The organism is Streptomyces sp. NPDC004658, from assembly GCF_040609555.1.
Taxonomy (GTDB): domain Bacteria; phylum Actinomycetota; class Actinomycetes; order Streptomycetales; family Streptomycetaceae; genus Streptomyces.
On record NZ_JBEXKG010000011.1, the window covers coordinates 1 to 55903 of the forward strand.

At 72.3% G+C, this 55903-nt stretch carries 56 protein-coding genes and 1 riboswitch (1 of these 57 cut by a window edge); of the genes, 38 read left to right on the forward strand and 18 right to left on the reverse strand.

Annotated features, from left to right (window positions below):
- Position 1 precedes the first annotated feature (1 nt).
- The 3 genes from ABZV94_RS06850 (at position 2) to ftsH (ending at position 6222) form a co-directional block, all read left to right on the forward strand.
- A complete protein-coding gene (locus tag ABZV94_RS06850; protein WP_356337970.1) occupies positions 2–2443 on the forward strand; it encodes a [protein-PII] uridylyltransferase in 2442 nt (813 codons plus the stop codon).
- Positions 2444–2524: 81 nt separating this feature from the next.
- Positions 2525–4072, forward strand: coding sequence for a signal recognition particle protein (gene ffh, locus ABZV94_RS06855; protein ID WP_356337972.1), 1548 nt, complete (start codon positions 2525–2527; stop codon positions 4070–4072).
- A gap of 227 nt (positions 4073–4299) precedes the next feature.
- On the forward strand, positions 4300–6222 hold the full coding sequence (gene ftsH, locus ABZV94_RS06860; RefSeq protein ID WP_356337974.1) for an ATP-dependent zinc metalloprotease FtsH: 1923 nt from the start codon (positions 4300–4302) through the stop codon (positions 6220–6222).
- Positions 6223–6243: 21 nt separating this feature from the next.
- Here the strand turns inward: ftsH and ABZV94_RS06865 are convergent, their stop codons facing one another.
- The gene (locus ABZV94_RS06865) at positions 6244–7110 is read right to left on the reverse strand and encodes a class I SAM-dependent methyltransferase (RefSeq protein ID WP_356337976.1); all 867 of its coding nucleotides are present in this window, start codon (positions 7108–7110) and stop codon (positions 6244–6246) included.
- A gap of 524 nt (positions 7111–7634) precedes the next feature.
- On the opposite strand from ABZV94_RS06865, the gene ABZV94_RS06870 reads away from it, so the two are divergent.
- The 17 genes from ABZV94_RS06870 (at position 7635) to ABZV94_RS06950 (ending at position 20798) form a co-directional block, all read left to right on the forward strand.
- Positions 7635–8231 carry a hypothetical protein gene (locus tag ABZV94_RS06870; RefSeq protein WP_030649065.1) on the forward strand — a complete coding sequence of 199 codons (597 nt, stop codon included), beginning with the start codon at positions 7635–7637 and terminating at the stop codon, positions 8229–8231.
- A gap of 292 nt (positions 8232–8523) precedes the next feature.
- A complete protein-coding gene (rpsP, locus tag ABZV94_RS06875; RefSeq protein WP_356337978.1) occupies positions 8524–8946 on the forward strand; it encodes a 30S ribosomal protein S16 in 423 nt (140 codons plus the stop codon).
- A gap of 5 nt (positions 8947–8951) precedes the next feature.
- Positions 8952–9191, forward strand: a complete 240-nt coding sequence (locus tag ABZV94_RS06880; protein WP_003973401.1) for an RNA-binding protein — start codon at positions 8952–8954, stop codon at positions 9189–9191.
- Between the two features lie 82 nt (positions 9192–9273).
- Positions 9274–9831, forward strand: coding sequence for a ribosome maturation factor RimM (gene rimM / locus ABZV94_RS06885; RefSeq protein ID WP_356337980.1), 558 nt, complete (start codon positions 9274–9276; stop codon positions 9829–9831).
- Positions 9828–10661 (forward strand): tRNA (guanosine(37)-N1)-methyltransferase TrmD, encoded by an 834-nt coding sequence (gene trmD, locus ABZV94_RS06890; protein WP_356337982.1) that lies wholly within the window; start codon positions 9828–9830, stop codon positions 10659–10661. The genes rimM and trmD overlap by 4 nt, the downstream gene beginning before the upstream one ends.
- Positions 10662–10795: 134 nt before the next feature.
- A complete protein-coding gene (rplS, locus tag ABZV94_RS06895; RefSeq protein ID WP_094220506.1) occupies positions 10796–11146 on the forward strand; it encodes a 50S ribosomal protein L19 in 351 nt (116 codons plus the stop codon).
- Positions 11147–11191: 45 nt separating this feature from the next.
- Positions 11192–11893: a signal peptidase I gene (lepB, locus tag ABZV94_RS06900; protein ID WP_356337984.1), complete on the forward strand. Its 702-nt coding sequence runs from the start codon at positions 11192–11194 to the stop codon at positions 11891–11893.
- Positions 11886–12977, forward strand: coding sequence for a signal peptidase I (gene lepB, locus ABZV94_RS06905; protein WP_356337986.1), 1092 nt, complete (start codon positions 11886–11888; stop codon positions 12975–12977). The genes lepB (ABZV94_RS06900) and lepB (ABZV94_RS06905) overlap by 8 nt, the downstream gene beginning before the upstream one ends.
- Entirely contained in the window at positions 12865–13875 is a 1011-nt protein-coding gene (lepB, locus tag ABZV94_RS06910) for a signal peptidase I (protein WP_356337988.1), read from the forward strand. Before lepB (ABZV94_RS06905) ends, lepB (ABZV94_RS06910) begins: the two co-directional genes overlap by 113 nt.
- 119 nt (positions 13876–13994) lie before the next feature.
- Positions 13995–14783 carry a signal peptidase I gene (lepB, locus tag ABZV94_RS06915; RefSeq protein WP_356337990.1) on the forward strand — a complete coding sequence of 263 codons (789 nt, stop codon included), beginning with the start codon at positions 13995–13997 and terminating at the stop codon, positions 14781–14783.
- Positions 14773–15309, forward strand: a complete 537-nt coding sequence (locus ABZV94_RS06920) for an NUDIX hydrolase (protein WP_356337992.1) — start codon at positions 14773–14775, stop codon at positions 15307–15309. Before lepB (ABZV94_RS06915) ends, ABZV94_RS06920 begins: the two co-directional genes overlap by 11 nt.
- A 56-nt stretch (positions 15310–15365) precedes the next feature.
- On the forward strand, positions 15366–15674 hold the full coding sequence (locus ABZV94_RS06925) for a DUF2469 domain-containing protein (protein ID WP_014675276.1): 309 nt from the start codon (positions 15366–15368) through the stop codon (positions 15672–15674).
- Between the two features lie 186 nt (positions 15675–15860).
- The gene (locus ABZV94_RS06930) at positions 15861–16226 is read left to right on the forward strand and encodes a YraN family protein (RefSeq protein ID WP_356337994.1); all 366 of its coding nucleotides are present in this window, start codon (positions 15861–15863) and stop codon (positions 16224–16226) included.
- Between the two features lies 1 nt (position 16227).
- Positions 16228–17853 carry a YifB family Mg chelatase-like AAA ATPase gene (locus ABZV94_RS06935; RefSeq protein ID WP_356337996.1) on the forward strand — a complete coding sequence of 542 codons (1626 nt, stop codon included), beginning with the start codon at positions 16228–16230 and terminating at the stop codon, positions 17851–17853.
- A complete protein-coding gene (gene dprA / locus ABZV94_RS06940; RefSeq protein ID WP_356337998.1) occupies positions 17850–19010 on the forward strand; it encodes a DNA-processing protein DprA in 1161 nt (386 codons plus the stop codon). Before ABZV94_RS06935 ends, dprA begins: the two co-directional genes overlap by 4 nt.
- 323 nt (positions 19011–19333) lie before the next feature.
- Entirely contained in the window at positions 19334–20176 is an 843-nt protein-coding gene (whiG, locus tag ABZV94_RS06945) for an RNA polymerase sigma factor WhiG (RefSeq protein WP_030649029.1), read from the forward strand.
- 64 nt (positions 20177–20240) lie between these two features.
- Positions 20241–20798 carry a helix-turn-helix domain-containing protein gene (locus tag ABZV94_RS06950; RefSeq protein ID WP_356338105.1) on the forward strand — a complete coding sequence of 186 codons (558 nt, stop codon included), beginning with the start codon at positions 20241–20243 and terminating at the stop codon, positions 20796–20798.
- A gap of 284 nt (positions 20799–21082) precedes the next feature.
- On the opposite strand, the gene ABZV94_RS06955 is transcribed toward ABZV94_RS06950, so the two are convergent.
- Entirely contained in the window at positions 21083–21637 is a 555-nt protein-coding gene (locus ABZV94_RS06955; protein ID WP_356338000.1) for a M23 family metallopeptidase, read from the reverse strand.
- 274 nt (positions 21638–21911) lie between these two features.
- Between ABZV94_RS06955 and rpsB the strand changes: the two genes are divergently transcribed.
- The 7 genes from rpsB to ABZV94_RS06990 all read left to right on the forward strand — a co-directional run bounded on the left by rpsB (position 21912) and on the right by ABZV94_RS06990 (position 28436).
- Positions 21912–22784, forward strand: a complete 873-nt coding sequence (rpsB, locus tag ABZV94_RS06960) for a 30S ribosomal protein S2 (protein WP_356338002.1) — start codon at positions 21912–21914, stop codon at positions 22782–22784.
- 163 nt (positions 22785–22947) lie between these two features.
- The gene (gene tsf / locus ABZV94_RS06965; protein WP_356338004.1) at positions 22948–23784 is read left to right on the forward strand and encodes a translation elongation factor Ts; all 837 of its coding nucleotides are present in this window, start codon (positions 22948–22950) and stop codon (positions 23782–23784) included.
- A 214-nt stretch (positions 23785–23998) separates the two neighbouring features.
- Positions 23999–24757, forward strand: coding sequence for a UMP kinase (pyrH, locus tag ABZV94_RS06970; RefSeq protein WP_171152412.1), 759 nt, complete (start codon positions 23999–24001; stop codon positions 24755–24757).
- A gap of 176 nt (positions 24758–24933) precedes the next feature.
- On the forward strand, positions 24934–25491 hold the full coding sequence (frr, locus tag ABZV94_RS06975; protein ID WP_014675285.1) for a ribosome recycling factor: 558 nt from the start codon (positions 24934–24936) through the stop codon (positions 25489–25491).
- Positions 25491–26636, forward strand: a complete 1146-nt coding sequence (locus ABZV94_RS06980; RefSeq protein WP_356338007.1) for a phosphatidate cytidylyltransferase — start codon at positions 25491–25493, stop codon at positions 26634–26636. The genes frr and ABZV94_RS06980 overlap by 1 nt, the downstream gene beginning before the upstream one ends.
- A 257-nt stretch (positions 26637–26893) precedes the next feature.
- Complete coding sequence (locus tag ABZV94_RS06985; RefSeq protein WP_356338009.1) at positions 26894–28204, forward strand: cytochrome P450; 1311 nt, start codon at positions 26894–26896, stop codon at positions 28202–28204.
- A 40-nt stretch (positions 28205–28244) separates the two neighbouring features.
- The gene (locus ABZV94_RS06990; protein ID WP_356338011.1) at positions 28245–28436 is read left to right on the forward strand and encodes a hypothetical protein; all 192 of its coding nucleotides are present in this window, start codon (positions 28245–28247) and stop codon (positions 28434–28436) included.
- Positions 28437–28521: 85 nt separating this feature from the next.
- Here the strand turns inward: ABZV94_RS06990 and ABZV94_RS06995 are convergent, their stop codons facing one another.
- Positions 28522–29004, reverse strand: a complete 483-nt coding sequence (locus ABZV94_RS06995) for an SMI1/KNR4 family protein (protein WP_356338107.1) — start codon at positions 29002–29004, stop codon at positions 28522–28524.
- On the opposite strand from ABZV94_RS06995, the gene ABZV94_RS07000 reads away from it, so the two are divergent.
- The 6 genes from ABZV94_RS07000 (at position 28966) to ABZV94_RS07025 (ending at position 35790) form a co-directional block, all read left to right on the forward strand.
- Entirely contained in the window at positions 28966–29097 is a 132-nt protein-coding gene (locus ABZV94_RS07000) for a hypothetical protein (RefSeq protein ID WP_356338113.1), read from the forward strand. The genes ABZV94_RS06995 and ABZV94_RS07000 overlap by 39 nt on opposite strands.
- A gap of 772 nt (positions 29098–29869) precedes the next feature.
- Positions 29870–30976 (forward strand): 23S rRNA (adenine(2503)-C(2))-methyltransferase RlmN, encoded by a 1107-nt coding sequence (rlmN, locus tag ABZV94_RS07005; RefSeq protein ID WP_356338109.1) that lies wholly within the window; start codon positions 29870–29872, stop codon positions 30974–30976.
- A 23-nt stretch (positions 30977–30999) separates the two neighbouring features.
- Positions 31000–31108, forward strand: a riboswitch (TPP riboswitch).
- An 81-nt stretch (positions 31109–31189) separates the two neighbouring features.
- Positions 31190–32299 carry a thiamine ABC transporter substrate-binding protein gene (locus tag ABZV94_RS07010; RefSeq protein WP_356338013.1) on the forward strand — a complete coding sequence of 370 codons (1110 nt, stop codon included), beginning with the start codon at positions 31190–31192 and terminating at the stop codon, positions 32297–32299.
- Between the two features lie 47 nt (positions 32300–32346).
- Positions 32347–33948, forward strand: a complete 1602-nt coding sequence (locus tag ABZV94_RS07015; RefSeq protein WP_356338015.1) for an iron ABC transporter permease — start codon at positions 32347–32349, stop codon at positions 33946–33948.
- The gene (locus ABZV94_RS07020; protein WP_356338016.1) at positions 33949–34968 is read left to right on the forward strand and encodes an ABC transporter ATP-binding protein; all 1020 of its coding nucleotides are present in this window, start codon (positions 33949–33951) and stop codon (positions 34966–34968) included.
- 24 nt (positions 34969–34992) lie between these two features.
- Positions 34993–35790 carry a maleylpyruvate isomerase family mycothiol-dependent enzyme gene (locus tag ABZV94_RS07025; RefSeq protein WP_356338018.1) on the forward strand — a complete coding sequence of 266 codons (798 nt, stop codon included), beginning with the start codon at positions 34993–34995 and terminating at the stop codon, positions 35788–35790.
- Positions 35791–35849: 59 nt separating this feature from the next.
- Here ABZV94_RS07025 and ABZV94_RS07030 read toward each other — a convergent pair whose 3' ends face one another.
- The 7 genes from ABZV94_RS07030 to ABZV94_RS07060 form a co-directional block, all read right to left on the reverse strand.
- Positions 35850–36527: an LAETG motif-containing sortase-dependent surface protein gene (locus ABZV94_RS07030; RefSeq protein WP_356338020.1), complete on the reverse strand. Its 678-nt coding sequence runs from the start codon at positions 36525–36527 to the stop codon at positions 35850–35852.
- A gap of 203 nt (positions 36528–36730) precedes the next feature.
- Positions 36731–37855 (reverse strand): Rossmann fold nucleotide-binding protein, encoded by a 1125-nt coding sequence (locus tag ABZV94_RS07035; protein ID WP_356338022.1) that lies wholly within the window; start codon positions 37853–37855, stop codon positions 36731–36733.
- Positions 37856–37889: 34 nt separating this feature from the next.
- Positions 37890–38297 (reverse strand): VOC family protein, encoded by a 408-nt coding sequence (locus ABZV94_RS07040; RefSeq protein ID WP_356338111.1) that lies wholly within the window; start codon positions 38295–38297, stop codon positions 37890–37892.
- Positions 38298–38394: 97 nt separating this feature from the next.
- Positions 38395–39732: a hypothetical protein gene (locus ABZV94_RS07045; protein ID WP_356338023.1), complete on the reverse strand. Its 1338-nt coding sequence runs from the start codon at positions 39730–39732 to the stop codon at positions 38395–38397.
- Positions 39714–40454, reverse strand: a complete 741-nt coding sequence (locus ABZV94_RS07050; protein ID WP_356338025.1) for an ATP-binding cassette domain-containing protein — start codon at positions 40452–40454, stop codon at positions 39714–39716. Before ABZV94_RS07050 ends, ABZV94_RS07045 begins: the two co-directional genes overlap by 19 nt.
- Before the next feature lie 190 nt (positions 40455–40644).
- Complete coding sequence (locus ABZV94_RS07055) at positions 40645–42009, reverse strand: aspartate aminotransferase family protein (protein WP_356338027.1); 1365 nt, start codon at positions 42007–42009, stop codon at positions 40645–40647.
- 19 nt (positions 42010–42028) lie between these two features.
- The gene (locus ABZV94_RS07060; RefSeq protein WP_041665515.1) at positions 42029–42550 is read right to left on the reverse strand and encodes an Lrp/AsnC family transcriptional regulator; all 522 of its coding nucleotides are present in this window, start codon (positions 42548–42550) and stop codon (positions 42029–42031) included.
- 170 nt (positions 42551–42720) lie between these two features.
- Between ABZV94_RS07060 and ABZV94_RS07065 the strand changes: the two genes are divergently transcribed.
- Both ABZV94_RS07065 and ABZV94_RS07070 read left to right on the forward strand, forming a co-directional pair.
- Positions 42721–44160: a gamma-aminobutyraldehyde dehydrogenase gene (locus tag ABZV94_RS07065; protein ID WP_356338029.1), complete on the forward strand. Its 1440-nt coding sequence runs from the start codon at positions 42721–42723 to the stop codon at positions 44158–44160.
- 52 nt (positions 44161–44212) lie between these two features.
- Positions 44213–45406 (forward strand): spermidine/putrescine ABC transporter substrate-binding protein, encoded by a 1194-nt coding sequence (locus ABZV94_RS07070; RefSeq protein WP_356338031.1) that lies wholly within the window; start codon positions 44213–44215, stop codon positions 45404–45406.
- Between the two features lie 25 nt (positions 45407–45431).
- Here the strand turns inward: ABZV94_RS07070 and ABZV94_RS07075 are convergent, their stop codons facing one another.
- Genes ABZV94_RS07075 through ABZV94_RS07095 form a run of 5 tightly spaced genes read right to left on the reverse strand, consistent with a single transcriptional unit; the run spans position 45432 to position 50894 of the window.
- Positions 45432–46319 carry a carbohydrate ABC transporter permease gene (locus ABZV94_RS07075; RefSeq protein ID WP_356338033.1) on the reverse strand — a complete coding sequence of 296 codons (888 nt, stop codon included), beginning with the start codon at positions 46317–46319 and terminating at the stop codon, positions 45432–45434.
- The gene (locus ABZV94_RS07080; protein ID WP_356338035.1) at positions 46316–47275 is read right to left on the reverse strand and encodes a sugar ABC transporter permease; all 960 of its coding nucleotides are present in this window, start codon (positions 47273–47275) and stop codon (positions 46316–46318) included. Before ABZV94_RS07080 ends, ABZV94_RS07075 begins: the two co-directional genes overlap by 4 nt.
- Positions 47269–48654: an ABC transporter substrate-binding protein gene (locus tag ABZV94_RS07085; RefSeq protein ID WP_356338037.1), complete on the reverse strand. Its 1386-nt coding sequence runs from the start codon at positions 48652–48654 to the stop codon at positions 47269–47271. The genes ABZV94_RS07080 and ABZV94_RS07085 overlap by 7 nt, the downstream gene beginning before the upstream one ends.
- Positions 48651–49631 carry a GNAT family N-acetyltransferase gene (locus tag ABZV94_RS07090; protein ID WP_356338039.1) on the reverse strand — a complete coding sequence of 327 codons (981 nt, stop codon included), beginning with the start codon at positions 49629–49631 and terminating at the stop codon, positions 48651–48653. Before ABZV94_RS07090 ends, ABZV94_RS07085 begins: the two co-directional genes overlap by 4 nt.
- A 57-nt stretch (positions 49632–49688) precedes the next feature.
- Positions 49689–50894: a DUF1343 domain-containing protein gene (locus ABZV94_RS07095; RefSeq protein ID WP_356338040.1), complete on the reverse strand. Its 1206-nt coding sequence runs from the start codon at positions 50892–50894 to the stop codon at positions 49689–49691.
- A gap of 157 nt (positions 50895–51051) precedes the next feature.
- Here ABZV94_RS07095 and ABZV94_RS07100 point away from each other — a divergent pair, with 157 nt between their 5' ends.
- A complete protein-coding gene (locus ABZV94_RS07100; protein ID WP_356338042.1) occupies positions 51052–52479 on the forward strand; it encodes an NAD(P)/FAD-dependent oxidoreductase in 1428 nt (475 codons plus the stop codon).
- Between the two features lie 25 nt (positions 52480–52504).
- On the opposite strand, the gene ABZV94_RS07105 is transcribed toward ABZV94_RS07100, so the two are convergent.
- A complete protein-coding gene (locus tag ABZV94_RS07105; RefSeq protein ID WP_356338044.1) occupies positions 52505–53206 on the reverse strand; it encodes an IclR family transcriptional regulator C-terminal domain-containing protein in 702 nt (233 codons plus the stop codon).
- 99 nt (positions 53207–53305) lie between these two features.
- Here ABZV94_RS07105 and ABZV94_RS07110 point away from each other — a divergent pair, with 99 nt between their 5' ends.
- Positions 53306–53950, forward strand: coding sequence for a nitroreductase family protein (locus tag ABZV94_RS07110; RefSeq protein WP_356338046.1), 645 nt, complete (start codon positions 53306–53308; stop codon positions 53948–53950).
- Positions 53951–53981: 31 nt separating this feature from the next.
- Positions 53982–54512: a hypothetical protein gene (locus ABZV94_RS07115; protein ID WP_356338048.1), complete on the forward strand. Its 531-nt coding sequence runs from the start codon at positions 53982–53984 to the stop codon at positions 54510–54512.
- 31 nt (positions 54513–54543) lie between these two features.
- Here ABZV94_RS07115 and ABZV94_RS07120 read toward each other — a convergent pair whose 3' ends face one another.
- Both ABZV94_RS07120 and ABZV94_RS07125 read right to left on the reverse strand, forming a co-directional pair.
- Positions 54544–55695 (reverse strand): serine hydrolase domain-containing protein, encoded by a 1152-nt coding sequence (locus ABZV94_RS07120; protein ID WP_356338050.1) that lies wholly within the window; start codon positions 55693–55695, stop codon positions 54544–54546.
- A 137-nt stretch (positions 55696–55832) separates the two neighbouring features.
- Positions 55833–55903, reverse strand: partial view of a helix-turn-helix domain-containing protein gene (locus ABZV94_RS07125; RefSeq protein ID WP_356338052.1) — the 3' end only. The gene runs 322 nt beyond the window's last position; 71 of the gene's 393 nt are visible here — the last part of the coding sequence; its start codon lies beyond the right edge, outside the window — the gene reads right to left on this strand; its stop codon occupies positions 55833–55835.

Below are 55903 nucleotides of genomic sequence, written 5' to 3' on the forward strand. Positions count from 1 at the left end.
GTTGTACCGAAACGCCCGGCCCCCCGCGCGCCGGGGGGCCCGGGCGCGGGCCCGGCCGCGCCCCCGCGGGGGGGGGGGGGGCGCCGCCCCCCCGCGCCGTGCCGCCCTCTCCGGACTGACCGACGACTGGCTCGCCGGACTGTTCGACGCGGCGGCGGGCGCGGCGCACGGCGTCTCGCTCGTCGCCGTCGGCGGCTACGGCCGCGGGGAGCTGTCCCCGCGCAGCGATCTCGACCTCGTCCTGCTCCACGACGGCTCCGACCCCGCCGCGGTCGCCGCCCTCGCCGACCGGATCTGGTACCCGGTCTGGGACCTCGGCCTCGCCCTCGACCACTCCGTGCGCACCCCCGCCGAGGCCCGCAGGACGGCCGGCGAGGACCTCAAGGTCCACCTCGGCCTGCTGGACGCCCGCCACCTCGCCGGCGACCCCGCGCTCACCGCCGGCCTGCGCACCGCGGCCCTCGCCGACTGGCGCAACCAGGCCCCCAAGCGCCTCCCCGAACTCCAGGAGCTGTGCGCCGAACGCGCCGCCCGCCAGGGCGAACTCCAGTACCTGCTGGAACCCGACCTCAAGGAGGCCCGCGGCGGCCTGCGCGACGCCACCGCCCTGCGCGCCGTCGCCGCCTCCTGGCTCGCCGACGCCCCCCGCGAGGGCCTGGCCGACGCCCGTCGCCGCCTCCTCGACGTCCGGGACGCCCTGCACCTGGCCACCGGCCGCGCCACCGACCGGCTCGCCCTCCAGGAGCAGGACCAGGTCGCCGCCGAGCTGGGGCTGCTCGACGCCGACACCCTGCTGCGGCAGGTCTACGAAGCGGCCCGGGTGATCGCGTACGCCAGTGACGTGACCTGGCGGGAAGTGGGGCGCGTGCTGCGCTCGCGCGCCGTCCGGCCGCGGCTGCGCGCCATGCTCGGCGGCGGGAAGCCGGTCACCGAACGGTCACCCCTCGCCGAAGGCGTGGTCGAGCAGGACGGCGAGGTGGTGCTCGCGCGCGCCGCACGCCCCGAACGCGACCCCGTCCTCCCGCTGCGCGCCGCCGCTGCCGCCGCCCAGGCCGGCCTTCCGCTCTCCCTGCACGCCGTACGGCGCATGGCCGCCACCGCGCGCCCCCTGCCCACGCCCTGGCCCGCCGAGGCCCGGGAGCAGCTGGTCACCCTGCTCGGCTCCGGCAGCCCCACGATCGACGTCTGGGAAGCCCTGGAGGCCGAGGGCCTGATCACCCGCCTGCTGCCCGACTGGGAACGGGTGCGCTGCCGGCCGCAGCGCAACGCCGTGCACGTGTGGACGGTGGACCGCCACCTGATCGAGACGGCGGTCCGCGCCTCCGAGTTCACCCGCCGCGTGAGCCGGCCCGACCTGCTGCTGGTCGCCGCGCTGCTGCACGACATCGGCAAGGGCTGGCCGGGCGACCACTCGGTGGCCGGCGAGATCATCGCCAAGGACGTCGCCGCACGGATCGGCTTCGACCGCTCGGACGTGGCCGTGCTGTCCCTGCTGGTCCGCCACCACCTGCTGCTCATCGAGACCGCCACCCGCCGCGACCTGGACGACCCCGCCACCGTCCGCTCGGTCGCCGAGGCCGTCGGCAGCCAGAGCACCCTGGAGCTGCTGCACGCCCTCACCGAGGCGGACGCCCTCGCGACCGGCCCGGCCGCCTGGTCCTCCTGGCGCGGCTCCCTCGTCGCCGACCTCGTCCGACGCGTCGGCGCCGTCCTCGCCGGGGACGCCCCCGACGAGCCCGAGCCGGCCGCGCCCACCGCCGAGCAGGAACGCCTCGCCATCGAGGCCTACCGCACCGGCGGTCCGGTCCTCGCCCTGCGCGCCCAGACGGAACCGGTCACGGACGCGGAGCCGGCCGGCGACCCGGAACCCCTCGGCGTGGAGCTGGTCATCGCCGTACCCGACCAGCCCGGTGTCCTCCCCGCGGTCGCCGGTGTCCTCGCCGTCCACCGCCTCACCGTCCGCACGGCGGAGCTGCGCGCGCTGCGCCTGCCGGACGACGTCGACGACGACGGGGCGGTGCTCCTCCTGAACTGGCGGGTCGCCGCCGAGTACGGCTCCCTGCCCCAGGCGGCCCGCCTGCGCACCGACCTCGTCCGCGCCCTGGACGGCACCCTCGACATCGCCGGCCGCCTCGCCGAACGTGACGCGGCCTACCCGCGCCGCCGCGGCTGGACCGCCCCACCGCCCCGCGTCACGGTCGCCCCGGCCGCCTCCCACCACGCCACGGTGATCGAGGTCCGCACCCAGGACGCCCCGGGCCTGCTGTACCGCATCGGCATGGCCCTGGAGAAGGCGGGCGTGCGGGTCCGGAGCATGCACGTGAGCACCCTGGGCTCCAACGCCGTGGACGCGTTCTACGTCACGACGGGGGCGGGCGCGCCGCTGCCCGCGGGGGACGCGGCGTCGCTGGCGGGGGTGCTGGAGGAGACGCTGCGCGGATGACCTGCCCCGGTGCTTGCGGCGCCGGGATACTCTGGAGGGCGACCTTCAAGACCGTCACCGACCCCGAGGACCGCGAGCGCCGTGTTCGACACTCTCTCCGATCGCCTGTCAGCGACTTTCAAGAACCTGCGCGGCAAGGGACGGCTCTCCGAGGCGGACATCGACGCCACGGCGCGCGAGATCCGTATCGCGCTCCTGGAAGCCGACGTGGCGCTGCCCGTCGTGCGGGCGTTCATCAAGAACGTCAAGGAGCGCGCGCTCGGGGCCGAGGTCTCCCGGGCGCTCAACCCCGCCCAGCAGGTCCTCAAGATCGTCAACGAGGAACTGATCACCATCCTCGGCGGCGAGACCCGGCGTCTGCGTTTCGCCAAGCAGCCGCCCACCGTGATCATGCTGGCCGGTCTCCAGGGTGCCGGTAAGACCACCCTCGCGGGCAAGCTCGGCAAGTGGCTCAAGGAGCAGGGGCACTCCCCGCTGCTGGTCGCCGCCGACCTCCAGCGCCCCAACGCCGTCAACCAGCTGAGCGTCGTCGCCGAGCGCGCCGGTGTCGCGGTGTACGCGCCGGAGCCGGGCAACGGCGTCGGCGACCCGGTGAAGGTCGCCAAGGACTCCATCGACTACGCGAAGTCCAAGGTCCACGACATCGTGATCGTGGACACCGCCGGCCGCCTCGGCATCGACGCCGAGATGATGCAGCAGGCCGCGGACATCCGGGACGCGGTCAGCCCCGACGAGATCCTGTTCGTCGTCGACGCCATGATCGGTCAGGACGCCGTCAACACGGCCGAGGCCTTCCGCGACGGCGTCGGCTTCGACGGCGTGGTCCTCTCCAAGCTCGACGGTGACGCCCGCGGTGGTGCGGCCCTGTCCATCCGGCAGATCACCGGCAAGCCGATCATGTTCGCGTCGAACGGCGAGAAGCTGGACGACTTCGACGCGTTCCACCCGGACCGGATGGCCTCCCGCATCCTCGACATGGGTGACCTGCTCACCCTGATCGAGCAGGCGGAGAAGACGTTCAGCCAGGAAGAGGCCCAGAAGATGGCCTCGAAGCTGGCGTCTAAGAAGGGCCAGGACTTCACCCTGGACGACTTCCTGTCCCAGATGGAGCAGGTCAGGAAGATGGGCAGCATCAGCAAGCTGCTCGGCATGCTCCCGGGCATGGGCCAGATCAAGGACCAGATCGCCAACCTGGACGAGCGGGACGTCGACCGCACCGCCGCGATCATCAAGTCGATGACCCCGGCCGAGCGCCAGGACCCGACGATCATCAACGGCTCCCGCCGCGCCCGTATCGCGCGGGGTTCCGGTGTCGAGGTCAGCGCGGTGAAGAGCCTGGTCGAGCGGTTCTTCGAGGCCCGCAAGATGATGTCCCGCATGGCCCAGGGCGGGATGCCGGGCATGCCGGGCATCCCGGGCATGGGCGGCGGCCCCGGCCGGCAGAAGAAGCAGCAGAAGAAGGCCAAGGGCAAGCAGCGCTCCGGCAACCCGATGAAGCGCAAGCAGCAGGAGCTGGAGGCGGCGCAGCGCCGCGAGGCCGCCGCGCAGGCCGGGAACGCGTTCGGGCTGCCGCAGCAGGGCGGCCAGGACTTCGAGCTGCCGGACGAGTTCAAGAAGTTCATGGGCTGAGTCCCGCGTACGACACCGGGGCGCACGTGGAGTGCCGGCCCGCCGCTCAGCCGCGGGCCGTCACCGCCTCCTCCGGCACCGCGCCGTCGGTCTTCGGCGGCGTCGGCCGGCCCGCCCGCACGAGCGCGCCGTTCAGGCCCGAGGCGAACGCGGCCCGCAGCGTGTGCGTGGGGAGGGGGCCGCTCCTTGCGCGTGCCGAGGTCCCCGGGGTGTCGTAACGTCCAGATATGAGCGATGCGGCGCCGCCCCGCAAGGCGCCTGATCAGCCGTGGCGCACCGAGGGCACACCGGAGGAGCCTCCCCGGCGGCCCGGCCGGCTCCGTGGCGGCAAATGGTGGGGCCTGCTCGCCACCGCGGTGGTCGTCTTCGTGCTGGCCTACGCCGGCTTCCACTACCTCGGCCAGGGCAACGAGCCGACGATCTCGTACACCGAGTTCAGCAGGCAGGTCGGCGCGGGCAACGTCGCCACGATCTACTCCAAGGGCGACGCGATCCAGGGCCGGCTGAAGACCCCCCGCTCCGATCCCGAGGGCGGCGGCCAGTACACCAAGTTCAAGACACAGCGGCCCGCCTTCGCGGACGACCGGCTGTGGCAGAACCTGAGCAGCCACGGGGTCACGGTGACCGCGCGGCCGGTCGTGCAGGAACGCAGCCTCGCGGCCAACCTGCTGATGTCCCTCATCCCGATCGCGGTCCTCGTCGTGGTGTGGCTCCTCGTGCAGCGGCGGCTCGGCGGGATGCTGCCCGGCGCGGGCGGCCTGTTCGGCCGCCGGTCGCCGCCCAGGCCGGTCGGGCCGCGGCCGGACACCGAGCGCACGACCTTCGCCGACGTGGCCGGCATCGACGAGGTCAAGGGCGAACTCGACGACGTCGTCGACTTCCTGGAACATCCCGACGTCTACCGCAGGATGGGCGCCAAGCTGCCCCGCGGTGTGCTGCTCTCCGGACCGCCCGGCACCGGCAAGACCCTGCTCGCGCGGGCGGTCGCGGGGGAGGCCGGCGTGCCGTTCTTCTCGGCCTCGGCGTCCGAGTTCATCGAGATGATCGTGGGCGTCGGCGCCTCCCGCGTCCGCGAGCTGTTCGCCGAGGCCCGCAAGGTGGCGCCGTCGATCATCTTCATCGACGAGATCGACACCATCGGACGGGCGCGCGGCGGCAGTTCCTCGATGAGCGGTCATGACGAGCGCGAGCAGACGCTGAACCAGATCCTCACCGAGATGGACGGCTTCTCGGGCTCCGAGGGCGTGATCGTCATCGCGGCGACCAACCGCGCGGACATCCTGGACCCGGCGCTGACCCGTCCCGGCCGCTTCGACCGGGTGGTCACCGTGTCCCCGCCGGACCGCGGCGGCCGGGAGTCGATCCTGCGGATCCACACCCGGCACATTCCGCTCGCGCCCGATGTGGACCTGGCGCAGCTGGCCCGCGTCACCCCGGGCATGACCGGTGCGGATCTGGCCAACCTCGCCAACGAGGCCGCTCTGCTCGCGGTCAAACGCAAACAGGAGCGGGTGACCGGCGCCGACCTGTCCGAGGCGCTGGAGAAGGTGCAGCTGGGCGCCGAGCGCACCCTGGTCATGCCGGAGGAGGACCGCCGCCGCACCGCGTACCACGAGAGCGGCCATGCCCTGCTCGGCATGCTGCAGCCCGGCGCCGACCCCGTCCGCAAGATCACCATCGTGCCGCGCGGCCGGGCGCTCGGGGTGACCATGTCGACGCCCGAGGTGGAGCGGTACGCGCACTCCGAGGAGTACCTGCGCGGGCGGATCATCGGCGCCCTGGGCGGCATGGCGGCCGAGGAGGTCGTCTACGGGGTCGTCACGACGGGTGCCGAGAACGACCTGGAGCAGGTCACCAACATCGCGCGCGGGATGGTGGGCCGCTGGGGCATGAGCGAGCGCGTCGGCCGGCTGTCCGCCCTGCCGAGCGACGCCCAGCAGGCGTACGGACTGTCGGCCGCCCCGCAGACACTGGACGTCATCGACTCCGAGATGCGGCGGATCGTGGACGAGTGCTACGAGGAGGCGTGCCGCAAGCTCCGCGACCACCGGGGCCGGCTGGACGCGCTCGCGCAGGCGCTGCTGGAGAGCGAGACGCTGGAGGAGGCGGACGCCTACCGGATCGCCGGCATCACGCGCCTGACCAAGTAGGGCCAGGACTGACGCCGGGGCTCAGGGCACGCGCGCGATGAGGTAGCGGAAGACGTTCGGCATCCACACGGTGCCGTCCGGGCGCCGGTGCGGGTGCAGGGCCTCCGTCAACTCCTTGTCGACCTGCTTGGCGTCGGTCGCCGCGATCGCCGTGTCGAACAGGCCGGTGGACAGCAGCCCCCGTACGGCGCTGTCGAGGTCGGCGTACCCGAACGGGCAGGCGACCCGGCCCGAGCCGTCCGGCTTCAGCCCGGCCCGCCCGGCGACCTCCTCCAGGTCGTCGCGCCGGGCGGGCGGCCGGCTGTCGGCCAGCTTGGCGGCCACCCGCAGCACCGAGGACGTGGCGCAGCGCTCCGGCGGCCCCCAGCCGGCCAGCACCACGGCGGCCCCGCGCCCGGCCAGCGGCAGCACGTCGGCGAGCAGGTCGCCGAGCCCCTCGGCGTCGCCCGCGAGGCCGCCGACCGGCTCGAAGGCGGTCACCAGGGTGTACGCGCCCTGCTCCGGGACGTCCGTGGCCGTCGGCGGGCCGTCGAGGAGCGCCGCGGGCGTACGCGCGCGCGTGCCGCGTCCGCCGTCGCCGCCCCGGCCCGGCGGGGTGCCCGGCAGCAGGCGCTCGCGGGCGAGAGCGAGCCGTTCGGGGGAGGCGGAGTCGACGCCGGTGATCGCGGCGCCCCTGGAGGCCGCCATCAGCAGGGCGAGCCCGGAACCGCAGCGCAGGCCCAGCAGCCGGGTGGCGGGGCCCACTTCGAGTCGGTCGTACACGGCTTCGTAGAGCGGTACGAGCATCCGCTCCTGGATCTCGGACCAGTCACGCGCGCGTGCGCTCAGGTCCACGCGGGGTGCGGCCTCCGCGTGAGACGTGTGCTGCCGCACGAGCGTAGGTGTCATAGGTAAGCGCCCCAATCCGCCGACAGTTCGCCGCTGCGCACGGTTGTGTGCCTCCCCGTGCCGTGCGCGCGCCCTTCCCACGTATGCCAGGTAACTCCCGGCTCGCGGTGGCGTCCAGGGGTCGTGGGGCCCGGCTTGGGGTGAGGACGCCGGTGTGGCGAGATTTCACATCCCGGCAATCTGGAGGGCCGTACGGTGTCGGCTCCCGTGAGGGCGGGCCGGTGACGCAGGTCGCGGCGGTAGGCGGTAACGTCACGGAGGCCGTGGACGCTGACCGGGGTGAGGGCGCGCGCCGAGAGCGGCCGAAACACCTCTTGCGCAGCAGCCGGTCCTCGTCGCCTCAGGGCTCACCGGCCGTGCGTAGCGCGGACTACGCACCGGCTTGGTAGGAGCTGTGACGCTTCTCCGCAGATCAGCGCACCCGCCCTCGTCAGGACGCATCAGCGGCAACTGACGGGTACGTGCAAATTATTTGGGATGCCCCGGAATAGGAACACAGCGGCACTCCCGCTCGTTGTCATTACGTGAGCACGACACAGACACCACCTGTTCTCGCCGCAGAGCTGGCGCAGGCGTGGGCCGACATTCAGCGGTACCACCCCGAGCTGCCGGACCTTGCCGCACCTGAATCCCTGATCGGGGAGTCGTCGTCCGCGTGCGGTCACGAACTCTCCTTCGAGAGGCTGCTCCACGAGGCAGTCCACGGCATCGCCGCCGCCCGCGGCGTCCGCGACACCTCCCGGGCCGGCCGCTACCACAACCGTCGTTTCCTCGCCATCGCCGAGGAGCTGGGCCTGGACCACCCCGAGGAGCCGCACCCGAGCAGCGGTTTCTCCCTGGTCACGCTCAACGCCGAGGCGAAGCGGCGCTACCGCCCGACCATCGAGCGGCTGCAGCGCGCCCTGAAGGCCCACACCGCGGCGACCTCGGCCGACACCTCCCGCACCTTCCGCGGCCCGGCCGCCCGGCACGGCTCCTCCGGCGGCGGCGTCCGGGTCAAGGCGGTGTGCGACTGCGGCCGCAACGTCCGGGTGGTGCCCTCGGTCCTCGCCCAGGCCCCCATCGTCTGCGGCGGCTGCGGCAAGCCGTTCAGGATCCCGGAGGTCGTGGGAGCGGCGTAGCGGCCACGGCTGCTCGTGGCAGCCGTGGCCGGCGGCGATCCCACCGCACCGGACGGCGCACCCGACGTGACCTCACCTCCACGCCGGGTGCCTCCGCGGCGTGCCCGGGAGCGGCTCGCGCACCCTCGGCGGGAGCGGTCCGCGGCGTGTGGCAGAATGGCTAGCTGTACTCGACAGCCGCACAGGACCCCTCTCTCCTCCGGCTGACGCGTCCATCGGGCACTCGGGTACCGCAACCCCACGCGGCAACTCGCCGTGCCCAACCACGTCAAATCCAGGAGAACCCACTCCCGTGGCAGTCAAGATCAAGCTGAAGCGTCTGGGCAAGATCCGTTCGCCTCACTACCGCATCGTCGTCGCCGACTCCCGTACCCGCCGTGACGGCCGGGCCATCGAGGAGATCGGCAAGTACCACCCGACCTACAACCCGTCGGTCATCGAGGTGGACGCCGAGCGCGTGGCGTACTGGCTCGGCGTCGGCGCCCAGCCGACCGAGCCCGTGCTCGCCATCCTGAAGAAGACCGGCGACTGGCAGAAGTTCAAGGGCGAGCCGGCTCCCGCGCCGCTGCTCACCGCCGAGCCGAAGCCGGCGCGTCCGTCCTTCGAGGCGCTCGGCGGCGACGACGAGGGCAAGGGTGAGGCGATCACCCAGAAGAAGAAGGCCGAGAAGAAGGACGAGGCGGCTGCTGAGTCCTCTGAGTCGACCGAGGCCTGAGCAGCATGCTCGAAGAGGCGCTTGAGCACCTCGTGAAGGGCATCGTCGACAACCCTGACGATGTGCAGGTCGCCTCGCGCAACCTGCGCCGCGGGCGCGTGCTGGAGGTCCGGGTCCACCCGGACGACCTCGGCAAGGTGATCGGCCGCAACGGCCGCACCGCGCGCGCCCTGCGCACCGTCGTGGGCGCCATCGGCGGTCGCGGTGTCCGCGTCGACCTGGTCGACGTGGACCACGTCCGCTGACGCTTCATCGCAACCGGCTCGGGCCGGGGAGGGCCACTGGGCCGTCCCCGGCCCGCAGTCGTACGACAGGAGATTTGGACAGGTGCAGCTGGTAGTCGCACGGATCGGCCGTGCCCATGGCATCAAGGGCGAGGTCACCGTCGAGGTACGTACCGACGAGCCGGAACTCAGGCTCGCGCCCGGCGCCGTACTCGCCACGGATCCCGCCTCGGCGGGACCGCTGACCATCGAGACGGGCCGCGTCCACAGCGGCCGCCTCCTCCTGCGCTTCGCGGGCGTCACCGACCGCAACGCCGCCGAGGCCCTGCGCAACACCCTGCTGATCGCCGAGGTGGACCCCGAGGAACTGCCGGAGGGCGAGGACGAGTACTACGACCATCAGCTCATCGACCTCGACGTGGTCACCGAGGACGGCACGGAGGTCGGCCGGATCACCGAGATCTCGCACCTGCCCACGCAGGACCTGTTCATCGTCGAACGCCCCGACGGCGGCGAGGTGCTGATCCCCTTCGTGGAGGAGATCGTCACCGAGATCGACCTGGCCGAGCAGAAGGCGGTCATCGCGCCCCCGCCCGGCCTGATCGACGACCGCGCAGAGATCGCCTCCGCCAGGGACGAGTCCGGGGACGACAGCGCATGAGGCTCGACGTCGTCACGATCTTCCCGGAGTACCTGGAACCGCTGAACGTCTCCCTCGTGGGCAAGGCACGCGCGCGCGGGCAGCTGAACGTCCATGTGCACGACCTGCGCGCGTGGACGTACGACCGGCACAACACGGTGGACGACACCCCCTACGGCGGCGGCCCCGGCATGGTCATGAAGACCGACCCCTGGGGAGACGCCCTCGACACGGTCCTCGCCGACGGCTACGAGTCGGGCGCCCGGGAGCCCGCGCTGATCGTGCCCACGCCCAGCGGCCGCCCCTTCACCCAGGAACTGGCCGTCGAACTGTCCGAGCGCCCCTGGCTGATCTTCACCCCGGCCCGCTACGAGGGCATCGACCGGCGCGTCATGGACGAGTACGCGACCCGGATGCCGGTCCACGAGGTCTCCATCGGCGACTACGTCCTCGCCGGCGGCGAGGCGGCCGTCCTCGTCATCACCGAGGCCGTCGCCCGGCTGCTGCCCGGCGTCCTCGGCAACGCGGAGTCCCACCGCGACGACTCCTTCGCCCCCGGCGCGATGGCCAGCCTCCTGGAAGGCCCCGTCTACACCAAGCCGCCCGTCTGGCGCGGCCGGGACATCCCCGAAGTGCTGCTCAGCGGCCACCACGGGAAGATCGCCCGCTGGCGCCGCGACGAGGCCCTGCGGCGCACGACGCTGAACCGCCCCGACCTGATCGAGCGCTGCGACCCCAAGGCCTTCGACAAGAAGGACCGCGAGATGCTCTCCATCCTGGGCTGGGAACCGGACCCGGACGGGGAGCCGTACGGCCGATTTTGGCGCCGGGCCGAGGGCGTGGAACAATAGACCGCTGTTGTGCGCCCGTCCGGCGTGCGCCCCTGCCACAGGGGGACACGACGCCCGCCCCGACCCGCACGGCAGACTCCTGTACACCTAGTTCCCGTTGATGACCTGTGGCATCAGCGAAGAAAGCAGACGAAATGTCTCACCTGCTCGACACCGTCGACGCCGCGTCGCTGCGCAGCGACATCCCGGCCTTCCGCCCGGGTGACACCGTCAATGTCCACGTGCGCGTCATCGAGGGCAACCGCTCCCGTGTGCAGCAGTTCAAGGGCGTTGTGATCCGCCGCCAGGGCTCCGGTGTCCGCGAGACCTTCACGGTCCGCAAGGTCTCGTTCTCCGTCGGCGTCGAGCGCACCTTCCCGGTGCACACCCCGATCGTCGAGAAGATCGAGCTGGTCACCAAGGGTGACGTGCGCCGCGCCAAGCTGTACTACCTCCGTGACCTGCGCGGCAAGGCCGCGAAGATCAAGGAGAAGCGCGAGAGCTGAGCGCTTCCTCGGAGTCACAGCGGAGCCGGATAGCATCTGGCCCCGATGGACACCGAAGCACAGCCGACGGAACGCGACCGCTCCTCCCACCCCGGTACTCCGGGGGCGGAGGGCCGGTCGCGTTTCGCGTTGGTGTCGCGGGTCGCAGCGTGGCTGCCCGGCGGCAGGATCACCCTCACGCTCTTCCTCTGCCTGGCGTTTTTGCTCGCCCTCAACGCTTTCGTGGTGCAACCGTTCCAGATTCCCAGCGGATCCATGGAACAGGGATTGAGGATCGGCGACCGCGTTCTCGTAAACAAGTTGGCGTACCGTTTCGGTGCCCAGCCGCGCCGCGGCGACGTGATTGTGTTCGACGGCACCGGGTATTTCGGGGACGCCGACTACATCAAGCGCGTGGCCGGTGTGGGGGGAGACCATGTGGTGTGCTGCGACACGAAGGGGAGGATCGAGGTGAACGGCCGACCGGTCGACGAGACGGCGTTCCTCTACCCCGGGGACAGCGCCTCCAGCGTGCCCTTCGACGTCGTCGTGCCCTCGGGCCGCCTCTTCGTCCTCGGCGACCACCGCAGCCGCTCCAGCGACTCCCGCGACCACCTCGGCTCGCCCGGCGGCGGCATGATCCCCGTCCGGGACGTCATCGGCCGCGCCGACTGGATCGTATGGCCGTACCGCCACTGGACGCATCTGACCCGGCCGCCCGCCTACGCGCGCGTGCCCGCCGCCCCCGCGGGGGGCGCCCATGGGTAACCGCGGCAAACCACGCGGAGTGCCCAGCACGCCCGCCGACAACCTGCTGCCCACCGGAGCCCGCCGCACCTCGGCGCCCGGTGGCGGGCGCACGCGCGCGGAGCGGCGGAAACTCCAGCGCAAGGTCAAGCGCAAGCGCAGACGCTCGGCCGTCCGGGAGATCCCCCTGCTGGTCGGTGTCGCCGTCCTCATCGCGCTCGTCCTGAAGACGTTCCTCGTGCAGGCGTTCGTGATCCCGTCCGGGTCCATGGAGCAGACGATCCGGATCGGCGACCGGGTCCTGGTCGACAAGTTCACCCCGTGGTTCGGCTCGAAGCCGCAGCGCGGGGACGTCGTCGTGTTCCACGACCCGGGCGGCTGGCTCCAGGACGAGCAGACCGCCAAGAAGCACGACCCCGTCGTCGTCAAGCAGCTCAAAGAAGGCCTCACCTTCATCGGCCTGCTGCCGTCCGACAACGAGAAGGACCTGATCAAACGGGTCATCGGCGTCGGCGGCGACCACGTCAAGTGCTGCGACGCCCAGGGGCGTGTCACCGTCAACGGCGTCCCGCTCACGGAGGGCGACTACCTCTACCCGGGGGACGCGCCCTCCACCATGCCCTTCGACATCACCGTCCCCAAGGGCCGGCTGTGGGTGATGGGCGACCACCGGGGCAACTCCGCGGACTCCCGTGCCCACCAGAACACGGCCTACGGCGGCACCGTCTCGGTGGACTCGGTGGTCGGCCGGGCCATGGTCATCGGCTGGCCGCTCGGTCACTGGACGCGCCTGGAAGAACCTAAAACCTTCGCAAGCGTCACCGACTCGGCGCCGGGTGCGACCGCTGGTCCCCAGGCGTCGCATAGGGTTGCTTCCGAGAATCCGAACGGAATGACCCAGCTCCCGACCCCTGCGGAACTCCCGCTCGTTATGGGAGTGGTGGGCCTGCGCCGTGTGTGGGGCAGGCGGCGGCACAGAGTGAGGAGTTGGCGTGGGGGATGTGGCGGTTGGCGCACGGTCGGGACACGACGGCGAGGAGCACCGCGGGCACCCCGTGGAACCGGACGTTCCCGTACCGGGCAGCGCCATGAGCTCCGGGAGTGACCCGGCGGCGGGCGACGAGGGCGCGCCGCAGGGCGAGCCGGAGCCGCGCGGCGACGGTCCCGGCGCGGGCGCGTCGGCCGTGCGGCCGAGGAAGCCGCGGTCGTTCTGGAAGGAGCTGCCGATCCTGATCGGCATCGCGCTGGTCCTGGCGCTGCTGATCAAGACGTTCCTGGTGCAGGCGTTCTCGATCCCGTCCGACTCGATGCAGAACACCCTCCAGCAGGGCGACCGGGTGCTGGTCGACAAGCTCACACCGTGGTTCGGGTCCAAGCCCGAGCGCGGCGAGGTCGTCGTCTTCCACGACCCGGACAACTGGCTGGCGGGCGAGCCGACGCCGACGCCCAACCCGGTGCAGAAGGTCCTCAGCTGGATCGGCCTGATGCCGTCGGCGGAGGAGAAGGACCTGATCAAGCGCGTGATCGGGGTCGGCGGCGACACGGTCGAGTGCAAGGGCAGCGGCCCGCTGAAGGTCAACGGCAAGGCGCTGAACGAGCCGTACGTCTACCCGGGCAACACGCCGTGCAGCGTGGACGACCAGGGCGGCCAGTTCACGGTGAAGGTCCCCAAGGGCTTCATCTGGGTGATGGGCGACCACCGCCAGAACTCCCGTGACTCCCGGTACAACCAGTCCGACAAGAACCACGGCATGGTCCCCGTCGACAAGGTCGTCGGCCGCGCGATCGTCAAGGCCTGGCCGATCAACCGCTGGGGCACCCTGCCGATCCCGGACACCTTCGACCAGCCCGGCCTGGACCGGCAGTCCTCCGCCGCCGCGTCCCTGACGGTGGCCCCCGAGGGCATCGCCGTCGCGGCGGTCCTGCCGGTGGTGGTGTGGCGGCGCAGGCGCGCGGACCGCTCGGAGCCCGAGTACGCGCAGTCCGAGAACATGCAGTCCTAGGACGCGCAGTCCTAGGACGCCGGCTTCGGGGTCGCGTCGTTCAAGAAGCGGTAAGCAGCCGCTCCCGCCGGGCGAGAGGGGCTGCCCCTGTTCGGTACCGCCGGGTAGGGTGCGGGTCCATGGGTGGCGAGAGCATGACGCGTACGGCCCCGCAGGGCGGCGGCACCGGCATGGCACAGGCCGGCGGCGGCAGCCGGCTCGGGCAGCGGCTGTCCGGACTGGCCGTGGCGCTGGGCCTGGTGCTGTTCCTCGGCGGCTTCGCCTGGGGAGCAGTGGTCTACCGGCCGTACACCGTGCCCACCAGCTCGATGACCCCCACCATCGACGCCGGAGACCGGGTGCTGGCCCAGCGCGTCGACGGCGACGAGGTGCGGCGCGGTGACGTGGTCGTCTTCGAGGACAAGACCTGGGTCAGCAACGCCAAGGTGGTCAAGCGCGTGGTCGCCGTGGGCGGGGACACCGTCTCCTGCTGCACGAACGGCAAGCTGACCGTGAACGGCAAGCAGATCGACGAGCCGTACCTGCCCGAGGGCAGCCTCGCCGAGATCAAGAACTTCGCCACGGTGACCGTCCCACGGGGCCGGCTGTTCCTCCTCGGCGACGAACGCCAGGGCTCCCTGGACTCCACCGCCCACCTCACCGACACCGCCCGGGGCACCGTGTCCCGTGACGCCGTGTCCGCGCGCGTGGAGGCCGTCGTCTGGCCCTGGAAGGGCACGCTCCAGCGCCCCACGGGCTTCGAGACGCTCGGCGCCCTCTCCGAGCCCGGCCCGCTGCGCACGATCGAGCTGCTGATCGTGGCGGGCGCCGTCCTGGTCCTCGGGGGCGGCGCCTACGGCCCGATCGCGGGCCGCGTCAGCCGCTCCCGCGCCCGCACGGCCCACCCGGGGACGGCCGGTGTCCGCTGAGACCACGCGGCCGGCGGGGGAGTCGTACGAGGACGAAGGCGCCACCGGCCCGCGGAAGGTGGCCCGGGTCGTGCTCCTCGACCCGCAGGACCGCATCCTGCTCCTGCACGGCCACGAACCGGACGACCCGGCCGACGACTGGTGGTTCACGCCCGGCGGTGGCCTGGAGGGCGCCGAGACGCGCGAGGAGGCCGCGCTGCGGGAACTCGCCGAGGAGACCGGGATCACCGACGTCGAACTCGGCCCCGTGCTCTGGCGGCGCCGGTGCTCGTTCCCGTTCGCGGGCCGCCGCTGGGACCAGGACGAGTGGTACTACCTGGCCCGTACGACCCAGACGGCGACCGCGGCGACGGGGCTGACGGAGCTGGAACGGCGCAGCGTCGCCGGAGCGCGCTGGTGGACCTGTCAGGAACTGACCCTGGCGCATGAGACGGTGTATCCGACCAGACTCGCCGAGCTGCTGCGCACGCTGCTCGTCGACGGTCCCCCCGCCCGGCCCGTGACCCTCGACACGGAAATCGTCTGAGGGTTCCCGGGACTGGCGCACAATGGGGGGATCGCACGGCTGAAGGGGAACATGCCATGAGCGCCGAGGACCTCGAGAAGTACGAGACCGAGATGGAGCTGAAGCTCTACCGGGAGTACCGAGATGTCGTCGGTCTGTTCAAATACGTGATCGAGACCGAGCGGCGGTTCTACCTCACCAACGACTACGAGATGCAGGTGCACTCGGTACAGGGCGAAGTGTTCTTCGAGGTCACCATGGCCGATGCCTGGGTCTGGGACATGTACCGGCCGGCTCGTTTCGTGAAGCAGGTCCGCGTGCTGACGTTCAAGGACGTGAACATCGAGGAGCTGAACAAGAGCGATCTGGAGCTGCCGGGCGGATGAGCCGGCGCCGGCCGGGTGCCGGCCGGGCGCCGGTGCCGGCCGGGCGGATGAGCGGGCGCCGGCCGGGTGCCGGCCGCATGGACGGCACGGACGAGTGACGGAGTTTTCCACAACCGCCGAGTAGCACACCAAGATCAACACCGCTCCGCCGGATGCGTGACCGTTGGCGCCGGAGGTGGTGCCGACATGAGCAAGGCACGCAACGGACTCGGCAGGTACGGCGAGGACCTGGCCGCACGGCGGCTGGCCGAAGACGGAATGACCATCCTGGAGCGCAACTGGCGCTCCGGCAGGTCCGGTGAGATCGACATCGTCGCCAGGGACGGCGACGCCCTGGTCGTCTGCGAGGTGAAGACCCGCAGGGACGGCGGCTACGAACACCCGATGGCCGCGGTGACACCCGAGAAGGCGGCCCGGCTCCGCACCCTCGCCGAGCACTGGATCCAGGCCCACGGAGGAGCCCCGCCGGGCGGCGTCCGCATCGACCTCGTCGGCGTCCTGCTGCCCCGCCGGGGCGCCCCGGCCGTCGAGCACGTGCGGGGGGTGGCCTGAAATGGCGTTCGCCCGTACGTGCTCGGTCGCCCTGGTCGGCGTCGAAGGCGTGGTCGTCGAGGTCCAGGCCGACCTCGAACCGGGAGTCGCGGCCTTCACCCTGGTCGGCCTCCCGGACAAGAGCCTGACGGAGAGCCGCGACCGGGTGCGGGCGGCGGTGGTGAACTCGGGCGGCGAATGGCCGCAGAAGAAGCTCACCGTCGGACTCAGCCCGGCCTCCGTCCCCAAGGCCGGCTCCGGGTTCGACCTGGCCGTCGCCTGCGCGGTGCTCGGTGCCGCCGAGCGGATCGACCCCCGGGTCCTGGCCGACATCGTCATGATCGGGGAGCTGGGGCTGGACGGCCGGGTCCGCCCGGTCCGGGGCATCCTGCCGGCCGTCCTCGCGGCGGCCGACGCCGGGTACGAGCAGGTGGTCGTGCCCGAGTGCGCCGCCGCCGAGGCCTCGCTGGTCCCCGGAGTGTCCGTGCTGGGCGTCCGCAGCCTGCGGCAGCTCATCGCGGTGCTGACCGAGGAGCCCGTCCCCCACGAGGCACCGGACGAGCAGGGGCGGCCCGATCCCCTCCTGGCGGGACTGCGGGTTCCGGGGACAGGCGCCGCCACCGGCATGCACAGCCTCGGGGCCGCGCACCACGACCAGGATCACGACCTGGCCGACGTCGTCGGGCAGACCTCCGCCCGCACGGCCGTGGAGGTGGCCGCGGCCGGCGGACACCACCTGTTCCTGGAGGGACCGCCCGGCGCGGGCAAGACCATGCTCGCCGAGCGCCTGCCCGCCGTGCTTCCCCGGCTCACCCGCGCGGAGTCGCTGGAGGTCACAGCCGTGCACTCGGTCGCCGGGCTGCTGCCCCCGGGCAAGCCGCTCATCGACGCCGCCCCCTACTGCGCCCCGCACCACTCGGCGACGATGCAGTCACTCGTCGGCGGCGGCCCGGGCATCGCCCGGCCCGGCGCGGTGTCCCTCGCCCATCGCGGCGTACTGTTCCTCGACGAGGCCCCCGAGTTCCACAGCCAGACCCTGGACGCCCTGCGGCAGCCACTGGAGTCGGGGCACGTCGTCATCGCGCGAAGCGCCGGTGTGGTCCGCTTCCCGGCGCGTTTCCTGATGGTCCTGGCGGCCAACCCCTGTCCCTGCGGGCGCTTCTCACTGCGCGACTCCCTGTGCGAGTGCCCGCCGTCGGCGATCCGCCGCTACCAGTCCCGGCTGTCCGGCCCGCTGCTGGACCGGGTCGATCTGCGCGTCGAGGTCGACCCGGTCACCCGGGCCCAGCTCACCGAGCCCGGCGCCCGCGGAGAGTCCACGGCCACCGTGGCCGACCGGGTACGGCAGGCCCGGGAGCGGGCGGCGGCCCGCCTGGCCGGCACCCCCTGGCGCACCAACAGCGAAGTCCCCGGCCGCGAACTGCGCAGCCGGTACCACGCCGCCGCCGGAGCCATGGACGATGCCGAACGCAACCTCGAACGGGGCGTGCTCACCGCCCGCGGGATCGACCGTGTCCTGCGCGTCGCCTGGACGGTCGCCGACCTCGTCGGACACGACCGCCCGGACGCCACCGACGTCGCCCTGGCCCTGCAACTGCGCACCGGCGTCCCGCGCGGGGTACCGATGGCCATCGGAGCGCTGACATGACGGGAGAGCGCGACCCCGGCGACGAACTGCTCGGTCGGGTGTTCCTCGGGCGGGTCGTCGAGGCGGGGGACGAGGCCGCCGGGCGGTGGGTGCGCGAGCTCGGCGTGGGCGAGGTGGTGCGGCGGCTGCGCTGCGGCCGGGACGCGTTGCCGGGGGTGAGCGCTGCCCGGTGGGCGGGGCTCGTCGCGCGGGCCCGGCGGGCCGAGCCGGAGCGGGATCTGGAGGCGGCCCGGGCCGTCGGGGCGCGGTTCGTCCGTCCGGGGGACGCCGAGTGGCCCCGGCAGCTGGACGACCTCGGGGACGCGCGGCCCCTCGGCCTGTGGGTGCGGGGCCGGCCCGACCTGCGGATGTGGGCGCTCCGGTCCGTGGCCGTGGTCGGCGCCCGCGCCTGCACCGAGTACGGCGCCCACGCGGCGGCCACCCTCGCCTCCGGCCTCGCCGAGCGCGGCTGGGTCGTGGTCTCGGGTGGGGCGTACGGCATCGACGGCGCCGCCCACCGTGGCGTCCTCGCCGCCCACGGCGCCACCATCGCCGTCCTGGCGTGCGGCGTCGACCAGCCCTACCCGCGCGGTCACGCCGCGTTGATCGCCCGCATCGCGGAACGGGGACTGGTGGTGGGGGAGCTGCCGCCGGGCGACCATCCGACACCCAGCCGGTTCATCCTCCGCAACCGCGTCATCGCCGCGCTGACCAGGGGCACCGTCGTCGTGGAGGCGGCCTGCCGCAGCGGCTCGCTGGCCACCGCGCGGGCCGCGCAGCGCCTCGGACGGTTCACCATGGGCGTCCCCGGCCCGGTCACCAGCGCCCTGTCCGCCGGTGTGCACGAACTGCTGCGCGGAGAGGCCACCCTGGTCACCGATGCCACGGAGGTCGTCGAACTGGTGGGCGACATGGGTGAGCTGGCGCCGGCCCGCAGAGGCCCCGTCCTCCCGCGTGACCTGCTGCAATCCGCCACCCGGACCGTGCTCGCCGCCCTCCCGGGCAATCGCGCGGCCCCCGCCGAGGAGATCGCGCTCGGCGCGCGCACCACGCCGGAGGAAGCCATCGCGAGACTGTACGAACTCCGAGCACTTGGTTACGTCGAACGACACGGCGACGGCTGGAAGTTGACACGCCAGGCGATGATCTCGGTCCGGAACGGTCACCGTCCGTGTTGACCGACCCTGTTCGGCCGTCCGGGGGAACCCCCGACGTCCTTGGTGTTTCCCGGAGTTGGCGCCTCAGGCCGGTCACACAGAGCGAGTCCCGGGACGGGGTCACCCGGCCGACGCGAGCGCCCCGCGCACGAGTGGCGCAGCCCTGTTCGCACACCGCGACTCCTCAGTCACGCTACGCTCACGAAGGCGGTGGCGCAGATCGCGCCAACCCCACAGCAGACAGTCACCTCACCCAGGCAGCCCCACTTCATCCCAGGAACCCCACCTCCACCCACTCCACGGCACTTCACGGCACTTCACGGCAGAACGGCACAAGGCGACGAATGCCCCAGCACACCTCCGGGTCCGACCGGGCGGCGATCCCCCCAGCCGCCCGCGACGGTGGCAGCGTGCGACCGCCCGCTCCCTCGACACTCGACGAGCTGTGGCGGTCGTACAAGGCGACGGGGGACGACCGGCTGCGGGAGCAGCTGATCCTGCACTACTCGCCGCTGGTCAAGTACGTGGCCGGCCGGGTCAGCGTCGGGCTGCCGCCCAATGTGGAGCAGGCCGACTTCGTCTCCTCGGGCGTGTTCGGGCTGATCGACGCGATCGAGAAGTTCGACATCGACCGGGAGATCAAGTTCGAGACGTACGCGATCACCCGGATCCGCGGCGCGATGATCGACGAGCTGCGGGCGCTGGACTGGATCCCCCGCTCGGTCCGGCAGAAGGCGCGGAACGTCGAGCGCGCCTACGCCACCCTGGAGGCGCGGCTGCGGCGGACGCCGACGGAAGGTGAGGTCGCCGCCGAGCTGGGCATGGAGGTCGACGAACTGCACGCCGTGTTCAGCCAGTTGTCGCTGGCGAACGTCGTCGCCCTGGAGGAGCTGCTGCACGTCGGCGGCGAGGGCGGGGACCGGCTGAGCCTGATGGACACGCTGGAGGACACCGCCGCCGACAATCCGGTGGAGGTGGCCGAGGACCGGGAGCTGCGGCGGTTCCTGGCGCGGGCGATCAACACGCTGCCCGAGCGGGAGAAGACCGTCGTCACCCTGTACTACTACGAGGGGCTCACCCTCGCCGAGATCGGCAACGTGCTCGGGGTCACCGAGAGCCGGGTCAGCCAGATCCACACCAAGTCGGTGCTCCAGCTGCGGGCCAAGCTGGCGAGCTTCGGGCGCTGACTCCTCCCTTCGGGGATGGCGCATCCGTAAAGTGGTCGACGTGCCAAGGATTCGAGCGGCCTCCGTGGCCGAACACCGGTCGATGCAGCGAGCCGCCCTGCTGGACGCGGCTCGGTCCCTGCTGTCCGAGGGCGGGACGGAGGCGCTGACCTTTCCCGCGCTGGCCGAGCGGACGGGCCTGGCGCGGTCGTCCGTCTACGAGTACTTCCGGTCCCGGGCCGCCGTGGTCGAGGAGCTGTGCGAGGTCGACTTCCCGGTGTGGGCGGCGGAGGTCGCGGCGGCGATGGAGCGGGCCGGGACGGCAGAGGGCAAGGTCGAGGCGTACGTGCGGCAGCAGCTGGCACTGGTGGGGGACCGGCGGCACCGGGCGGTCGTCGCCATCTCCGCGAGCGAGCTGGATGCCGGGGCCCGGGAGAAGATCCGGGCGGCCCACGGAGGGCTGGTCGCGATGATCGTCGAGGCGCTGGAGGAACTGGGGCACGAGCAGCCCCGGCTGGCGGCGATGTTGCTGCAAGGGGTCGTGGACGCGGCGGTCCGGCGCATCGAGCTGGGCGCGGCCGAGGACCCCGCGGTCGTGACGGAGGCGGCTGTGGCGATGGCCCTGGGCGGAGTGAAGGGCTGACCTGGCCGGCACAGGCCGGGCCCCGGAGCGCCCCTGAGGGGCGCGGGGAACTGCGCGAGCGACCACGACGGGCCCGCGGCCGGCGTGCGACCTCCGGTGGTCTCCAGGGGCTGAGCCTCCCCGGCACCGGTCGGCGGCGGGGCGCTCCTGAGGGGCGCGGGGAACTGCGCGAGCGACCACGACGGGCCCGCGACGGACGTGCGACCTCCGGTGGCCCTTCGGCACAGCCGACCCCCGCCTAAGACGCAACCCGTCTACGGCACAACCGCGCAGCAACACCCCGCCTACGACCCAACCGGCAGCAACCTCGACGGCCCCCCGCCCAGCAGCCACGGCGGCAGCAGCGACAGCGGGTTCACGTACGCGTCCCCTCGCAGCAGACCCCAGTGCACACACGTCCGCGTCCCGCAGTGGGACCCCGTCGGCTCCACCACCCCGACCACCGCCCCCGCCTCCACCTCCTCCCCTTTCCGGACCGAAGCCCGCACCGGCTCGTACGTCGTCCGCAGATCCGTCCCCCGCAGCTCCACCGAGACCACGCCCCTGCCCGCCACCCGCCCCGCGAACAACACGCGGCCCGGTGCGACCGCCCGTACGGGCGCCCCGGCCGGAGCTCCCAGGTCGACTCCCCGGTGCCCGGGGCCGTACACCGTCGGCGGTGGCTCCCAGCCACGCAGGACCGGCGGGCGGACACCGACCGGCCAGGCGCGGGCCACGGGCGGCACGGGAGCCGTCGCGGGGGGCGGCGGCACCACGGGAGGCGTGTCCGCCCAGGCCAGAGGCGTGAGCAGGACCGCCGCCAGGGCCGGCGGCAGCGCGCATCGCATCGTTCGTCGCATGCCGACACCGTCCCGCACACCCGCCGGTCACGGTCCGGCCCTGTGGACCACTCGCCGGTTGTGGACAGCGGCGTCACCCGGTACCTCGCCGGTCCCGTACACTTCTTCTGGCGATCCGGGTCACCGGGTCGACTTCGCACGCCCCGGTACGGCAGCCGGCAACGGTTCCTACCAAGCGCCCCTCGGTCCCTCGCGGCACGGCGCATCGCGGGCGTCAGGCGCGGCCGCCGTCCGGCGGACGCGGCACAACCGAGAACACCAAGGAGAAACGGCCATGGCCGTCGTCACGATGCGGGAGCTGCTGGAGAGCGGCGTCCACTTCGGTCACCAGACCCGTCGCTGGAACCCGAAGATGAAGCGCTTCATCTTCACCGAGCGCAACGGCATCTACATCATCGACCTGCTCCAGTCGCTGTCGTACATCGACCGCGCCTACGAGTTCGTCAAGGAGACCGTCGCCCACGGCGGCACGGTCATGTTCGTCGGCACGAAGAAGCAGGCGCAGGAGGCCATCGCCGAGCAGGCCACCCGCGTCGGCATGCCCTACGTCAACCAGCGCTGGCTGGGCGGCATGCTCACCAACTTCTCGACCGTCTACAAGCGTCTGCAGCGCCTGAAGGAGCTGGAGCAGATCGACTTCGAGGACGTGGCGTCCTCCGGTCTGACCAAGAAGGAGCTGCTGGTCCTCTCCCGCGAGAAGGCCAAGCTGGAGAAGACCCTCGGTGGTATCCGCGAGATGCAGAAGGTGCCGAGCGCCGTCTGGATCGTGGACACCAAGAAGGAGCACATCGCCGTTGGTGAGGCCCGGAAGCTGAACATTCCGGTCGTCGCGATCCTCGACACCAACTGCGACCCCGACGAGGTCGACTACAAGATCCCGGGCAACGACGACGCGATCCGCTCCGTCACCCTGCTCACCCGCGTGATCGCCGACGCCGTCGCCGAGGGCCTCATCGCCCGCTCCGGCGTCGCCACCGGCGACAAGGGCGAGAAGGCCGCGGGCGAGCCGCTCGCCGAGTGGGAGCGCGACCTGCTCGAGGGTGAGAAGAAGGACGAGGCTCCGGCCGCCGAGGCCGAGAAGCCGGCCGAGGCCGCTGCCGAGGCTCCGGCCGCCGAGGCGCCGGCCGCCGAGGCCGAGCAGGCCTGACGCCGATCCGTCAGCGTTCGACGGCGGGGGCGGGACATGACTCCGCCCCCGCTGTTCACCCGTAGGTCGGCACGACGTACGCGGCCCGCGTTCCCCTGGGACCCGGACCGCGGACCGTGCGGATCTGAAGATCTTCCAGACTTCGAGAAAGACTCACAGACTCATGGCGAACTACACCGCCGCCGACGTCAAGAAGCTCCGTGAGCTGACCGGCGCCGGCATGATGGACTGCAAGAAGGCGCTGGACGAGGCCGAGGGCAACGTCGAGAAGGCCGTCGAGGCGCTGCGCATCAAGGGCCAGAAGGGCGTCGCCAAGCGCGAGGGCCGCTCCGCCGAGAACGGCGCCGTGGTCTCCATCATCGCCGACGACAACTCCTCCGGTGTCCTGGTCGAGCTGAAGTGCGAGACGGACTTCGTCGCCAAGGGCGAGAAGTTCCAGGCCGTGGCCAACGCCATCGCCGAGCACGTCGCCAAGACGAACCCGGCCGACATCCAGGCCCTGCTGGCCTCCGAGATCGAGCCCGGCAAGACCGTCCAGGCGTTCGTGGACGAGGCCAACGCCAACCTCGGCGAGAAGATCGTCCTGGACCGCTTCGCGCAGTTCTCCGACGGCTACGTCACCGCCTACATGCACCGCACCATGCCCGACCTGCCCCCGCAGATCGGTGTCCTGGTCGAGCTCGACAAGCCGAACGCCGAGGTCGCCAAGGGCGTCGCCCAGCACATCGCCGCCTTCGCGCCGAAGTACCTCTCCAAGGAGGACGTGCCGGCCGAGGTCGTCGAGTCCGAGCGCCGCATCGCCGAGGAGACCACCCGCGCCGAGGGCAAGCCCGAGGCCGCGATCGGCAAGATCGTCGAGGGTCGTCTCAACGGCTTCTTCAAGGACGCCACGCTGCTCGGCCAGCCGTACGCGCTCGACAACAAGAAGTCGGTCCAGAAGGTGCTGGACGAGGCCGGTGTCACCCTGAAGCGCTTCTCGCGCATCAAGGTCGGCATCTGAGTCCGTACCGCGATCGACGCGCGACCCCGGAGAAATCCACGAGGAAATCCCGATAAGGTCGACCGCAGTCGTCCGCGTACACCGCCACACCCCGGCGTGCGGCGGACGGCAGCAGATCTGACGAGGAGGCCATTGCCGCGCATGGGAGCGAAAAGCAACCCCATCGGCAATGGCCTTCTTCGTATGTGCAACACGTGAAAGAGTTGGGATCCCCATGACCACCAAGGCCCAGAAGAGCGACGACGGCAAAGTACGCGGCCGGTTTCTGCTGAAGCTGTCCGGAGAGGCCTTCTCCGGTGGCGGGGGCCTGGGCGTCGACCCGGACGTGGTGCACAAGATCGCCCGCGAGATCGCGGCCGTCGTGCGCGACGGCGCCCAGATCGCGGTCGTCATCGGCGGCGGCAACTTCTTCCGCGGCGCCGAACTCCAGCAGCGCGGCATGGACCGCGCCCGCTCCGACTACATGGGCATGCTCGGCACCGTGATGAACTGCCTCGCCCTCCAGGACTTCCTGGAGAAGGAGGGCATCCAGTCCCGCGTGCAGACCGCCATCACCATGGGCCAGGTCGCCGAGCCGTACATCCCGCTGCGCGCCGTGCGCCACCTGGAGAAGGGACGCGTGGTCATCTTCGGCGCCGGTATGGGCATGCCGTACTTCTCCACCGACACCACCGCCGCCCAGCGCGCCCTGGAGATCGACGCCGAGGCGCTGCTCATGGGCAAGAACGGCGTGGACGGGGTGTACGACTCCGACCCCAAGACCAACCCCGACGCCGTCAAGTTCGACGCCCTCGGCTACGGCGAGGTCATCACCCGCGACCTCAAGGTCGCCGACGCCACCGCCATCACGCTGTGCCGCGACAACAAGCTCCCGATCCTCGTCTTCGAGCTTCTCGCGGAGGGCAATATCGCCCGCGCCGTCAAGGGTGAGAAGATCGGCACGCTGGTGGGTGACCAGGACAGCCGGGACTGACCCGGGATCAACCCGGCCGGTGACGTACGGCCCTGTGAGGGGGCCGGACCCTGGCCGGGGGATGGACAATGTCCTGCCGGTCGGGAACCGTGCAGGAAGAAGACGCGACGCAGCCGGCCGCCGACCGACTTCAGGAACCGCAGCCGGGCCTTACTCAAGACACGCAGGAGCAAGTGGTGATCGAAGAGACCCTCCTCGAAGCCGAGGAGAAGATGGAGAAGGCCGTCGTGGTCGCCAAGGAGGACTTCGCCGCGATCCGCACCGGCCGTGCGCACCCGGCGATGTTCAACAAGATCGTGGCCGACTACTACGGTGCCCCGACGCCGATCAACCAGCTGGCCTCGTTCTCCGTGCCGGAGCCGCGCATGGCGGTCGTGACCCCGTTCGACAAGAGCGCGCTGCGCAACATCGAGCAGGCCATCCGCGACTCCGACCTGGGCGTCAACCCCAGCAACGACGGCAACATCATCCGGGTGGTGTTCCCCGAGCTGACCGAGGAGCGCCGCCGCGAGTACATCAAGGTCGCCAAGGGCAAGGGCGAGGACGCGAAGGTGTCCATCCGCTCGGTGCGCCGCAAGGCCAAGGACGCCATCGACAAGCTGATCAAGGACGGCGAGGTCGGCGAGGACGAGGGCCGTCGTGCGGAGAAGGAGCTCGACGACACCACGGCGAAGTACGTCGCCCAGGTGGACGAGCTCCTCAAGCACAAGGAAGCGGAGCTGCTCGAAGTCTGATGAGCGACTCTTCCTGGGGGGCGCCGCCATCGGCGGGCCAGGCCGGGTACTGGGGGCCCACCGGGGGCGGGCCCGCCCAGCCTGTCCCGGGGGCCGGCCCGGCGGGTCCCGCGTACGATGCGCCTGAGGCGCAGCAGACTCGCCCCATGCCCATCGTGCCGGACGCCCCCGCGTATGGCGGAGGAGACCAGGACGACGACCGGGGGGCCGCTCGGCTGAGCGGCCCCTTGTTCCGAGACGAGACGTTCCAGGCCCGGGAACTCCCGGCCGAGACCCAGAACCCGGAGCCCATGCCCGACGTCCCGCAGCCGGCGCCAGCGCCGCAGAAGAAGAGCGCGGGCCGTGACCTCGGCGCGGCCATAGGCGTCGGCGTCGGGCTCGGTGTGGTGATCGTCGCGTCCCTGTTCATCGTCAAGGCCGTGTTCGTCGGCGTGATCGCGGTCGCCGTCGTCGTCGGTCTGTGGGAGCTGACCAGCAGGCTCCAGGAGCGCAAGGGCATCAAGGCGCCGCTGGTGCCGCTCGCGGTCGGCGGCGCGGCGATGGTCGTCGCCGGCTACGTGCGCGGTGCCGAGGGCGCGTGGATCGCCATGGCGCTGACGGCGCTGGCCGCGCTGGTCTGGCGGATGACGGAGCCACCGGAGAACTACCTCAGGGACGTCACGGCCGGCCTCTTCGCCGCGTTCTACGTGCCCTTCCTGGCCACCTTCGTCGCGCTGATGCTCACCGCCGACGACGGTTCCTGGCGGGTGCTCACCTTCCTGATCCTGACGGTCGTCAGCGACACCGGCGCCTACGCGGTCGGCTGGCGCTTCGGCAAGCACAAGCTCGCGCCGCGCATCAGCCCCGGCAAGACCCGCGAGGGGCTGGTGGGCGCGGTGCTGTTCGCGATGGCCGCCGGCGCGCTGTGCATGCAGTTCCTGATCGACGACGGCCGCTGGTGGCAGGGTCTGCTGCTGGGCCTCGCGGTCGCGGCCAGCGCCACGCTGGGCGACCTCGGCGAATCCATGATCAAGCGGGACCTGGGCATCAAGGACATGGGCACCTTGCTTCCCGGGCACGGCGGCATCATGGACCGGCTCGACTCGCTGCTGCCCACGGCTCCGGTGGTGTGGCTGCTGATGGTGATCTTCGTCGGCTCCGCGTGACCGGTACGGCTCTTCGGCCTCCGTCCTGAAACAGGGCGGGGGCCGTCGTCGTACCCCTGGTGTCGTACGGAGGCCGGTGTCGTACGGAGGCCGGTGTCGTACGGAGGCCGGTGTCGTACGGCGGGTGGTGTCGTACTCGGGCACCCCCGGCACCCGGATGCCGCAGCACGAATCGGCGGCCGGTGTCGGCGCGCGGCAGACTTCCTCAGAGGACGGCCGTTCCACCGCCGCCCGGCGACGCAGCAGGGAGTGAGCCGATGCCCCTCGACCCGACGCCCGCCACCGCCGGCCCCGCCTCCGCCGATCAGGCCCCCATCGACCCGGCCCCCACCTCCGCCGACCCCGGTCCCGGCCCCGCCGCCGCCCCGCCATCCCCGCCCGTCCGGTTCTGGCCCGTCGAGGATCTGCCCGGACTCGTCCCCGACCCGTTCCTGGACGTGCTGTCGCGCGAGGAGCCGGTCACCCGGATCAAGCTGCCGTACGGCGAGGGGTGCGCGTGGCTGGTCACGCGGTACGAGGACGTCCGGTTCGTCACCTCCGACCCGCGGTTCTCCCGGGAACGGGTCGTCGGCCGCGCCGTCACCACCATGCGCCCGGCGCCGGTGGCCTCGCAGACGGCGGGCCTGCAGTACATCGACCCGCCCCGGCACACCCGCTTGCGCCGGGTCGTCGCCCGCGCGTTCACCGGGCGGAGCATGCGGCGGCTGCGGCCGCTCGCGGAACGCAGGGCAGCCGACCTGCTCGACGGGATGGCACGCGCCGGCGCCCCGGCCGACCTCATGGAACACCTGCACGGACCCTTTCCGATCGCCGTGCTCCGCGACTTCCTCGGTGTGGAGGAGAAGGACTGGCACCGCTGGGCCACGACGGGCGAAGCCCTGCTGTCCGCGGGCGCCGAGTCGGAGGAGCGGGCCAGGGAAGCGGCCCGGACCACCCGGGCCCGGATCACCGAACTGCTCGAAAGACGCCGGGAGGAACCCCGCGACGATCTGGCCGGCGTGCTGGCGCGCGCCGCCGCGGCCGGGGAGATCACCGACGACGAGGCGGTCTCCCTCGCCATCGCCGTCCAGGTCAGCGGCGGCCACGCGGTCCGCAACAACAGCGGTTCGATGATGTACGCGCTGCTCACCCACCCCGGACACCTGGACCGGCTGCGCCGCGAGCCCGAGCTTCTGCCGCGGGCCGTGGAGGAACTCTTCCGCTACGTCCCGCACCGCAACGGCGTCGGCATCCCACGCGTCGCCACGGAGGACGTGCGGGTCGGCGGCCGGCTGATCCGGGCCGGTGACGTCGTCTACAACGCCTACCTCGCCGCCAACCGCGACCCCGCGGTCTTCCCCGACCCGGACACCCTGGACTTCGACCGCGTCAACCTCGCCCACGTGGCCTTCGGGTACGGCCCGCACCACTGCCTGGCCGCCGTCATGGCCCGCATGGAGGCCGAGGTCATGATCGACGCCGTCCTGACCCGCTTCCCCGGCATCCGGCTGGCCGTGCCACCCGAGGAGGTCGAGTTCCAACGGCAGGGCCTGATCCGCGGGCCGAGGACCCTGCCCGTGACGTGGTGACACGTTCCATGGCAAGGTACGCGGGAACACAGGGGGGAACATGATCTATCCACTGCTCGGCGTCCTGGCCCTCGCCATCGGCGGCTGCGTGTGCGTGGTCTGGGCGGAGCGCGGCGGCCCGCGCTGGGTCCGCGTCGTCGCGGCGCTCACCCGCGGCGCGGGCGAACTGCTGAGCACCGCCCAGAAGAGCGGCCGGCGCCGGGGCGGCAGCGGGGACACCGACGGCGACTAGAACGGTCACCTCACCGTGCCGTCGGAGCGGCAACGGGTCCGTGAACGTGCCGCGCTCGGCGATCGGCGTCGGGAGGCCGGCCACGTCACTCGGCGTCGAACCAGGGCTTGTTGGCGGCCCAGTGCTTGACCCACCCGGCGAATCCCGGCTCAGCCGTGGTGAATCCGAACTCGGCTCCGAACGGGGTGGCGCCTTCCCCGGTGATCAACCAGACGTGTCCACGATGCGCGCCGGTGACGACGAGGTGCCAGTACATGCCGCACCCGTCCGATCCGAGGACGATCGACCCGTGATCGAAGACCCGGCCCATGACCAGGTCGGTCTCCTCGGACGGCTCCGAGTCGTCCTCTTCCCACAGCCACTGCGAGGTGAGGGGGAAGGGCCGGCTCAGGTCACGTACGGGCCGGTCGTCCCCCCAGTCATCGGGCAGCTCGGCCAGGCCCAGCAACCCGTAGTCCGGCGGCCCGGAGGGCGAACCGTCGGTGATCTCGGCGACGAAGGTGCGGTACGGCTCCGGCAGAACCATGCCGTGCTCCGCTTCGAACGCGCGCACCGCTTCCCAGCCCAGCGCGGACCGAGCGCCATCGTCGACAGCGAAAGCCGCACGAAGCGCCGCGAGGTCATCAGGGTTCGCCTGTTCAAGATCCATGCGGCCCATTGATACCAGTCAGCGGTGACAGAACTCCCGGCTCGCGTCATGGCCGGATCGCTCCCTTGTGTGCCCTTCGTGTACGTGTCACACAGTTGAAAGGCGGGTGATCGGGCGAAGGGGGCGCTGCATGTCCATGCCGGGGGGCGATCCGGCAGCACCGTCGGACTGGGCGGTCGAGCGGTTCGGGCGGCATGCCGGCGCGCTCGCCGCCGCGGTTCCAGTGCAACTGGCCAAGGCGCATGCCAAGGCTCACGCGGCGCACATGGCGGCGGGGCTGAAGAAGCGGAGTCCCTACGGTGTCGCCCTCGCCGGAGCGGTGCGTGAGGGGCTGGCGGACGCGGCACGGGAGCTGGGGGAGTCCGTGCGGGACGTACGGGGATACGAGTACGCCGTGATCAACGAGCACGCGCTCTTCCCTTTCCGGTACGCGGACAAGCCGCGGCCCCTGGATCGTGCGCGGTTGCCCGCCAACGCATCCCCCACCCGGCGGCGGCTTTTCCGGGCCCACGGGCCGCAGACTCCGGACGGGCTGTTCGAGGTCGACGCCGGCCTGGCGACGGAGGAGTACCTGGGACTGCACGAGGCGTTCGAGGAACTGGGGGCCTCCACGAGACTCGTCTGCGTGTGCCGGGTGCTCGGCCGCTCGACGGGCTCTGGGGCGGCCGGGCCGTCCCTGGGCCGTCCGAGGCCGCTCAGCGGCGACAGGTGGCGACCACTGACGACAGTCGCAGCGAACGGCACCCGCAGCCCACCCAAGTCGATCTGCGACACTGGAACCACCATGCCCAAGCCCGGAGAACTCACTTTCGTCGCGCCGCGCGGAGCCAAGAAGCCGCCGCGGCATCTCGCCGACCTCACGCCTGCCGAGCGCAAGGACGCCGTGGCCGGGATCGGTGAGAAGCCGTTCCGTGCCAAGCAGCTCTCGCAGCACTACTTCGCGCGGTACGCGCACGAGCCGGAGCAGTGGACCGACATCCCCGCCGGTTCCCGCGCCAAGCTCCAGGAAGCGCTGTTCCCGGAGCTGATGACCGTCGTCCGGCATCTGTCCACCGACCAGGGGACCACGCGCAAGACGCTCTGGCGGCTGTTCGACGGGACGCTGGTCGAGTCCGTGCTCATGCGGTACCCGGACCGGGTCACCATGTGCATCAGCTCGCAGGCAGGGTGCGGTATGAACTGCCCGTTCTGCGCGACCGGGCAGGCGGGGCTGGACCGGAACCTGTCCACCGCGGAGATCGTCCACCAGATCGTGGACGGCATGCGGGCCCTGCGGGACGGCGAGGTGCCCGGCGGGCCCGCGCGGCTGTCCAACATCGTCTTCATGGGGATGGGTGAGCCGCTCGCCAACTACAAGCGGGTCGTCGGTGCCATCCGGGCGCTCACCGACCCGACGCCGGACGGGCTCGGTCTCTCGCAGCGCGGGATCACCGTCTCCACCGTCGGACTCGTGCCGGCCATCCACCGGTTCGCGGACGAGGGTCTCAAGTGCCGGCTCGCGATCTCCCTGCACGCCCCCGACGACGAGCTGCGCGACACCCTCGTCCCCGTGAACACGCGGTGGAAGGTGCGCGAGGTGCTGGACGCCGGGTTCGAGTACACCGAGAAGTCCGGGCGCCGGCTGTCCATCGAGTACGCGCTCATCCGCGACATCAACGACCAGGCGTGGCGGGGGGACAGGCTCGGGCGGCTGCTGAAGGGCAAGCCCGTGCACGTCAACCTCATCCCGCTGAACCCGACGCCGGGGTCGAAGTGGACCGCGTCGCGCCCGGAGGACGAGAAGGCGTTCGTGGAGGCCATCGCCGCCCACGGCGTGCCCGTCACCGTCCGGGACACCCGTGGACAGGAGATCGACGGAGCCTGTGGTCAGCTCGCCGCCACCGAGCGGTAATCTGACCCCGTCCACATATCTTCATATTCCGACAGGGGAGCGCCACAGCGCTGAGAGTGCGGCGGACAGGGCCGCAGACCCTCTGAACCTCGCCCAGGTCATTCTGGGTAGGAAGTTCGGTCATCACTCAAGCTGTTGCGCCCTGCCCGGGTCTCCCCAGCGGAGCCCGGGCAGGGCCGCGTCTCTTCCTGGCCAACCCCAGGAGGACATCCAGTGCACAACAAGACCTTCGTGGCCGTGGCGGTCGGGCTCGGCCTGATCGGGCTGTCCGCGTGCGGTGCGTCGGACGGGGGGTCGTCCTCGGACTCCAGGACCGTCACCCTCGTCAGCCACGACTCGTGGGCCGTGTCCAAGAAGGTGCAGCGGGACTTCGAGAAGCAGTCGGGGTACAAGCTGCGGGTCCTCAACGACGGCGACGCCGGGCAGGCCGTCAACAAGGCGATCCTGACGAAGGACAACCCGCAGGGCGACGTGTTCTTCGGCGTCGACAACACCCTGCTCTCCCGCGCCCTCGACAACGGGCTGTTCCAGCCGTACACGGCCAAGGGCCTCGACAAGGTCGCGGCCCCCTACCAGCTGGACCGGGCCAAGCACCGGGTCACGCCCGTCGACTACGGCGACATCTGCGTCAACTACGACAAGGCCTGGTTCAGCAAGCACAGGCTGGCCCCGCCGCAGACCTTCGCCGACCTGGCCAAGCCGCAGTACAAGAACCTCCTCGTCACCGAGAACGCGGCCACCTCCTCTCCCGGCCTCGGCTTCCTGCTGGGCAGCGCCGCGCGGTTCGGGGATGGGGGTACCTCCCGCTCGAGCGGAGCCGAGAGTGGGGGAGGGTGGCAGGACTACTGGAAGAAGCTCAAGGCCAACGGCGTCAAGGTGGTCGACGGCTGGGAGCAGGCCTACTCCCAGGAGTTCTCCGGCTCCACCGGGGGGAAGAAGGCGGGCGGTGACCGGCCGCTCGTGGTGTCGTACGCCTCCTCGCCGCCCGCCGAGGTGATCTACGCCAAGAAGCGGCCCGCCACCGCCCCGACCGGCGTGGCCACCGGCACCTGCTTCCGGCAGATCGAGTTCGCGGGGCTGCTCAGCAACGCGAAGAACCCCGAGGGGGCCAAGGCGTTCATCGACTTCCTGGTCTCCAAGGAGTTCCAGGAGGACATGCCGCTCAACATGTTCGTCTACCCGGTCGTGAAGGGGGCCGCCGTCCCCGCCGACTTCACGAAGTACGGGCCGGCCGCCAAGGACCCCGAGACCATGGCCCCCGACAAGATCGCCGCCAACCGCGACCAGTGGGTCAAGTCGTGGACGTCACTCGTACTGAAGTGACCGCCCGCGCGAGGGACAGGCGCGGGAGCGCGGCGCGGCTCGGCCTCATGGCCCTGCCCGTCGCGTTCTTCGCGCTGTTCTTCGCCTGGCCCGTGGCCGCGATCGTCGCGCGCGGGCTCAGGATGGACGGCGCCTGGCACCTGGGGCGGATCGCGGACGTCGTCGCCCAGCCGGACATCCGGCACGTGCTGTGGTTCACCACCTGGCAGGCGCTCGCCTCCACCGCGCTCACCCTGCTGCTCGCCCTGCCCGCCGGCTACGTCTTCGCCCGCCTCGACTTCCCGGGCAAGCAGGTGCTGCGGGCCGTCGTCACCGTCCCGTTCGTGCTGCCGACCGTCGTCGCGGGCAGCGCCTTCCTGGCACTGGTCGGCCGGGGCGGACTGCTGGACGAGCTGTGGGGGGTACGGCTGGACACCACGGTGTGGGCGATCCTGCTGGCCCATGTCTTCTTCAACTTCGCGGTCGTCGTCCGGACCGTCGGCGGGCTGTGGGCGCAGCTCGACCCCCGGCAGGAGGAGGCCGCGCGGATGCTGGGCGCCTCCCCGCTGACGGCCTGGCGGAAGGTCACCCTGCCGGCGCTCGCGCCCGCCGTGGCCGCCGCCGCCCTGATGGTGTTCCTGTTCACCTTCACCTCCTTCGGCGTGGTGCAGATCCTCGGCGGCCCGACCTTCTCCACCCTCGAAGTGGAGATCTACCGGCAGACCTCCGAGGTCTTCGACCTGTCCACGGCCGCCGTCCTCACGCTGGTCCAGTTCGCGGCGGTCGGCGCGGTCCTCGCCGTGCACGCCTGGACGGTGCGGCGCCGGGAGACCGCGCTGCGGCTCGTGGACCCGGGGGCGACCGCGCGGCGCCCGCGTGGGGCCGGGCAGTGGGCCCTGCTCGCCTCGGTGCTCGCCACCGTCGCGCTGCTGCTCGTCCTGCCGCTCGCCGTTCTGGTCAGCCGCTCCCTGGACGCGCCCGGCCTCGGCTACTACCGGGCGCTGACCCGCGCGGACGGCGGTACGTTCCTGGTGGCGCCCGTGCACGCGGTGTGGACCTCGCTCCAGTACGCGGTCGCGGCCACCGGCATCGCCGTGGTGATCGGCGGTCTCGCCGCCGCCGCGCTGGCCCGGCGGGACGCGGGACGGCTGGTGCGGGGCTTCGACGCCCTGCTCATGCTGCCGCTCGGCGTCTCCGCCGTGACCGTCGGCTTCGGCTTCCTGATCGCGCTCGACGAGCCGCCGCTCGATCTGCGCCAGTCCTGGCTCCTGGTGCCGCTCGCCCAGGCGCTGGTCGGCGCCCCGTTCGTCGTACGGACCATGCTGCCCGTGCTGCGCGCGGTGGACGTCCGGCTCAGGGAGGCGGCGGCGGTGCTCGGCGCCTCGCCCTGGCGGGTGTGGCGGGAGGTGGATCTGCCGCTGGTGCGGCGGGCGTTGCTGGTCGCGGCCGGGTTCGCGTTCGCCGTGTCGCTCGGCGAGTTCGGGGCCACCGTGTTCATCGCCCGCCCCGACAACCCCACGCTCCCGGTCGCCGTGGCCCGGCTGCTCAGCCGCCCCGGCGACCTCAACTACGGCCAGGCGATGGCCCTGTCGACGATTCTGATGGTGGTGTGCGCCGCCGCGCTGCTGCTCCTGGAGCGGCTGCGGACCGACCGGACGGGGGAGTTCTAGATGCTGCTGAGCCTGGATGCCGCGACCGTGCGCTTCGGCGGGCGGGCCGTGCTCGACGCCGTCGGGCTCGATGTCGCCGAGCACGAGGTGGTGTGCGTCCTCGGCCCCAGCGGCAGCGGCAAGTCGACCCTGCTGCGGGCCGTGGCCGGACTCCAGCCCCTGTCCGGCGGACGGGTCCTGCTCGACGGCCGGGACCAGGCGGGCGTCCCCGCGCACCAGCGGGGCGTGGGACTGATGTTCCAGGACCACCAGTTGTTCCCGCAGCGGGACGTCGGCGCCAACGTCGCCTTCGGACTGCGCATGCACGGCGTCGCCAAGGGCGAACGGGACGCCGAGGTGGGCCAGTTGCTGGAGCTGGTCGGGCTGCCCGGCGCCGCCCGACGGGCGGTGGCCTCGCTGTCCGGCGGCGAGCAGCAGCGCGTGGCCCTCGCCCGGGCGCTCGCGCCCCGCCCCCGGCTGCTCATGCTGGACGAGCCGCTGGGCCAGCTGGACCGCTCGCTGCGGGAGCGGCTGGTGGTCGAACTGCGCGAGCTGTTCGGCCGGTTGGGTACGACCGTGCTCGCCGTGACCCACGACCAGGGCGAGGCGTTCGCGCTGGCCGACCGGGTGGTGGTGATGCGGGACGGGCGGATCGCGCAGACCGGGACGCCGCTCCAGGTGTGGCAGCGGCCCGCCGACGCGTTCGTCGCCCGCTTCCTCGGCTTCGAGAACGTGGTCCCGGCGACCGTCGCCGGCACGGCCGCCGACAGCCCGTGGGGCAAGCTGCCGGTGCCCGACGGTTCCGCGCAGGGCAACCGCACGGTCCTCGTCCGGCCCGCCGGCGTCCGGCTCGTCCCCGCCGACCAGGGCCTGGCGTGCACGGTGACCGCCCGCACCTTCAGGGGCACCCACGTGGCCGTCCACCTCCAGCCGGCGGACGGCCCCCGGCTGGAGGCGGCCTGCCCGCTCCGGGACGCGCCGGAGCCCGGAGCCCGGGTCGGCGTGGAGTTCGACGTGGCCGAAACCGTCGTGCTCGACTGATCAGGACGCCCCTAGGGTGAGGTCATGTCCGTGCTCACGCATGACCGTTACTGTGACGAGATCGCCCACCAGGTCGAGCGGTTGAGAGCCGTGGTGACGTCCGGCGCCGACCTGTCCGCCACCGTGCCGACCTGCCCCGACTGGTCGCTGGAAGACCTCGTGCGCCACACGGGGGGCGCCCTGCGCTGGGTGGACACCCTGGTGCGCACCCGGGCGCGGGAGAACATCCCGCCGGAGCGGGTGCCGCTGGGCGCCGGTCCGCAGGGGCGCGGGGACGCGGCGGCCCTGGACGAGTGGCTCGCCGACACCGGTGAGCGGGTCGTCGGCGCGCTGCGCGAGGCCGGTCCCGACACCGGGGTGTGGGCGTGGGCCGGGATGCTGAACACCGGCTTCTGGGCCCGCCGTATGGCCTGCGAGATCACCGTGCACCGGGCCGACGCCACGCTCGCCGCCGGGCTTCCCTACGAGGTCGCGCCCGACATCGCGGCGGACGCGCTGGACGAGTGGCTCCAGCTCGTGGAGTGGGTGCAGGGCAACACGCCCCGCGAGGCGGCGCGGGATCTGCGCGGCCCGAAGCGCTCGATCCATCTGCACGCCACCGACGCCGACCCGGCCCTGCACGCCGAGTGGATGGTCGAGCTGGGCGAGGAGGGCGTGAGCTGGCGGCGCGGGCACGAGAAGGCCACGGTCGCCCTGCGCGGCCCGCTCACCTCGGTGCTGCTCGCCTTCTACCGCCGGCTGCCGCTGGACACGCCCGGCCTGGAGGTGCTCGGCGACCGGGAGGTGCTGGAACTCTGGCTGGAGCGGACCGTGTTCGGCTGACGCGCTCCGGCCCGTCCCCTGGGCACAGGGAACGGGCCGGAGGCGGTACGGCGGTGCGGTCAGCCGTTGCGGCTCGCCCCGCGGCGGCGCATGCCGAACCAGACGGCGCCACCGCCGACGACGACCAGGAGGGCCGCGACGCCGGCTATCAGGCCGGTGTTGGAGTTCGCACCGGTCTCGGCGAGGTTGGACTCACCGGCCGCCGGGGACGGCGCGTTCTCGGAGGTGCCGGCCGGGGCGGAGCTCGACCCCGAGGCCGACGGGGCGGGGGTCGCCGGCTGGGCCGGGGCGGACTTGCTCGGCGACGACGACGGCGACGGAGAGGGCGACACGGTCGCGCTCGCCGTCGGCTTCGGGGACTCGCTCTCGGTCTCGCAGGCGGTGGACGGGGTCACCAGGTCCGGCTGGATGTCCTCGTCGACGATGGTGCCGGCCTTGACGTGGATCCGGTAGGTGGCGCTCGGCTTCCAGTCCTCGGAGAAGGTGATCCGAACACCCTCCTTGGACCCCTTGACCGGCTGCTCGCCGATCTTCGTCTCGACACCGCCGACGCCCTTGAGGAAGACGCTGACGGTGGCGTCCTTGGCGGACGCGTCGGTGTCGGTGACGACGATGACGCCCTTGCCGCCGTCGCACTTGGCTTCGGCGGAGAAGTCCTTGATGTTGCACGCGAGAGCGGAACCGGCCAGGCCCAGCACCAGCGCCGCGGACCCGGAGGCGACACCCAGAACGCGCACGGAACGGCGTACGCTACGGAGAGTCTTGGACAATGTTTGTCCTTTACAGAGTGCAATTGCGGGGGGTGGAGGGGACGTTGGGGCGACGAGTGAGACACGGACAGCTGAGGCCCCAGCGACCCCGGGAGGCTCACAGGTTTATAAGCGCTCCATAAGTAGTGTCAACGCATCGGCCGTCAACGGCCGTTGACTTTGCCCGCATATTAACCGCCCAGACGTTTGAGCGCGTCCGGAGCCTGCTCGATCCGGTCAACGAGGGCGATACGGGACTCCATCGCCCGCCCCCGCGCCAGCGACCTGAGCAACGGCCAGGCCGGCAGCTCCCGCGTCCAGTGCCCGCGGTCCACGAGCACCATCGGGGTCGGCTCGCCGCGCGACTCGTAGTAGTTGGGCGTCGCGTTGTCGAAGATCTCCTGTACGGTCCCGGCGGCGCCCGGCAGGAAGACCACCCCGGCGGTGGAGCGGGCCAGCAGGCCGTCCTCGCGGGTGGCGTTGGCGAAGTACTTGGCGAGGTGCGCGGCGAAGGCGTTCGGCGGCTCGTGGCCGTAGAACCAGGTGGGGATGCCCACCGAGTCCCCGCCGCCCGGCCAGCGTTCGCGCACCTCGAAGGCGGCGTGCGCCCACTCGCCGACCGACGGCCGGAACGAGGGCGCCTTGGCGAGCAGCCGGAGCGCGTCGTCCAGCATGCCGTCGGCGAACGGGGCTGCGTACGCGCCGAGGTTGGCGGCCTCCATCGCGCCCGGTCCGCCACCGGTGGCGACCGTGTAACCGGCCCGGGCGAGTGCGCGGCCGAGCCGGGCGGCACCGGCGTAGGCGTCCGTCCCCCGGGCCATCGCGTGGCCGCCCATGACGCCCACCACCCGGGCACCCGCGAGGAGTTCGTCCAGGGCGTCGGAGACGGCGTCGTCGTGGATCGCGCGGAGCATCGAGGCGAAGACGTCGCCGTCGGCCCTCGTCCGCTGGAACCAGGCGTAGGCGCGCGCGTCCGGCGTCACCTCGTACCCCGCGTCCAGCGACTCGAACAGTTCGTCGGGCGTGTAGACGCGGGCGCGGTAGGGGTCGAACGGGAGCCCCGGTACGGGCGGGAACACCAGGGCTCCTCCCGCGCGGACCCGTGCGGCGGCCTCGGGGTCCATCGGGCAGCCGAGGAAGACGGCACCGGTGGTGTCGAGGCGGAGCAGGACGTCCGTACGGCTGGTCAGGTCGACGGCCTGGACCCGGAACCGGGCGAGCGAGCCGTGTTCGGCGACGACCTCGTCGAACTCGGCGAGGGACTCTATCTCGCGGTCGTGGGCGGCGCGGTGCGGCTGGGCGGGTGTCGATGGCACCCGCCCATGCTGGCACGGATGTTCGGCCGCGGGGTCAGCTCTGGATGGCCGCCGGGTCCATCCACACCACTTCCCAGGTGTGCCCGTCGAGGTCGTCGAAGGCGCGGCCGTACATGAAGCCCTGGTCCTGGGTCTGGCCGGTCGCCGTGCCGCCGGCCGCGACGGCCTTGTCGACCAGTTCGTCCACCTGCGCGCGGCTCTCGGCGCTCAGGCAGATCAGCACCTCGCTGGTCGTCGTCGCGTCGGCGATCTCCTTCTTGGTGAAGGTGGCGTAGAACGGCTTGGTCAGCAGCATCGCGACGATGGTGTCGCTGATCACCACGGAGGCCGCCTTCTCGTCGCTGAACTGCGGGTTGATCGAGTAGCCGAGTTCCGTGAAGAACTTCTTCGAGGCGTCGAGGTCGTTCACGGGCAGGTTCACGAAGATCATCTGCTGGTACATGCGGGCCTCTCCCGTCCGGGTCGTGCGCGGTTCGTCGTGCTCGGTGGGTAGACCGGCGGCCCGCGCCGGACTCATCGGTGACCGCTGAACTTCTTTTTCAGTTCAGCGGCAGTGCCGACAGGCCGGCGACCCCGAGGGTGAGCGGGCCGAACAGGGCCAGCAGGGCGGCCACGCGCAGAGCGGCGGCGCCCCGCAGCATCACGGCGGGCGCGCCGAGGCGGAGCAGCGCGGCGACGGTGTCGGCGCGGCACTGGCGGGCCTCCACGGCGGCGGTGAGGAGGGTGGCGAGCGTGGAGCCGGCGACGACGAGCGCGCCGAGGGCGGAGAGCGGGCCGGAACCGGGGGCCGGGCCGGCGCCGTCGTACAGGGCGGTCATGGCGTAGCCGGCGGACGCCACCGCGCACACCACGCCCAGCGGGCGGCCGATCCGGGCGGCCTCCGCCATGAGGACCCGGCCGGCGAGCAGTCTCAGCGCCCCCGGGCGGGTGGACTGGAGGAGCCGCCCGCACAGGTGGGTGAGGCCCGGGGCGGCCAGGACGAGACCGGTGGCGGTGAGGAGCCAGCCGAGGAGGACGGCGAGCGAGGGGGCGGGGGTGGAGCGGCCGGCGTACGCCTGTACGGCCAGTCCGGCGGTGACGAGGGCCACGCCCCAGGGCAGCCCGGAGGGGGCTCGGACCTCGGCGTCCGGTGCGGTCGCCGGGGGTTCGGCGTCGGGCGCGGGGTCCGGCGCCGACGCGTCGCCGTCCGCGTCCACCGCCCCGGCGGTACGACCGCCCGCGGGAGGCGGGTCGGCTGCGGCCGGCGCCTTCGGCTCCGCCGCCCGTGCCCTGAAGCGTCCCGCCGCCCCGAACGTCTCCTTCTTCGGGGCCTGCCCGTATGCCCCGAAGCGGCCGAAGCCCCGGCCGGTCCGGGGCGGGGGAAGCGGGTCCGCCGGGCGCAGGGCCAGGGCCACCGCCGTCGTCGCGGTGGCCGGGAGCAGGCCGAGGAGGGTGAGGGTCGCCGGCACGGGCAGGGAGCGGTCCGCCGCCAGGGCGTGTGCCGCCGCGCCGTCGAACGGCATGCCCGTCAGGTCGCCGCGCAGGTGCAGGAAGACCAGCAGGGCCAGCAGCGAGCCCAGGGTGCAGGACAGGGCCGTCGTCAGGGCGGAGACGGCCATGAGGCGGGCCGGGCCGAGGCCCACGGCGGACAGGCCGGGGCGCGGCCGGGTGCCGGGGTCGGTGCGGGCGACCGCCAGCGCGAGGTACACCGTCGCGGCGAGCGGTACCGCGCACCAGGCCAGGCGCAGCGCGGCGGCGTCCGCGGCCCGCGGGTGGTTCAGGGCGTGGGCGAGGCAGGACAGTAGCAGGAAACCGGTGCCCGCCGACGCGGCGGCCACCAGCAGGCGGCGCAGCTGGACGGCGGGCCGGGCGGCACGGGTCAGGCGGAGAGCGAGCACGCCGCCCGGCCTTCCGTGTCGGGGCTGTCCGGCAGGTGCACGGTGTGCACGCGCCGCCCGTCCAGCAGGGCAACCGTACGGTCGGCGAGGGCGGCGGTCTCGGCGTCGTGCGTGGCGAGGACGACCGTGATGCCGTGCGAGCGGGCCGCCGCGGTGAGCGTGCGCAGGACGTGGGCGCGGTCGGCGCGGTGCAGCGGGGCCGTGGGCTCGTCGGCGAAGAGGACCGTGGGCGCGGAGGCGAGCGCGCGGGCGATGGCGACGCGTTGCCGTTCGGCGTGCTGGAGGGCGCGGGGGCGGCTGCGTGCCTTGTCCCCGACGTCCAGCCGCTCCAGCCACTCCAGCGCGGCCACCTTGGCCCGGCGGCGCCCGACGCCGCGCAGCATCAGCGGCAGCGCGGCGTTCTCCCACACGTTCAGCTCGGGGACGAGGAACGGCTCCGGGTCGATCCAGGTGAAGCGGTCCCGGCGCAGTCGCTCGCGGGCCATCGGGCCGAGCGTGTGCACGGGGGAGCTGTTGAACCAGACCTCGCCGCACCGCACCGGCTCCAGGCCGGACAGGCAGCGCAGCAGGGTCGTCTTGCCGCTGCCGCGCGGGCCGCTGACGGCGAGGATCTCGCCCTGCCGTACGCCGAGCGAGATCCCGGCGAGTCCGGGGGAGCCGTCGCGGTGGCTGAAGTGCAGGGAGCGTGCCCAGAGCACGTCGTTGTCCGGCGGAGCCTCCATGGGCGTACACCTCGGTTCAGATCCGTTTTCCCGTGCCTGTTCCCCCGTCCGGGGGAACGAAGGCAGGGCCGATCGGTCACTGGCACGCTAGGCAGGTCCCGGACGGGAGCCCGGACAGCACACGGCCCCGGGCCGCCGTTCTCACTCGAACGGAGGGCACCGGGGCCGGATCGGTCATCCCGTCGGATGATCAGAGCTTGGTCCACGCCTCCGTGAGGGTGGCCCGCAGGATCTGCTCGATCTCGTCGAAGGTCCCCTGGTCGGAGATCAGCGGCGGGGCGAGCTGGACGACCGGGTCGCCGCGGTCGTCGGCACGGCAGTACAGGCCGTTGTCGAACAGAGCCTTGGAGAGGAAGCCGTACAGGACGCGCTCGGTCTCCTCGTCGTTGAAGGACTCCTTGGTGTTCTTGTCCTTCACCAGCTCGATGCCGTAGAAGAAGCCGTTGCCGCGGACGTCGCCGACGATCGGCAGGTCGTGCAGCTTCTGCAGGGTCTGCAGGAAGGCGCCCTCGTTGTCCAGGACGTGCTGGGTGAGGTTCTCGCGCTCGAACAGGTCGAGGTTGGCGAGGCCCACCGCGGCCGACACGGGGTGGCCGCCGAAGGTGTAGCCGTGCAGGAAGGTGTTGTCGCCCTTGTAGAACGGCTCGGCGATGCGGTCGGAGACGATGCACGCGCCGATCGGGGAGTAGCCCGAGGTCATGCCCTTGGCGCAGGTGATCATGTCCGGCACGTAGCCGAACTTGTCGCAGGCGAACATCGTGCCGAGGCGGCCGAAGGCGCAGATGACCTCGTCCGACACGAGCAGCACGTCGTACTGGTCGCAGATCTCGCGCACGCGCTGGAAGTAGCCGGGGGGCGGCGGGAAGCAGCCGCCGGCGTTCTGCACCGGCTCCAGGAAGACCGCGGCGACGGTGTCCGGGCCCTCGAAGAGGATCTGCTGCTCGATCTGGTCGGCGGCCCAGCGGCCGAAGGCCTCCGGGTCGTCGCCGTGGATGGGCGCGCGGTAGATGTTGGTGTTCGGGACCTTGTGCGCACCCGGCACCAGCGGCTCGAAGGGGGCCTTCAGAGCCGGCAGGCCGGTGATCGACAGGGCGCCCTGCGGGGTGCCGTGGTAGGCGACCGCGCGGGAGATGACCTTGTACTTGGTCGGCTTGCCCTGGAGCTTGAAGTACTGCTTGGCGAGCTTCCAGGCGGTCTCGACGGCCTCGCCGCCGCCGGTGGTGAAGAAGACCTTGTTCAGGTCGCCCGGGGCGTAGTCGGCGAGGCGCTCGGCCAGCTCGACGGCCTTGGGGTGGGCGTAGGACCACACCGGGAAGAAGGCGAGCTCCTGGGCCTGCTTGAAGGCGGTCTCGGCGAGTTCCGTGCGGCCGTGACCGGCCTGGACCACGAACAGACCCGCGAGACCGTCGAGGTAGCGCTTGCCCTTGTCGTCGTAGATGTAGGTGCCCTCACCCCGGACGATGGTCGGGACGGGGGAGTTCTCGTACGAGGACATGCGGGTGAAATGCATCCACAGGTGGTCGTACGCGGTGCGGCTGAGGTCCTTGCTGCTCACGGTTATCGGGTCCTCACGGTTATCGGGTTCCCCACATGTAGGTCTGCTTCTTGAGCTTCAGGTAGACGAAGCTCTCGGTGGAGCGCACTCCGGGCAGGGACCGGATGCGTTTGTTGATGACGTCCAGCAGGTGGTCGTCGTCCTCGCAGACGATCTCGGCGAGGATGTCGAACGAGCCCGCGGTCATCACCACGTACTCGACTTCCGACATGTCAGTCAGCGCGTCCGCGATCTTCTCGACATCGCCCTCGGCGTTGATCCCGACCATCGCCTGCCGGCGGAAGCCCACGGTGAGCGGGTCCGTGACGGCGACGATCTGCATCACGCCCTGGTCCAGCAGCTTCTGCACGCGCTGGCGCACGGCCGCCTCGGACAGGCCGACGGCCTTGCCGATCGCGGCGTACGGCCGGCGGCCGTCCTCCTGGAGCTGCTGGATGATGGCGAGGGAGACGGCGTCCAGCTGGGGACTGCCGCCGTTCCTGGACTCGCGGGAGGAGTCCCTCTGGTCTGCGCTTCGACTGGCCACGGCCTCACTGTGCACGACGTCTCGACAGTTTCGCAAGGCCCGATCAATGAAATCCGTTGTTTACGAGACCGCACCTTGCGGATTTCGCAGAAGTGGTCGCGCCGGGGGTGTTGAAAACGTCGGTGCGCCGACTAGGGTGGGTGTCTCAGAGATCGGACAGCTTGAACCAGATCAGGAGGCCGGCAGTGAGCACCGAGCTGCGTCGTCTGCGCAACTACATCGACGGTGAGTTCCGGGACGCCGCCGACGGACGGACCACCGAGGTGGTCAACCCCGCGACGGGCGAGGCGTACGCCACCGCGCCGCTGTCCGGGCAGGCGGACGTGGACGCCGCCATGGAGGCCGCCGCCCGCGCCTTCCCGGGCTGGCGCGACACCACGCCGGCCGAGCGCCAGAAGGCCCTCCTGAAGATCGCCGACGCCTTCGAGGAGCGCGCCGAGGAGCTGATCGCCGCCGAGGTGGAGAACACCGGCAAGCCGGTCGGGCTCACCCGCTCCGAGGAGATCCCGCCGATGGTCGACCAGATCCGCTTCTTCGCGGGCGCGGCCCGGATGCTGGAGGGCCGCTCGGCCGGCGAGTACATGGAGGGGATGACCTCGATCATCCGCCGTGAGCCGGTCGGCGTCTGCGCCCAGGTCGCGCCGTGGAACTACCCGATGATGATGGCCGTGTGGAAGTTCGCCCCGGCCATCGCCGCCGGCAACACGGTCGTCCTGAAGCCGTCGGACACCACCCCGGCCTCCACCGTCCTGATCGCCGACATCATCGGCTCGATCCTGCCCAAGGGCGTCTTCAACGTCATCTGCGGCGACCGCGACACCGGCCGCATGATGGTCGAGCACGACATCCCGGCCATGGCGTCCATCACCGGCTCCGTGCGCGCCGGCATGTCCGTCGCCGAGTCCGCCTCCAAGGACCTCAAGCGGGTCCACCTGGAGCTGGGCGGCAAGGCCCCGGTCGTCGTCTTCGAGGACACCGACATCGCCAAGGCCGTCGAGGACATCTCCGTGGCGGGCTTCTTCAACGCCGGCCAGGACTGTACGGCCGCGACCCGCGTCCTCGTCCAGGAGTCCATCCACGACGAGTTCGTGGCCGCGCTCGCCAAGGCCGCCTCCGAGACGAAGACCGGCCGGCCGGACGACGAGGACGTGCTCTTCGGCCCGCTGAACAACCCCAACCAGCTCAAGCAGGTCTCCGGCTTCATCGACCGCCTCCCCGCCCACGCCAAGGTCGAGGCGGGCGGCCAGCAGGTCGGCGACAAGGGCTACTTCTACGCCCCGACCGTCGTCTCCGGCCTGAAGCAGGACGACGAGATCATCCAGAACGAGGTCTTCGGCCCGGTCATCACCGTCCAGTCCTTCACCGACGAGGACCAGGCCGTCGAGTGGGCCAACGGCGTCGAGTACGCCCTGGCGTCCTCGGTGTGGACCAAGGACCACGCCCGCGCGATGCGCATGTCCAAGAAGCTCGACTTCGGCTGCGTGTGGATCAACACCCACATCCCGCTGGTCGCCGAGATGCCGCACGGCGGCTTCAAGAAGTCCGGCTACGGCAAGGACCTGTCGGCGTACGGCTTCGAGGACTACACGCGCATCAAGCACGTGATGACGTCGCTGGACGGCTGACGGCCGCTCGGGCCGATCGTCCGTGGACACGGTGGGACGGCATGCTTCCGGGGTGTTCCAGACCGCTCCCCGCAAGCCCCCGCTGTCCCGCCGTTCCCTTCTCGCCGCCGTCGGGGGCACCGCCGCGCTCGGTGCCGTCGCCGGCTGCGGGGTGCCCGCCGCGTATGTGGCGCCCGGTGACCGGGCCGTCGCCGACCAGTCCGCCCGCGACAAGAAGCTGACCTGGGCGAACTGGCCGCTCTACATCGACACCGATGACGACGACCCCGGCCGGCGGCCCACGCTGGAGGGGTTCGAGCAGCGCACGGGCGTCTCCGTCGACTACGTCGAGGAGATCAACGACAACGACGAGTTCTTCGGCAAGATCAGCCCCGCGCTGATGAGCCACCGGTCCACCGGCCGCGATCTGATCGTCATCAGCGACTGGATGTGCGCCCGGTACGTCAGGCTCGGCTGGGTGCAGGAGATGGACCGCGCCCGCCAGCCGAACGTGGAGCGGCACCTGGACCCGCTGCTGCGCTCGCCCGCCTTCGACAAGGGCCGCCGGTTCACCGTGCCCTGGCAGTCCGGCATCACCGGCATCGCCTACAACCGCCGCGCGCTCGGCCGCGAGATCCGCCGTGTCGCCGACCTGTGGGCCGAGGACCTCAAGGGCCGCGTGACCCTGCTGTCCGGCCTGGACGAGTCGTTCGCGCTGCTCATGCAGGGCAACGGCGTCGACATCACCCGGTGGACCGCGGACGACTTCCACCGGGTCTGCGACCAGGTGGAGCGCGAGGTCGAACGAGGCCAGATCCGCCGCTTCACCGGCAACGACTACACCAAGGACCTGGTCAGCGGGGACGTCCTCGCCTGCCAGGCGTACTCCGGCGACGTCATCCAGCTCCAGGCGGACAACCCCGACATCCGCTTCGTCGTCCCCGAGGAGGGCGCCGAGCTGTGGTCGGACTCCCTGATGATCCCCGACCGGGCCCGCCACAAGGCCGACGCCGAGCGCCTGATCGACTACTACTACGCCCCCGAGGTCGCCGCCCGGCTCGCCGCCTGGGTGAACTACGTCTGCCCGGTCCCGGCGGCCCGCGAGGTCCTGGCCGCCGCCAAGGACGAGGACACGGCCGCCCTCGCCGACAACCCCCTCATCTTCCCGGACTCCGGCATGCGCCGCCGCCTCGCCGTCGCCCGCGACATCTCCGCCAGGGAACGCCCGGAGTTCACCCGGCGCTGGAACGCGATCGTGGGGCTCTAGCACCCGGCCGTCGGCGGTGCCGGGTTCACTTCAGGCCGCTGAGCATGACGCCCCTGATGTAGTGCTTCTGGAGCAGCAGGAAGAGCAGCAGGACCGGCAGCACGCTCAGGACGAGACCCGCCATGACGATCGGCATCGTGCGGGTCGGGTCGACGTGGTCCTGGAGGAGCTGGATACCGACCGGCAGGGTCATCACGTCCGGGTTGGCGGTCGAGACGAGCAGCGCCCAGATGTACTCGTTCCAGGCGTCGACGAAGGTCAGCAGCCCGAGGGTGACCAGGAGCGGCTTGGTCTGCGGCACCACGATCCGCCACCACACGGTGAACTCGCCGGCTCCGTCGATGCGCGCGGCCTCCAGGACCTCGTCCGGGATCGCGACCATGAACTGGCGGGTCAGGAAGATCCCGAAGCCGTTGACGAGGAACGGCATGGCGAGCGCCGCGATGCTGACGGTCAGGCCCGCGCCGCCGCGCCCGAGGAGGTCGTTGCCGCCCGCCAGCGGCCAGTGCACCAGGATCAGGAAGTGCGGGATGAAGAAGAGGAACGGCGGGAACATCATCGTGGACAGCACGAGGCGGAAGACGAAGTCCCGGCCGGGGAAGCGCAGTTTGGCGAGCGCGTAGCCCGCGAGGGAGGACGTGAGCAGCACCGATCCGGTGATCAGCGCGGTGGCGACGACGCTGTTGCGGAACAGCACCGGCAAGTCCAACTGGTCGATCGCCGCACGGTAGTTGGAGAGGTCGAACGCCTGGGGCAGGAACCGGTACGGCAGCGTGCCGGACTCACCGGGGCCCTTGAAGGACGTCATCACCATGTCCAGGAACGGCACCACCGTGAGCACGGCGCCGGTCACGACCACGAGGTACGCCGGCCACGGGAAACGGCGACGGCCCACGCCTCCTTGCTCCTTCACGCGTCCTCCCCGGTGCGCCGGAACCACCACAACTGGGCCAGCGTGATCGCGAGGACCACCACGAACAGCACGAAGGCGGCGGCGCTCGCGGTGCCCCAGTCGCCGTAGCCGAAGGCCAGCCGGTACATCTCCAGCGCGGCCACGTTCGTCGCGTCACCCGGGCCGCCCTTGGTCATCACGATGATCAGCGCGAACGACTGGAGGCCGGTGAGGAACTGGGTGACGCACACGAACAGCAGGGACGGCCGCAGCAGCGGCAGGGTGATCCTCCAGAAGACGGTGACGGGTCCGGCGCCGTCGAGCGCGGCGGCCTCGTAGTACGACTCGGGGACGGACTTCAGCCCGGCGGTCAGGACGAGGACCGCCGAGCCGAGCGAGGCCCAGGCCTGGACGACCACCACCGAGGGCAGCGCGGTGTCCGGGTCCGCGAGGAACGCCACCGAGTCGAGCCCGACGACGTTGAGGACGCCGTTGACCAGACCGCCCGGCTCGTACATGTACTTCCAGACGTTGCCGACGGCGACGACGGTCGTGACGATCGGCAGGAAGTACAGGGTGCGCCACAGCCCCTGGAACCGCAGCCTGTCGATGCAGGTGGCGACGAGCACCGACCCCGTGAGCGCCAGGGCCACGGTGCCCAGGGCGAACAGCAGCGTGTTGGTGAGGATCGGCGTCAGGAACGTCGATCCGTCCGCGAACAGGGCGGTGAAGTTGCCGGGGCCGGCCGGCTCGATGTCACCGAGGGCGAACCCGGACCAGCGGGACATCGACAGCAGCAGCGCGAAGCCGAGCGGCAGGACCAGGAAGACCGCGAAGAACAGCAGCACCGGCGCCAGGAAGAGGTAGGCGACGGCGGTCTGGCGGCGCCGGTGGCGGACACGGCCGTCGACGGCGCGCCCGACGGCCCGCGCACGGGGTGTCCGTTCGGCCGTCTCCGGCACCAGGGCGTTCACCATGAGCGTGCCACCTCCTGATCGACCTGACGGCGGGTGACGCGCAGCGCCTCCTCCACCGACCGCTGACCGGTCCACAGCGCCTCGATGTTCTTGCGCAGCAGCGACTTGGCCTGCTGCGCACCCGGCACGTTCGGCTCCGGCACCGCGTAGGCCAGCGCGTCCAGGAACGGCCGCAGGTTCGGATCGCCGGCCCCGCCGGGCCCGCCGCCCGCGCCCAGGAGCGTCCGCATGTCGTCGGCGCGGCCGGTCAGGGAGCCGACCGACACCTGAAGGGCGCTCATCCGGGTCGCCACCGCATCCTTCTCGCCGCGCGTCTTCTCGGCGTTGAGCCAGCGCAGGAACTCCCATGCCTCGCGCGGGTGCGCACTGGCCGCGTTGACGCCGAGCATGAAACCGGTGCAGAGCGTGGCGCGTTCGCCGCCGGCCTCGGGCAGGGGCAGCGGGGCGACGCCGACCTCGCGGTAGTCCCCGCCCATCTCGGTCTTCAGGCTCGCGGTCCACCAGCCGGCGCTGATCACCATGGCCACCTGCCCGGACGGGAACGCCCGGTAGACGTTGACGCCGGGGGCACTCGCCCCTCCCGCCACGAGGCGGTGCTCCAGGCCGAACACGGCCCGGCCGGCCGGTGAGTCGATGGCGGTGCTCCTGCCGTCCGCCGAGACGAACGTGCCGCCCGCGGCGTTGAGCAGCGCGAGCGTCTGGCCGACGGTGGTCGAGTCGTCGTAGGTCGACAGGCCGAAACCCTGGACGAGCGTGTTGCCGTACCGGTCCCGCCGGGTGGTGCGGTAGGCCGTCTCCTCCAGCTCCCGCCAGGTGCGCGGCGGCCCGTCGAGGCCCGCCTCGCGCAGCAGCCGCTTGTTGTAGTACAGGGCGTACGTCTGCACCTCCGTCGGGTAGCCGTACACCCTGCCCCCCACCGACGCGGCGCCGACCGCCGCCGCGCTGTAGCCGCGCCTGATCTCCTCGGCGTGCTCGGCCGGGGCGGGCCGCAGGACGCCGGCCCGGACGAGCTGGCCGTTCCACAGGCAGTACGGGTGCAGGATGTCGGCGCCCTGCCCGGCGGCCTGCCGGACCATGAACGTGGTCAGCAGGTCCGTGAACTCGACGGCCTTCGTCCGCACCTTGACCCGGTCGTGGGTGGCGTTCCACTCGTCCACGGGCCCCCGCAGCGCCTCCTTCAGCTCCCCGCTCGCGTAGTGGGAGAGCAGCGTGAGGACGATCGGGTCCCCGGGCCGCCCGGTGCCCCGGTGCGGCGCCGCGCAGCCGGAGACGAGCAGCGCCGAGGGGAGCGCGAGCGCGAAGTGACGGCGGCTCAGACGGGCCGCCCTCCTCGGTGACCGCCGGGCGGACAGGCCGTCGGCGCGGCGGGACGGCGTCATCCGGCGGCCTCCCGGCGCAGCACGCGGAACACCCGGGTCGTGGTGAAGCCGGCCGCGCGGTACAGCCGGCCCGCCGGGGACCGCTCACCCGTCCACAGGAACCACGCCGAGTGCGCGCCGCGCGCCCGCATCCGCTCCAGCACCAGGTGGAGCAGGACCGTGCCGAGCCCCGTGCCGCGCATCTCCTCCAGCACGCCGAACGGGCCGAACCGCTCCTGCGCCGAGGCGTACGCGCCGTGCATCGCCCAGCCGGCCAGGCGGCCCGACGGGTCCCGGGCGACGACGATCCGGTCGAGCGGTGTGCCCGCGGCCAGGCACTCCCGGATCGCCCGCGCCCAGTCCGGGCTGAAGTGGCTCCCGGCGAGCGCGAGCAGGTCGACCAGGTCGTCGTCGGACGGGGTGGCGAACCGGTGGCCGCGGGCCGCCAGTTCGTCCCGGCGGCGCGCGGCCACGTCGGGGAAGCGGTAGCCGACCAGGCCGCGGTCCATCGCCGCCGCCTCGTACAGGGTCCGGAAGCCCAGGGAGTCCAGGAGCTTCGCCGCTTCCGGGTACGTCTCGGCGTCCAGGCCGGGCAGGACGTAGTTCGGGGTGTACGAGGAGAAGTCCACGCGGGTGCGGCCGTGGCCGTGCAGCCAGTCCAGGGCGTCGGTCAGCAGCCGGCGGCCGAGGCCGCGGCCCCGGGCGGCCGGGTCGACGAAGAAGAACGGGATCCAGCCCTGCTCCGGCTCCAGGTCGGTGCCGCTCATGGGCGTCAGCCGGCGCACCGCGTAGGCCGCGCCGACGACCCGGTCGCCGTCGACGGCGACCCGGAGCCCCTCCGGGTCGAAGTTGGCGTCGAGCAGCACCAGGGAGCGGAATCGGTCCGGGGTGATGGGGTCGGCCGGCGCGCTGCGCCGCCACGCCTCCACCAGCCGGGGCCCGTCGCCCACGCGAAAGCCACGCGTTCCGGCGCGAACTGTCGTCGTGCGGTCGGTCATCGACGGGGTGTCCTTCCCTCCGCGGGTGCGGGGCAGCGGGCGGCGGTAGTTATGGCTTCAGGGGTAGAGCAGCACGTCGGCGCCGGCCCAGTGGGCGGGCGGTGCCGGTGGGGCGCACAGCGCCAGCGGGTCGTCGCCCGCGTCGACGGCGCGCCGCAACCGGTCGGAGCCCCACAGCAGGTCGACGAAGGGACGGCGGCCGGCCTCCCCCGCTGCTTCCGCGCCGCCGTCCGCGGTGTGCCAGGCGAAGTCGTCCGGGTACAGCCGCCGCAGCGTGGCCAGCATCGCGACGCCGGTGCGCACGGGAGCGAACGCCGCGCGGTCGGTGAGGTGGAGCTGGACCCCGCGCAGCGGCCGCCCGGCGTGCTTGTGGAAGGTCGGTACGAAGCACAGGTCACGGAAGTGCACTCCCGGCAGGGCGAGTTCGGCGAGCGCGGGTGCGAACCGCGCGTCGATGTACGGCGCCCCGACGATCTCGAAGGGCTGCGTGGTGCCCCGGCCCTCGGAGAGGTTCGTCCCCTCGAACAGGCAGGTGCCGGGGTAGACGGCGGCCGTGGCGGGCGTCGGGATGTTCGGTGAGGGCGCGATCCACGGCAGGCCGGTGGCCGCCGCGTCCATGGGGCGCCGCCACCCGGCCATCTCGATCACCGTCAGGGCGGCGGGGGCGCCCGCGGCCCGGGGCACGGCGGAGGCGTTGAGGTGCCGGGCGAGTTCACCGCAGGTGAGGCCGTGCCGGACGGGTATCGGGGCGCGCCCGACGAAGCTGGCCCACGCCGGGTCGAGCAGCGGGCCCTCGCTGACGAGACCGCCGAGCGGATTCGGCCGGTCGGCGACCACGAACCGTACGCCCGTACGGGCCGCGGAGACCATCAGGTCGAACATCGTCCACACGTAGGTGTAGAACCGGGCCCCGATGTCCTGGAGGTCGAACACCAGGGCGTCGACGCCGCTGTCGAGGAGCAGGGTGTCGAGGTGCTCGCCGTCGCACCGGTAGGTGTCGTGGACCGGCAGGCCGGTGGTGGGGTCGCGCCGGGCGGTGCCGCCCTGCCCGGCCTGGCCGGTCCCGTGCAGCCCGTGCTCGGGTCCGAACAGGGCGACCAGCGGCGCACCGGCCGCGAGCAGCGCGGGCGCGGCGGGGCGCAGGTCGGGGAGGACGCCGGTGTGGTTGGTGACCAGCCCCAGCCGGCCGGGCCCGGCGAGTCCGGGCGACGCGTGCAGTCGTGCGATCCCGGTCGTCACCGCGACGCGGTCGTCCGTGCTCATCCGTTGCCCCGTCTGCCGGTGACGTCTCGAAGGGTGGGGCGCAATTTACTGGTTTGTCCGGGAACTTTGCAATGATTCAGGGCGGTTCGCGCCGAAGCGGCGGTTCGTCGTGGAAGGAGACGTTCGCGGCGCGGGGCGCCGGGGGAGACATCAGCTCATGACCACCGCGATCGTCGTCGGCGGCGGACCCAACGGCCTCACCGCCGCCGCGCTCCTTGCCCGGGCCGGGCTGGACGTCACCCTCCTGGAGGCCGCCGACGAGATCGGTGGCGGCACCCGCAGCCAGGAGGCGATCCTGCCCGGTCTGCTGCACGACCACTGCTCGGCCGTCCACTCCATGACCGTCGCCTCGCCCGCGCACAAGGCACTCGACCTCGCCCGCCACGGCCTGCGCTGGCGGCTGCCGGACGTCGACTGCGTCCACCCCCTGGACGACGGGACGGCGGGGGTGCTGCTGCGCTCCGTGCAGGACACCGCCCGCATGCTCGGCCCCGACGGTCCCCGCTACCGGCGCCTGCTGGAACCCTCGGCGCGCCACTGGGAAGCCCTGAGCCGCGACGTGCTGGGCCCCCTCCTGCGCGTGCCGTCCCACCCCCTGCTCCTCGCCCGCTTCGGCCTGCCCACCACCCTCCCGGCGACCCTCCTCGCCCGCCTCTTCTCCACCCCCCGGGCCAGGGCCCTGTGGGCCGGCGTCGCGGCGCACTCCTTCCGCCCGCTGTCCGAGCCGTTCGGCTCGGCCGTCGGGCTGGGCGTCCTCGCCGCCGGCCACGCCTGCGGATGGGCCGTCGCGGAAGGCGGCTCCCAGGCCATCGCCCGCAGCCTGGAACAGGCGCTGCGCGCACGGGGAGGCCGTGTAAGGACCGGCGTGCGCATCACCCACCACACCCAGATCCCGCCCGCCGACGTCACCCTCCTCGACCTCGACCCCGCGCAGGTCGCCCGCGTCTACGGCGACCGGCTGCCCGCCCGCGTGCGCCGCGCCTACCAGCGCTTCCGGCGCGGCCCGGCCGCCTTCAAGGTGGACCTGGCCGTCGAACAGGGCGTGCCGTGGACGAACGAACACGCCCGGCGCTCCGGGTTCGCGCACCTCGGCGGCACGTTCGCCGAGATCGCGCAGGCGGCGAGGGACGTGACCGGGGGCCGGATGCCCGAGCGCCCGTTCGTCCTGGTCGCCCAGCAGTACCTGGCCGACCCCGGCCGGTCCGCCGGCGACGTCCACCCGGTCTGGGCCTACGCCCACGTCCCCCACGGATACGACGGCGACGCCACGGAGGCCATCCTGGGCCAGCTCGAACGCTTCGCCCCCGGCACCCGGGACCGCGTCGTCGGCCTGCGCACCACCTCACCGGCCGACTTCGCCGCCGCCAACGCCAACTTCGCCGGCGGCGACATCCTCACCGGCGCGAGGACCGTCCCCCACCTCCTGTTCGGCCCGCGCCCCGCCCTCGACCCCTACTCCACCACCCTGCCCGGGGTCTTCTGCTGCTCCGCCGCCACCCCGCCGGGCCCCGGCGCCCACGGCATGTGCGGCGCGGGGGCGGCGGCCTCGGCGCTGCGCCACCTCGGGGCGACGCCGGACTGGTGACGCGGCCGGGCGCGCGCGGGGCACGTCAGAAGCGCAGCGCCCCGCTCACCGTCGCCGCGGCCTGCCGTACGGCGGGGGCCAGCCGGTCGGGGCGGGCGGTCGTCGGAGCCGTCACGGACACGGCCGCCACGACGGTGCCGTTCCGGAACACCGGTGCGGCGAGGGAGAGTTCGCCCAGGCGGTACTCCTGGTAGGCCTGCGCCAGCCCGGTCGCGCGCACCCGGGCCAGCTGGGCACCGAGCGCGCCGGGAGCGGTGACGGTGTACGGGGTGTGACGGACGGCGCCGGACCCGACCGCGAAGCCACCGTCGGATCCGGACCCGTAACCTCCCCCGTACGCCAGCAGCACCTTGCCCGCCGCCGTGGCGTGCAGCGGCAGCCGTTCGCCGGTGACCAGGCAGAGGGCCGCGCCGGCGGCCGGGATCGTCACGTCGGCGTGGCCGCCGGTGCGGGTGGTGAGGGTGCGCAGGGCCGGCAGGGCCGTGGCGAGGAGTCCGCGGGGGCAGGGCGCGGCGGCGCCGAGGGTGCGGAGGCGGGTGCCGAGGCGGTAGGAGCCGTCGGCCGCCCGTTCCAGCCCGCCCCAGGCCACCAGTTCCCGCACCATGCGCAGCGCGGTGGGCACGGGCAGCCCCGTGCGGCGGGCGATGTCCGTCAGGCGCAGGGTGTCGGGCGCGTCCCCGAACGCGTCCAGCACGGAGAGGACCCGCCCGGCGACGCTCTCGGCCATACCGCTCCTCCGTGTCCGCATCCGCATCCGCGGCCCGCGTTGTCGCTCAGTGAAACCCGGGCGTTGGCGCCGTGCGGCCCGGTCCGTCAGGGTCAACGCATGAATCTCGGCCTCTCTTCCGACCAGTTGCTGTCCACCACCCGCGCCGTCCGCCACCGGCTCGACCTCACCCGGCCGGTGCCGCGCCGGCTGCTGGAGGAATGCGTCGACCTGGCGGTCCAGGCGCCGACCGGGCGCAACCGGCAGCGCTGGCACTTCGTCGTCGTCACCGACCCGGACCGGCGGGCCGCGCTGGCGGACGTGTGGCGGGCCGGCGTGAGCACGCCGGGCGCCAGTGAGCCGCTGCCGGCGCGGGATGTGCGGCGCGCGAGCGTGGCCCGGATGGACCGCGTCTACTCCGGCGCCGCGCACCTCTACGAGCACCTCCACGAGGTCCCGGCGCTCGTCGTCCCGTGCGTGGAGGGCCGTACCGACGACGCGCCCGTGCTGCGCCAGGCCGGCACCTGGGGATCCATCCTCCCGGCCGTGTGGAGCTTCATGCTCGCCGCCCGCGCCCGGGGTCTCGGCACCTGCTGGACCACCGGGAACCTCGTCCACGAGCGGGAGTCGGCCCGGGTGCTCGGCATCCCGTACGAGGACGTCATGCAGGCCGCGCTCATCCCCGTCGCGTACACCCTCGGCACCGATTTCCGGCCGGCCGACCGCATCGCACGGGAGCGGGTGCTCCACTGGGAAGAGTTTTGAACATGTTCAATTCCGGGCGTACGCTGCTGCCATGAGCGACAGAGCCGCCCTGCTCAAGGGCATCCGCGTCTGGCTGGCCCTCTTCGTCGTGTGCCTCGTCCTGAGCGGGGCCACCGCCTTCCCGCTGGTGCACGAACTGCACTGGACCGAGAGCGCGTTGCGCGCGCTGTCCGTGCCGGAACATCTGCCGGGCCTGATGGCGTGGATCTCCCGGGTGCGGGACGGGCTGGACACCGTCGACGCCGACCACCCCTTCGTCCTGTACGGCACCGACTGGCTGGCCTTCGCCCACCTCGTCATCGCGGTGGCGTTCTACGGCCCGTACCGCGACCCCGTCCGCAACATCTGGGTGGTGGAGTTCGGCATGATCGCCTGTGCCGGGATCATCCCGCTCGCCCTCGTCTGCGGACCGGTCCGGGGAATCCCCTTCTGGTGGACCGTCATCGACATGTCGTTCGGGGTCTTCGGGGTCGTCCCGCTGTACGTCGTACGGAAGAAGATCAAGCGGCTGGAGGCGCTCGGCGCACCGTCCGCGCTCCGGGCCGCCCCCGCCGCGGGCTGAACCCGGTGCGCGGCGAACGACCCGGCCCAGGTCAGCGGTTGAACGCCGGGAACGCGAAGCGCTGGGCGATGGCCAGGCCGTCGCCCTTCGCGTCCGTGGAGTTGACCGAGTAGACCAGCGTGCGGGACAGGTCCTGGGTCGCGGCCATCACCGTCGCGTACCCGGGGCGCGAACCCGTCTTGCCCCAGATCACCCTGCCGTTCACCTCGAACCGCTCCAGCGCCGCGCCGTACCGCGCCCCGGGCACGTCCGGCAGCGTGAACATCTCCGTCAGCTGCGGCTGCGGCACCACCCGGCCGCGGAACAGCCCGAGCAGCAGCCGCTCCAGATCGGCGGTCGTGGAGATCATGTCGCCGGCCGCGAACCGGTCGGACATGTTCCAGTCGGTCACGTCGACCAGCTTCCCGTCGATCCAGTCGTAGCCCCGGTTGTGCGGGCCGTGGATCCGCGGGTCCGCGCCGGCCGGGAAGGAGCTGTGCCGCATGCCGAGCGGCCGGAAGATCCGCACCTCGGCCTGGTGCGCGTACGAGTCGCCGGTCACCTTCTCGATGAGCATGCCGAGCACGGTGTAGTGGATGTTGCCGTAGGTCTGGCGCGTGCCCGGTGCGTACGCCGGGCCCTGCGCCACGGCACCCGCCACGACCTGGCGGGGCGTCAGCGTCTCGAAGCGGTGCGGGTAACCCTCCTCGACCGTGTCGCCCAGGGACGGGCCCGGGCGCAGCCCGCTGGTGTAGTTCAGCAACTGCCGTACGGTGATCGGCGCGAAGTCCTCGGAGAGCAGGCCCGGCAGGTACCGCTGCACGGTCCCGTCGAGGTCGATCCGGCCCTCCGCGGCCAGTTGCAGCACGATCGACGCGGTCACCACCTTCGTCACCGAACCGGCCCGGAAGCGCGCGTTCTGAAGGGCCGGCGCCCCGGTCCGCACGTCCCGCACCCCGGCCGTGCCCTGCCAGGTCCCGTCGCCGCCGACGCGCAGGACCGCGGCGGTGGCGTCGTGGTCGGGCAGCCCGGCGACGGCGGCGGCGAGGGCCTCGGCGTCGGGGCCGGCGGCGGCAGGGGCGGTCGTGGCGCGGGCGGACTCCGAGGGCGCGGACGCGGCGACGGCGGGGACGGCCAGCGGGCCGGCGGCCACCGCGGTGACGAGGGCGGCGGCCAGGAGGGCGGAACGGCTGGAGCGGCGCATACGGGACTCCTTCGAAGGGTCGGGCGTCGGGTGCCGGAAGACGGTGCGTGATCATCCTCAGGCGCCGGTCCGGGACGCGGATCCTCACCGAGGAGGGTGTACGACCCTTGCCCGTCCCCGATCAACCAGCCGACCGCCTAGGGGAGTTGCCGGGGATCACCCCTACGGTCCGCTCCCGCCCGGATGGAGTGCTCCTGCGCGGCCATCA

Bases quoted from the DNA above. Each gene is read 5' to 3' on its own strand.
- ABZV94_RS07110 (WP_356338046.1), top strand. From the start codon at position 53,306: ATGAATCTCGGCCTCTCTTCCGACCAGTTGCTGTCCACCACCCGCGCC.
- ABZV94_RS06925 (WP_014675276.1), top strand. From the start codon at position 15,366: ATGAGCGCCGAGGACCTCGAGAAGTACGAGACCGAGATGGAGCTGAAG.
- ABZV94_RS07105 (WP_356338044.1), bottom strand. From the start codon at position 53,206: ATGGCCGAGAGCGTCGCCGGGCGGGTCCTCTCCGTGCTGGACGCGTTC.
- ABZV94_RS07095 (WP_356338040.1), bottom strand. From the start codon at position 50,894: ATGAGCACGGACGACCGCGTCGCGGTGACGACCGGGATCGCACGACTG.
- ABZV94_RS07020 (WP_356338016.1), top strand. From the start codon at position 33,949: ATGCTGCTGAGCCTGGATGCCGCGACCGTGCGCTTCGGCGGGCGGGCC.
- ABZV94_RS06880 (WP_003973401.1), top strand. From the start codon at position 8,952: ATGCTCGAAGAGGCGCTTGAGCACCTCGTGAAGGGCATCGTCGACAAC.
- dprA (WP_356337998.1), top strand. From the start codon at position 17,850: ATGACGGGAGAGCGCGACCCCGGCGACGAACTGCTCGGTCGGGTGTTC.
- lepB (WP_356337990.1), top strand. From the start codon at position 13,995: ATGGGTGGCGAGAGCATGACGCGTACGGCCCCGCAGGGCGGCGGCACC.
- ABZV94_RS07080 (WP_356338035.1), bottom strand. From the start codon at position 47,275: ATGGTGAACGCCCTGGTGCCGGAGACGGCCGAACGGACACCCCGTGCG.
- lepB (WP_356337986.1), top strand. From the start codon at position 11,886: ATGGGTAACCGCGGCAAACCACGCGGAGTGCCCAGCACGCCCGCCGAC.
- rlmN (WP_356338109.1), top strand. From the start codon at position 29,870: ATGCCCAAGCCCGGAGAACTCACTTTCGTCGCGCCGCGCGGAGCCAAG.
- trmD (WP_356337982.1), top strand. From the start codon at position 9,828: ATGAGGCTCGACGTCGTCACGATCTTCCCGGAGTACCTGGAACCGCTG.
- ABZV94_RS07015 (WP_356338015.1), top strand. From the start codon at position 32,347: ATGGCCCTGCCCGTCGCGTTCTTCGCGCTGTTCTTCGCCTGGCCCGTG.
- rpsB (WP_356338002.1), top strand. From the start codon at position 21,912: ATGGCCGTCGTCACGATGCGGGAGCTGCTGGAGAGCGGCGTCCACTTC.
- ABZV94_RS06930 (WP_356337994.1), top strand. From the start codon at position 15,861: ATGAGCAAGGCACGCAACGGACTCGGCAGGTACGGCGAGGACCTGGCC.
- whiG (WP_030649029.1), top strand. From the start codon at position 19,334: ATGCCCCAGCACACCTCCGGGTCCGACCGGGCGGCGATCCCCCCAGCC.
- ABZV94_RS07120 (WP_356338050.1), bottom strand. From the start codon at position 55,695: ATGCGCCGCTCCAGCCGTTCCGCCCTCCTGGCCGCCGCCCTCGTCACC.
- ABZV94_RS06955 (WP_356338000.1), bottom strand. From the start codon at position 21,637: ATGCGACGAACGATGCGATGCGCGCTGCCGCCGGCCCTGGCGGCGGTC.
- ABZV94_RS07090 (WP_356338039.1), bottom strand. From the start codon at position 49,631: ATGACCGACCGCACGACGACAGTTCGCGCCGGAACGCGTGGCTTTCGC.
- rplS (WP_094220506.1), top strand. From the start codon at position 10,796: ATGTCTCACCTGCTCGACACCGTCGACGCCGCGTCGCTGCGCAGCGAC.
- ABZV94_RS07100 (WP_356338042.1), top strand. From the start codon at position 51,052: ATGACCACCGCGATCGTCGTCGGCGGCGGACCCAACGGCCTCACCGCC.
- ftsH (WP_356337974.1), top strand. From the start codon at position 4,300: ATGAGCGATGCGGCGCCGCCCCGCAAGGCGCCTGATCAGCCGTGGCGC.
- tsf (WP_356338004.1), top strand. From the start codon at position 22,948: ATGGCGAACTACACCGCCGCCGACGTCAAGAAGCTCCGTGAGCTGACC.
- ABZV94_RS07040 (WP_356338111.1), bottom strand. From the start codon at position 38,297: ATGTACCAGCAGATGATCTTCGTGAACCTGCCCGTGAACGACCTCGAC.
- ABZV94_RS06980 (WP_356338007.1), top strand. From the start codon at position 25,491: ATGAGCGACTCTTCCTGGGGGGCGCCGCCATCGGCGGGCCAGGCCGGG.
- ABZV94_RS06990 (WP_356338011.1), top strand. From the start codon at position 28,245: ATGATCTATCCACTGCTCGGCGTCCTGGCCCTCGCCATCGGCGGCTGC.
- ABZV94_RS06935 (WP_356337996.1), top strand. From the start codon at position 16,228: ATGGCGTTCGCCCGTACGTGCTCGGTCGCCCTGGTCGGCGTCGAAGGC.
- lepB (WP_356337984.1), top strand. From the start codon at position 11,192: ATGGACACCGAAGCACAGCCGACGGAACGCGACCGCTCCTCCCACCCC.
- ABZV94_RS07050 (WP_356338025.1), bottom strand. From the start codon at position 40,454: ATGGAGGCTCCGCCGGACAACGACGTGCTCTGGGCACGCTCCCTGCAC.
- ABZV94_RS07115 (WP_356338048.1), top strand. From the start codon at position 53,982: ATGAGCGACAGAGCCGCCCTGCTCAAGGGCATCCGCGTCTGGCTGGCC.
- ABZV94_RS06985 (WP_356338009.1), top strand. From the start codon at position 26,894: ATGCCCCTCGACCCGACGCCCGCCACCGCCGGCCCCGCCTCCGCCGAT.
- ABZV94_RS06865 (WP_356337976.1), bottom strand. From the start codon at position 7,110: ATGACACCTACGCTCGTGCGGCAGCACACGTCTCACGCGGAGGCCGCA.
- ABZV94_RS07025 (WP_356338018.1), top strand. From the start codon at position 34,993: ATGTCCGTGCTCACGCATGACCGTTACTGTGACGAGATCGCCCACCAG.
- ABZV94_RS07085 (WP_356338037.1), bottom strand. From the start codon at position 48,654: ATGACGCCGTCCCGCCGCGCCGACGGCCTGTCCGCCCGGCGGTCACCG.
- pyrH (WP_171152412.1), top strand. From the start codon at position 23,999: ATGACCACCAAGGCCCAGAAGAGCGACGACGGCAAAGTACGCGGCCGG.